38 protein-coding genes and 1 pseudogene are annotated in these 45,073 nt (G+C 46.2%); 10 read left to right on the forward strand and 29 right to left on the reverse strand.

Annotation, left to right across the window (positions count from 1 at the left end; translation table 11 throughout):
- The first annotated feature begins 15 nt into the window (after positions 1-15).
- Positions 16-1,194 carry a hormogonium polysaccharide biosynthesis glycosyltransferase HpsP gene (hpsP, locus tag QUA74_RS03690; RefSeq protein ID WP_333325047.1) on the forward strand — a complete coding sequence of 393 codons (1,179 nt, stop codon included), beginning with the start codon at positions 16-18 and terminating at the stop codon, positions 1,192-1,194.
- A 12-nt stretch (positions 1,195-1,206) separates the two neighbouring features.
- Here hpsP and QUA74_RS03695 read toward each other — a convergent pair whose 3' ends face one another.
- From QUA74_RS03695 to QUA74_RS03715, 5 genes are all read right to left on the reverse strand, one after another.
- Positions 1,207-3,186: a TerD family protein gene (locus QUA74_RS03695; protein WP_333325049.1), complete on the reverse strand. Its 1,980-nt coding sequence runs from the start codon at positions 3,184-3,186 to the stop codon at positions 1,207-1,209.
- A gap of 153 nt (positions 3,187-3,339) precedes the next feature.
- On the reverse strand, positions 3,340-3,555 hold the full coding sequence (locus QUA74_RS03700; RefSeq protein WP_333325051.1) for a hypothetical protein: 216 nt from the start codon (positions 3,553-3,555) through the stop codon (positions 3,340-3,342).
- A gap of 33 nt (positions 3,556-3,588) precedes the next feature.
- Positions 3,589-4,155 carry a TerD family protein gene (locus QUA74_RS03705; protein WP_333325053.1) on the reverse strand — a complete coding sequence of 189 codons (567 nt, stop codon included), beginning with the start codon at positions 4,153-4,155 and terminating at the stop codon, positions 3,589-3,591.
- 227 nt (positions 4,156-4,382) lie between these two features.
- The gene (locus tag QUA74_RS03710; RefSeq protein ID WP_333325055.1) at positions 4,383-4,808 is read right to left on the reverse strand and encodes a DUF4359 domain-containing protein; all 426 of its coding nucleotides are present in this window, start codon (positions 4,806-4,808) and stop codon (positions 4,383-4,385) included.
- 220 nt (positions 4,809-5,028) lie between these two features.
- Positions 5,029-5,994, reverse strand: coding sequence for a M48 family metallopeptidase (locus tag QUA74_RS03715; RefSeq protein ID WP_333325057.1), 966 nt, complete (start codon positions 5,992-5,994; stop codon positions 5,029-5,031).
- Between the two features lie 226 nt (positions 5,995-6,220).
- Between QUA74_RS03715 and QUA74_RS03720 the strand changes: the two genes are divergently transcribed.
- Positions 6,221-6,772, forward strand: a complete 552-nt coding sequence (locus QUA74_RS03720; RefSeq protein ID WP_333325143.1) for an acireductone dioxygenase — start codon at positions 6,221-6,223, stop codon at positions 6,770-6,772.
- Between the two features lie 85 nt (positions 6,773-6,857).
- Here QUA74_RS03720 and QUA74_RS03725 read toward each other — a convergent pair whose 3' ends face one another.
- The gene (locus QUA74_RS03725; protein ID WP_333325059.1) at positions 6,858-8,477 is read right to left on the reverse strand and encodes an NAD(P)/FAD-dependent oxidoreductase; all 1,620 of its coding nucleotides are present in this window, start codon (positions 8,475-8,477) and stop codon (positions 6,858-6,860) included.
- Between the two features lie 177 nt (positions 8,478-8,654).
- Here QUA74_RS03725 and QUA74_RS03730 point away from each other — a divergent pair, with 177 nt between their 5' ends.
- The gene (locus QUA74_RS03730; protein ID WP_190738647.1) at positions 8,655-9,260 is read left to right on the forward strand and encodes a chorismate lyase; all 606 of its coding nucleotides are present in this window, start codon (positions 8,655-8,657) and stop codon (positions 9,258-9,260) included.
- Between the two features lie 175 nt (positions 9,261-9,435).
- Here the strand turns inward: QUA74_RS03730 and QUA74_RS03735 are convergent, their stop codons facing one another.
- From QUA74_RS03735 to QUA74_RS03805, 16 genes are all read right to left on the reverse strand, one after another.
- Positions 9,436-10,734, reverse strand: coding sequence for a cytochrome P450 (locus tag QUA74_RS03735; RefSeq protein ID WP_333325061.1), 1,299 nt, complete (start codon positions 10,732-10,734; stop codon positions 9,436-9,438).
- Between the two features lie 201 nt (positions 10,735-10,935).
- Complete coding sequence (locus QUA74_RS03740) at positions 10,936-14,346, reverse strand: PAS domain S-box protein (protein WP_333325063.1); 3,411 nt, start codon at positions 14,344-14,346, stop codon at positions 10,936-10,938.
- 901 nt (positions 14,347-15,247) lie between these two features.
- Positions 15,248-17,281, reverse strand: coding sequence for an ABC transporter ATP-binding protein (locus QUA74_RS03745; protein WP_333325065.1), 2,034 nt, complete (start codon positions 17,279-17,281; stop codon positions 15,248-15,250).
- A gap of 58 nt (positions 17,282-17,339) precedes the next feature.
- Positions 17,340-18,551 (reverse strand): transposase, encoded by a 1,212-nt coding sequence (locus tag QUA74_RS03750; RefSeq protein WP_333325067.1) that lies wholly within the window; start codon positions 18,549-18,551, stop codon positions 17,340-17,342.
- Between the two features lie 230 nt (positions 18,552-18,781).
- Positions 18,782-19,291, reverse strand: coding sequence for a hypothetical protein (locus QUA74_RS03755; protein WP_333325068.1), 510 nt, complete (start codon positions 19,289-19,291; stop codon positions 18,782-18,784).
- A 330-nt stretch (positions 19,292-19,621) separates the two neighbouring features.
- Positions 19,622-19,888, reverse strand: coding sequence for a hypothetical protein (locus QUA74_RS03760; protein ID WP_333325071.1), 267 nt, complete (start codon positions 19,886-19,888; stop codon positions 19,622-19,624).
- A gap of 99 nt (positions 19,889-19,987) precedes the next feature.
- Positions 19,988-20,074: a hypothetical protein gene (locus QUA74_RS29805; protein WP_445251619.1), complete on the reverse strand. Its 87-nt coding sequence runs from the start codon at positions 20,072-20,074 to the stop codon at positions 19,988-19,990.
- 53 nt (positions 20,075-20,127) lie between these two features.
- Complete coding sequence (locus QUA74_RS03765; RefSeq protein ID WP_333325072.1) at positions 20,128-20,424, reverse strand: DUF3574 domain-containing protein; 297 nt, start codon at positions 20,422-20,424, stop codon at positions 20,128-20,130.
- Positions 20,425-20,741: 317 nt separating this feature from the next.
- Complete coding sequence (locus QUA74_RS03770) at positions 20,742-21,089, reverse strand: hypothetical protein (protein WP_333325075.1); 348 nt, start codon at positions 21,087-21,089, stop codon at positions 20,742-20,744.
- A gap of 333 nt (positions 21,090-21,422) precedes the next feature.
- Positions 21,423-22,505, reverse strand: coding sequence for an ABC transporter ATP-binding protein (locus QUA74_RS03775; protein ID WP_333325077.1), 1,083 nt, complete (start codon positions 22,503-22,505; stop codon positions 21,423-21,425).
- Between the two features lie 125 nt (positions 22,506-22,630).
- Positions 22,631-23,494 carry a carbohydrate ABC transporter permease gene (locus tag QUA74_RS03780; RefSeq protein ID WP_333325080.1) on the reverse strand — a complete coding sequence of 288 codons (864 nt, stop codon included), beginning with the start codon at positions 23,492-23,494 and terminating at the stop codon, positions 22,631-22,633.
- Between the two features lie 71 nt (positions 23,495-23,565).
- A complete protein-coding gene (locus tag QUA74_RS03785) occupies positions 23,566-24,474 on the reverse strand; it encodes a sugar ABC transporter permease (RefSeq protein WP_333325083.1) in 909 nt (302 codons plus the stop codon).
- Between the two features lie 192 nt (positions 24,475-24,666).
- On the reverse strand, positions 24,667-25,980 hold the full coding sequence (locus QUA74_RS03790; RefSeq protein WP_333325086.1) for an ABC transporter substrate-binding protein: 1,314 nt from the start codon (positions 25,978-25,980) through the stop codon (positions 24,667-24,669).
- 185 nt (positions 25,981-26,165) lie between these two features.
- A complete protein-coding gene (locus tag QUA74_RS03795) occupies positions 26,166-26,297 on the reverse strand; it encodes a hypothetical protein (RefSeq protein WP_333325088.1) in 132 nt (43 codons plus the stop codon).
- A 382-nt stretch (positions 26,298-26,679) separates the two neighbouring features.
- The gene (locus QUA74_RS03800) at positions 26,680-28,014 is read right to left on the reverse strand and encodes a DUF4912 domain-containing protein (protein ID WP_333325091.1); all 1,335 of its coding nucleotides are present in this window, start codon (positions 28,012-28,014) and stop codon (positions 26,680-26,682) included.
- Between the two features lie 98 nt (positions 28,015-28,112).
- A complete protein-coding gene (locus QUA74_RS03805; protein ID WP_333325094.1) occupies positions 28,113-28,376 on the reverse strand; it encodes a hypothetical protein in 264 nt (87 codons plus the stop codon).
- Between the two features lie 399 nt (positions 28,377-28,775).
- On the opposite strand from QUA74_RS03805, the gene cysS reads away from it, so the two are divergent.
- The gene (gene cysS / locus QUA74_RS03810; protein ID WP_333325097.1) at positions 28,776-30,563 is read left to right on the forward strand and encodes a cysteine--tRNA ligase; all 1,788 of its coding nucleotides are present in this window, start codon (positions 28,776-28,778) and stop codon (positions 30,561-30,563) included.
- A 91-nt stretch (positions 30,564-30,654) separates the two neighbouring features.
- Here the strand turns inward: cysS and QUA74_RS03815 are convergent, their stop codons facing one another.
- Both QUA74_RS03815 and QUA74_RS03820 read right to left on the reverse strand, forming a co-directional pair.
- Positions 30,655-31,605: an alpha/beta fold hydrolase gene (locus tag QUA74_RS03815; RefSeq protein ID WP_333325099.1), complete on the reverse strand. Its 951-nt coding sequence runs from the start codon at positions 31,603-31,605 to the stop codon at positions 30,655-30,657.
- A gap of 24 nt (positions 31,606-31,629) precedes the next feature.
- Positions 31,630-31,944 (reverse strand): helix-turn-helix transcriptional regulator, encoded by a 315-nt coding sequence (locus QUA74_RS03820; RefSeq protein ID WP_333325102.1) that lies wholly within the window; start codon positions 31,942-31,944, stop codon positions 31,630-31,632.
- A gap of 80 nt (positions 31,945-32,024) precedes the next feature.
- Between QUA74_RS03820 and QUA74_RS03825 the strand changes: the two genes are divergently transcribed.
- Entirely contained in the window at positions 32,025-33,137 is a 1,113-nt protein-coding gene (locus QUA74_RS03825; RefSeq protein WP_333325105.1) for an AI-2E family transporter, read from the forward strand.
- A 63-nt stretch (positions 33,138-33,200) separates the two neighbouring features.
- Here the strand turns inward: QUA74_RS03825 and QUA74_RS03830 are convergent, their stop codons facing one another.
- Positions 33,201-34,136, reverse strand: a complete 936-nt coding sequence (locus tag QUA74_RS03830; RefSeq protein WP_333325107.1) for an OmpA family protein — start codon at positions 34,134-34,136, stop codon at positions 33,201-33,203.
- Between the two features lie 240 nt (positions 34,137-34,376).
- Here QUA74_RS03830 and QUA74_RS03835 point away from each other — a divergent pair, with 240 nt between their 5' ends.
- Complete coding sequence (locus QUA74_RS03835) at positions 34,377-35,048, forward strand: hypothetical protein (protein WP_333325108.1); 672 nt, start codon at positions 34,377-34,379, stop codon at positions 35,046-35,048.
- A 44-nt stretch (positions 35,049-35,092) separates the two neighbouring features.
- Complete coding sequence (locus QUA74_RS03840) at positions 35,093-37,132, forward strand: abortive infection protein (protein WP_333325110.1); 2,040 nt, start codon at positions 35,093-35,095, stop codon at positions 37,130-37,132.
- A 165-nt stretch (positions 37,133-37,297) separates the two neighbouring features.
- On the opposite strand, the gene QUA74_RS03845 is transcribed toward QUA74_RS03840, so the two are convergent.
- The 4 genes from QUA74_RS03845 to QUA74_RS03860 all read right to left on the reverse strand — a co-directional run bounded on the left by QUA74_RS03845 (position 37,298) and on the right by QUA74_RS03860 (position 42,237).
- Positions 37,298-38,500, reverse strand: a complete 1,203-nt coding sequence (locus QUA74_RS03845) for a DUF4335 domain-containing protein (protein ID WP_333325113.1) — start codon at positions 38,498-38,500, stop codon at positions 37,298-37,300.
- A 3-nt stretch (positions 38,501-38,503) separates the two neighbouring features.
- Complete coding sequence (locus QUA74_RS03850; protein ID WP_333325114.1) at positions 38,504-39,130, reverse strand: DUF3038 domain-containing protein; 627 nt, start codon at positions 39,128-39,130, stop codon at positions 38,504-38,506.
- A gap of 283 nt (positions 39,131-39,413) precedes the next feature.
- The gene (locus QUA74_RS03855) at positions 39,414-39,959 is read right to left on the reverse strand and encodes a hypothetical protein (RefSeq protein WP_333325116.1); all 546 of its coding nucleotides are present in this window, start codon (positions 39,957-39,959) and stop codon (positions 39,414-39,416) included.
- Between the two features lie 73 nt (positions 39,960-40,032).
- On the reverse strand, positions 40,033-42,237 hold the full coding sequence (locus QUA74_RS03860; RefSeq protein WP_333325119.1) for a cation:proton antiporter domain-containing protein: 2,205 nt from the start codon (positions 42,235-42,237) through the stop codon (positions 40,033-40,035).
- 435 nt (positions 42,238-42,672) lie between these two features.
- On the opposite strand from QUA74_RS03860, the gene rpsB reads away from it, so the two are divergent.
- From rpsB to QUA74_RS03875, 3 genes and pseudogenes are all read left to right on the forward strand, one after another.
- Complete coding sequence (gene rpsB / locus QUA74_RS03865; protein ID WP_333325121.1) at positions 42,673-43,503, forward strand: 30S ribosomal protein S2; 831 nt, start codon at positions 42,673-42,675, stop codon at positions 43,501-43,503.
- Between the two features lie 336 nt (positions 43,504-43,839).
- On the forward strand, positions 43,840-44,499 hold the full coding sequence (gene tsf, locus QUA74_RS03870) for a translation elongation factor Ts (protein ID WP_333325124.1): 660 nt from the start codon (positions 43,840-43,842) through the stop codon (positions 44,497-44,499).
- 189 nt (positions 44,500-44,688) lie between these two features.
- Positions 44,689-45,073: pseudogene (locus QUA74_RS03875) on the forward strand (hypothetical protein); the annotation flags it as partial.

The following is a 45,073-nucleotide window of genomic DNA, read 5'->3' on the forward strand; positions in this document are numbered from 1 at the left end:
AAAGAACTATCCCCCATGCGAATTATCCAAATTATCCCCTCCATTTCGCTCGTCTACGGCGGGCCAAGTCAAATGGTGCTGGGACTTTCTGCGGCCCTCGCTTCCCGAGGTATTGATCTCACAATTATCACCACAGATTCTAACGGAGATATCGGTCAACATCCCTTAGATGTCCCCTTAAATCAACCAATACAACAAAACGGCTATCAGATTATTTATTTCCGCTGTTATCCCTGGCGCAGATATAAATTTTCATTCTCGTTATTGCAGTGGTTAAATGAAAATGCGCGACAATTTGACCTGGCTCACATTCACGCTATTTTCTCACCAGTAACTACCTTTGCTGCCGCAATTGCTAGATATCGCCAGTTACCGTATATTATCCGTCCCTGCGGTATGCTTGACCCCGCCGATTTGCAGAAAAAAAAGCGCTTAAAACAGATTTATGCAGCAGTTTTAGAACGCCCTAATTTAGCAGGTGCAGCCGCCATTCATTTCACAAGTAAAGAAGAGGCTAAAATCTCAGAAAGATTTGGTTTGGACTGCACCGGCAAGATACCCGTGGCACGGGATTTGGTGATTCCCTTGGGGGTGACAGCAGGTTTGTTTCCTAAGAAATTGCGAGAATCTCAAGTGCCAATCATCTTATTTATGTCGCGAATTGAACCTAAAAAAGGGCTTGACTTGCTAATTCCAGCATTAGAAAGTATTTTAGGATCGGGGATAGAGTTTCACTTTATTTTAGCTGGTTCAAATCCCCAAGATGCGGATTATGAAATAAAAATTAAAGTACAAATTCAGAATTCACTTTTAGCTAAATACACAACAATAACGGGCTTTGTAAGCGGTGATTTAAAAATTGAACTATTGACCAACGCCGACTTATTTGTCTTGCCTTCTTATTACGAAAACTTTGGCATTGCTGTAGCAGAAGCGATGGCCGCAGGTGTACCTGTCGCCATTTCCGATCGCATACATATTGCGGAAGACATACAGCAAGCAGAAGCTGGTTGGGTGGGGCCTTTGGAAGTAGGAGCGATCGCCAATTCAATCAAATCAGCACTTCTCAATCCACAAGAGCGCCAACGGCGGGGATTGAACGGCCAAGAGTATGCCAAAAAGCATTATAACTGGGAGGCGATCGCCCAGCAAACCATCGATGCTTACCAGCAGATTTTGTCATCTACTAACTAATGCGACAGCGGTTTACCTTCTGCTTCTTCGCCTGCTGCGAGTTCTTGTGCTGGTGCTATCAGAATTTTCCGGCGATATTTTTTCGGGGCTGCTATTGCTTTTAATATTAGTAGAGTCAGATTTTGAGGCATCAATCGCCGATTTTCTTCTAATTATAATCGGAACATTAATAGATCGACCGCAGCGCCGACCAAAGGAGTCTATGTTCCTTCGATAATCGCAGATTGCAGCCTCTGCAATCGGTTCTTGACAATCATTAATAAAGCTTTGTGCTAATTGGTAATTCTTGCCGTCTCCCTGCTTTGAGAAAAGTTCTCCAGCTTGTTGAAAGTCTGCTACTGCTTGCGATTTAGTTCCCAACATACAGCGAATAGCTCCTCGTTCCAAATAAGCCAAACCATAATTAGGATTAACGCGAATAGCTTGTTCGTAATCCCCGATCGCTTTTTGGTTGTTTCCCAATTCATAGTATGCTTGACCGCGACCGAAATAAGCTTCTGCCAAGTTAGGATTAAATTGCAGCGCTCGATCGTAATTGTAAATTGCCTGCTGCTTGTTTCCCTGTTGGCCAGTAGCAATCCCCAATCCGAGGTAAGCTTGAGGTATGTTCGGATTCAGCGCTAAAGCCTGAGTAAAATTGGCGATCGCCCCCGGAACATCGCCCTTTTGAACTTTCAAAGAACCTTGGTTGCTAAAATTTGCAGCTTTTTGAGCGATCGCCACTCTTTGACTGATAACAGCGCGATTAGCTCGGTAATTAGATAACTTATTTTGAGCTAGATTATAAACAGGCGTACGTGAATCGATCGCTTCTAAAAGTGCGATCGCCTGTTGCCATTTACTTTGCGACTGCTGCCAAACTTCCATCGGATGAGGCGGTTTTTGCACAACCACAGCAGCTTCCATTGCCAATTGTTGAGCTTTTTCTAGACTTTCTGCCGCCTGTAAATTTTGCGCTACTGGAACCAAAATCGGGCGCAGTTGCAGCAAATCTGCTCTAGCTTGTTGATACCCAAAGCCAGGGAAGTTAGGAATTTTCTCTAAATTCGCGATCGTTTTTTTAAGTCGTTTATCGAAACTTCTGAGCAGATTTACATCGGTGACTTTCCCTGCATTCTGCGTTTCAACTGCCAGTATGTTCGCTTGCTTCAGCGTTTCATTTCCCGAGCGCATTAAGGCGCTCATCCCTGCACCTGTCCCCAACATCAAAACCCCTAAACTTGCTAATAAAGCTGCGGGTATTTTGCGGCTTCGCGAAGTATTAACTTGATTGTTAATTCGTAATGGCTGTACCCTTCGAGTCTGACGAGATTGTTGCGCTTCCGGTTCGGGCTCCACCTCCAACTCCCAAGCCGGCAACTGCAAATCATCTGCTGTTGTTCCCGCTGCCAACTCGTGAGTAATTGGAGAAATATTATTGCTATTTCCGCTGTCATACTTGTCAATCAAACTCTGCAATCCTGCTTGATATCCTTCTCCTACTGCCTGAAATCTCCACTCTCCATTCTTTCTATACAAACGACCAAACTCTACAGCAGTCTCTCGCGAAAAATTCTCTTTTAATTCATACCGAACCAGCTCGTTTCCTGTATCTACATTGCAAATTTTGATAAAACTATTTTTGATATTGCTAAAATTTGCCTTGATTTTATCTGCTTCGTGAATAGTGACCGCAAAAGTTATTTCCTCAATTTCCGGATTGATTTTCTCTAAAATAACGCCGTAAATACTCTTATTCTCTTGACCTCGGTTGTTTTTGTCAGAAATCGATTGCAGTACCGAACCGTCACAGGATTGAAGATTATTATAAAAGATAAAATATTTATCATTAGGTAGTTTTCCGTCAGCACCTAGCATAAAAGCAGAGACATCTATTTCGTAGCTTTGTCCTGCCTCTGTCATCTGCCAACCGAGGGCGATCGCCATTTTTTTTAAACCAGGGGCTTCTTGAGAGATATTAAATCTCTCACCCTTACTTAATTGCATTGCCATGTGCTGATTTGTTAAATATAAAATTTTATACTACTCATCTTAAGGTTAAGTGGCACAAGAAGTTCTTTAATTAATGAAATTTAACAGAGTTTCTCTAATCGCGGGCTTGATTAAAAATATCTGCTGCCTGTATCGGAATTTATCGAGATTTACTTAGAGAGAATTACCTAAGTGAAAACCGGGCTTGCTGCCCCAAGCGGTTTCTACAATTGAACTTAATTTGACATTAGTTTGGAGCATTTTCAGAACTAAGTGGCAATGTAACAAAGTTACCAAAAGCTCCAGACGAGACTGTTCCGCTTCCGGTTCTGACTCCACCTCCAACTCCCCAGCCGACAACTGCAAATCATCTGCTGTTCCCGCTGCCAACTCGTGAGTAAGGGGAGCACTTTTATTACTATTTTAGCTGCAATACTTATCCACAAAACTCTGCAATCCTGCCTGATATCCTGCTCCTACCGCTTGAAATCTCCACTCTCCATTCTTTCTATACAAGCGACCAAATTCTACAGCAGTCTCTCGCGAAAAATTCTCTTTTAATTCATAACGAACAAGTTCGTTTTCTGTATCCAAACTGTAAATCTTGATAAAAGCATTTTTGATATTGCTAAAATTTGCATTAATTTTATCTGCTTCGTCAATAGTGACAACAAAAGTTATTTCCTCAATTTCAGGATTAACTCTTTTTAAGATAACGCCGTAAATCGTTTTATTCTCTTGACTTCGGTTGTTTTTATCCCGAATCACTTGCAGTACCGCACTGTCACAGGATTGCAGATTATTGTAAAAGATCAAATATTTATCGTTAGGTATTTTGCCGTCAGCACCTAGCATAAAGGCAGAGACATCAATCTCGTAGCTTTGTCCTGCCTCTGTCACCTGCCAACCGAGGGCGATCGCCATTTTTTTTAAACCGGGCGCTTCTTTAGAGATATTAAATCTCTCACCCTTACTTAATTGCATTGCCATCGGCTTATTTGTTAAACATCAAACTTTATAGCGTTCATGTTAATATTAAGTGGGACAATAACTTTTCTTCTTTAAGAAAACTTAATATTTTGTCTATAATAGCGTGCCTCATTAAAAATATGTGCTGCAGCTCTCCGAATTTATTGAGATTTACTGAGAGAGAATTACGTAAGCAAAAACCGGGCTTTCTACAAAACCCGGTTTCAACAATTGAACTTAATTTGACTCTAATTTGGAGCATTTTCAGAACTAGGTGGCAGCGTCACGAAATTCCCAAAAGCTCCAACCGTTTGATAGCTTTTTTTGCCTAATTCAGTTGTGTAAACACTGACCACACCTAAATTTTGACGCTGCGTTGTATTGTCGAGCAAGCTTTCGATCGTGTCGCGCTGCGAAGTCAGCAAATTCTTGCAACTGCCGATCAAAGTATCTGCAACGCCGCTCAAAGCTTTCGGAACACGAGAATCTTTGCACACAGTGCTTTCCAACTCGGTTTGGAGTACGCCGGAAGCATAAGTTAGGTATTTGTCTCTCCCAGGATTTGTAAATGCCATGCCGGCTGCCAGAAGAGTCAGGGCGATCGCGACTTTCCCCACATTGCCGAAAAAATTAGAAGTTGACTTGTGAGTATTCATTGGTTTATCAATAATCATTTTTTTTAGCCCCGTTGATTTATAAGCTTCTCTTGATTTAAACTACACCTCCTTAGAAACAGATTTCCGAAAGGAGGGGACAGTTTTTAGATTGGAGGCCAGTTGCGAGTAAGTCTCTCACTGGTTTACCTTCCTTTTACGTTTCCCCCTCCCTCAAATCCGGTAAATCTTCAACAAAACATTTAGCTGGTTCCCAGGCACAGCCTGGAGACGAGAAAACTTAGTTTCGCTTTGATTTTTGCCGATCGATCTCCCGCTGCAACTCTTCAATTTGACGGCGCAAAGCCTCCGTCTCACTGTTAGGCGTTTGCGACTTCACATCAACCGCACCCTCGGATACCGCCCGCTTGTAGTTCCCCAACTTAATTTGGCGGTATTCCTCGGAACTGGCCCAGTCTCGCAAATACCGCAGGCGCTCCACCGGGAAAGGGTGACTCAGCATCACGCCCTGACCGCCGTTGTAAAGTAAAAACTTATACACTTGGTTGAGATTGTCTCGATCGAGCTCTTGATAATTGTCAGACTGGCGGATAAATTCTTGCAAACTGCATTGATCGGCATATTTACTGCTAACTCCGGCCAGTTGCATCATCGTCTTCATAACACTGTTCAAGTCATCCGTCACCAACAAAGCCGCCCGATCCGCCGACAATTCTGCCTTGCGCCGCCACTCGTAAAAAGCGAAAATTAAACCGCTACCGACCATATTTCCCAGCCCGAAAGTCATCTCGCCAATTGTCGATGCGACGCTCATCGCCCACATCGCCATTTGATTTAAAGTTGGATGGCCGCATTTAATGTGTCCCAACTCGTGAGCCAAGACTACCCGGAGTTCCGCCTCGTCCAACAAGTCTAAAAGACCAGTGTTTAATACTACATAAGGCTGGTTTTTTCCCAGGGCATAGCTGTTAACTGAGGGATTCTGAGAAACAAACAAACCCGGTTCTGGAAAAACATCTAAAGCCTGCACGCACTCCCGAAATATATGATAAATGCTGGCATATTGGCGTGGGCCGACTTGAATGCTATTTCCCATTAGGTAAACGAATTGCGGTCGTTCGTAGACAAATTCTACAAATTTGCTGGCAATTAAATCAAATCCAGGCACGCTCCGCAATGCTGCTTCGGCTTGCCGATCGAGGGGATGCTGAAATGCTTCGCTAGAAATTCCCGTATAAGTAGGCATAGTTGTTGCAAAAGTTACATTTAAGATATCAGGATTGCCGATCGCTGCTGGTGCTAGCTGGCGCCTGACTTATAATATTATCGCGACAAATATTGAACTGTTGTGGAACAGGCCGAAAAGCCTGTTCAAATTAGCGTTAAAATTGTGGTTCTGGTACAGGCGCGATCGACAAACATCTTTCACAGTGCCTGTGTATCGCCTCACCCAAAAATTGGAACGTGCAAACATGGCTATCCTGCAACTCGAAAACGGTACAACCTACACTCAACAGAGCGACATTACCCGAGAACTCGCTTCCTTAAACATTCAACTCAACCGCTGGCCCGTGGGTGACAGCGCTGAAATTCAAAATTTGTTAGCTAAAGATGCTCTTGACGACAATCAAAAAGAGCAAGTGCTGCAAGCCCTCGACGGCTACTTTCAACAGTTGTCGGAAAGTGCAGGCTATCAGGATCGCGACTTAATCGTACTGCACCCAGACATTCCCAACATCGACACCATGCTGTCCAAATTCAACAAGTGCCACATCCACACCGATGATGAAGTCCGCTATATCGTAGCAGGCGAGGGCATTTTCGGCTTCGTGCGACCCGACGGCAGCCAAGTCGAACTCACAGTGCAGCCGGAAGAATTTATCAACGTGCCGGCGAATACAGAACACTGGTTTTATTTGACAGCAGCCCGGAAAATTAAAGCGGTGCGCTATTTTATCACCAAAGAAGGCTGGACGCCGGAGTATACCGATACGGAAATTCGATCGCGTTTAGCTGCTGTTTGAACAGAGTTGACTGTTGACGGCTGACGGTTGACAGTTGACAGTTGACGGCAATCTTCAAATCATCTAAAAATCCTCAAATCCAGCCTCAAATTTTGTGGTTTGAAGATCGCAAGATGCTCAAAGCAACCGCCTCCGCCACCTTAATCCCATCAATCCCCGCCGACAGGATTCCACCCGCATATCCTGCACCTTCCCCAGCAGGATAAAGACCTTCTGTATTCAAACTTTGATAATCTTCCTTGCGTTTAATCCGAATTGGTGAAGAAGTCCGCGTTTCCACACCAGTTAAAACCGCATCATCCATCGCAAATCCTTTAATCTGTTTGTCAAAAGCCGGAAGTGCTTCGCGGATGGCTGCGATCGCATAATCTGGCAAACTTTCGCTCAAATCAGTCATCACAACTCCCGGCGTATAAGACGGCTGCACACTGCCTAGCGCCGTGGAAGGGCGATTTGCCAAAAAATCACCCACAAGCTGCCCAGGGGCGTTGTAAGTGCCACCTCCTAACTCAAATGCCCGTTCTTCTAGGCGACGTTGAAACTCAATTCCTGCTAAGGGATGACCCGGATAATCCTCCGGCGTGATACCCACCACAATCCCGCTGTTAGCATTGCGTTCATTGCGAGAATATTGGCTCATCCCATTCGTGACAACTCGCCCCGGTTCTGACGCAGCAGCCACTACCAAACCACCGGGACACATACAGAAACTATATACAGAACGATTGTTTTGGCAATGGTGAACCAGTTTGTAATCGGCGGCGCCCAAAAGCTTATGGCCCGCGCGATCGCCAAAACGACAGCGATCAATGATAGTTTGGGGATGTTCGACCCGAAAACCAATAGAAAATGGTTTTGCTTCGATGTAAACCCCGCGCGAAAACAACATTTCAAAAGTATCGCGGGCGCTGTGTCCCACCGCCAGAACTATATAATTACTAGCAATATATTCTCCACTGGCGAGGGTAAGTCCCTGCACTTTTCCATTTTCAATGTGGATATCTTCCACACGAGTTTGAAACCTAATCTCTCCGCCTAATGATTCTATTTGGGCGCGAATACTTTGGACAATTCCCACCAGTTTGAACGTACCAATATGCGGTTTATTAATATATAAAATTTCCGGTGAAGCTCCCGCATTCACAAGTTCCGTCAGCACCTTGCGTCCATAATGCTGAGGATCTTTAACTTGGCTGTAGAGTTTGCCATCGGAAAAAGTACCCGCACCACCTTCGCCAAACTGGGCGTTAGATTCTGGGTTGAATTCTGCTTTTTTCTTCCAAAATCCAAAGGTATCAACCGTGCGATCGCGCACGGCTTTTCCGCGTTCTAAAAGGATGGGACGAAACCCCATTTGTGCCAGCATCAGACCGGCAAACATACCGCACGGCCCTGTACCAATCACAATGGGGCGAATCGTCAAATTGCTGGGGGCTTTGGCTACTAAGCGATAACTCGTGTCTGGCGTCACCATTACATGAGGATCTTTTTTGAAGCGTTGGAGAAGTTGCTTTTCCTGTGTCGTCTCTACATCCAGAATATAGACAAGGAGGATTTCTCCTTTTTTACGAGCATCGTAGCTGCGCTTGAAGATGGAATAGCCGAGCAATTCTTCGGGGGGAATTTGCAGCTTTTTGACTAGCGCGCTGGCGATCGCATCTTGAGGATGATCTAGGGGGAGTTTTATTTCGGTTATTCGTAACATATAGCGGAAGGAAGAAGGAAGAAGGAAGAAGGAAGAATAAAAATCCCGAACATAAGTATTATAACTATTTAAGCGGACATCCTATGGGCGATCGTCATCGGTCGATCGACTTTAGATTGTAGATTTTAGATTGAAGAAACGTTATAATAAGCAAAAAATTAAGTTTTGTAAAGACCCTTGACTGCAACATTTACACCCAAAAACAGCCGCACCTGGCACGCTCTCAACCCCCTGTGGCAAGGAGCCGAAGACGCAGTACAGAAGGGTTTGCCCCACACCAAGCTCGCACCGGCGTGGCAAATACTGCTCCTGGGCGACGGTTCCCCCACCCGTCACCTGCAACTGCTGACAGGGGAACCGACAGAAGTTGATGTCATCGATATGTCTTTAGTGGGTGAAGACGCAGACGGCGCGCCGGAGCAAATTGTAGCCGTTCCGGGGCCTCGTCTGCGCCGACAAGTGTGGCTGCGAACTGCTTCTGGACAGCGTTTAGCCTATGCGACTTCTTGGTGGGAAGCGAGTCACGTAGATGAATATTTGCAAAATAAATCTTTGCCAATTTGGGCCAGTTTAGCGCGGCTGCGGACAGAATTGTATCGCGATGTGCAGGGCATTTATTGCGGTGATTCGGTAGCCTTGGAGTCAGCTTTTGAACAGTCGGGGCCTTTTTGGGGGCGACACTATTTGTTTTGGCATCACGGGAAGCCCTTGACTCTGATTTATGAGGTTTTTTCTCCTTATTTAACTAAGTATTTGGGGCCGATGCAATTGGATGTTGATTGAGACTGAGATATTGCACCATTATCAATCAGGCTTTCAGGGCGGGCTAGAAGCCCAACCCCTACTCCCCACAAGAACTTTACCTATTGTGGAACGGGCATCTTGTGGCTTTCAGGGCGGGCTAGAAGCCCACCCACAAGAAAATTTACCGATTGTGGAACAGGCATCTTGCCTGTTCTTAAGAATAGTTCCGCTGAAATTTAACTCGCAAACCGTCGCGCGGATGAGGAATCGGTACTGTGATTAAATTCAAATCTTGATCCGGCAACAGATCCCATTCAAAATCCCGAACAATCCTTGCTGCAAACAACTTCATCTCTAACCGAGCAAATTCTTTGCCCAAACATTCTCGCAAACCGCCGCCAAAGGGCACGTAACTGAAAGGTTTAGCCGATCGCTCGGAGCTAAATCGATCGGGATCGAAGCGATCGGGTTCAGGATAAAGTTGACTATCCTGATGGGTTTGATTAATCTCAGAAAGCACACTCCAACCCTTGGGAATTTCATAGCCGCCGAACTCACAAGCATTAATAACTGTCCGAAAAATACCTCCCACCGGTGGAACTAAACGCAGCACTTCTCGCAGTACCTGTTCTAAATAGGTCATTTGTTTGAGTTGTTCCAGGGTTAGCGGTTCCGTAGCGGGGAACTGCTGCTGTTCGGCGCGGACTTTTGCCATCACATCGGGATTTTGAGCTAGGAGAAGACAAAAAGAGGCGATCGCCGAAGTCAGAGTCTCGTGTCCTGCAAACAGCAGCAACAGCACTTGATCTTTTAACTCATCCAAACTCAAACTATTTCCCTCGTCATCGCGAGCCGAAATCAGCAAACTCAAAGCATCATTGCCACTAGGGGTTCCTTGCTGGCGATCGCGAATAATCTTTTCCAGTTCTGCTAACAGTAACTTTCTGCCCTTTTTAGCTTTGCCAAACCGAGTAAAAGGCAAATCCCAAGGGATAGAAAATAAACCCTTGGCAAATGTTTCAAAATTATGTCCTAGCGCCGTTTCCGAACCATTATCAATCCCAACTAACAACTTACCCGCCACATCAAAAGTATAATTTCTCAGTTCCGGATACCAAGTTATGGTTTCCATTTTTGCCCATTTTTCCAAATAGCGCTGAGTGATATCTTCCATCGCGCCGATGTAGCCAACCAAAGCTCGCGGCTGAAACGCTTGGTACATCAACTTGCGCCGATTTATGTGGTTAGCACCCGTTTGCAACGCCAAGGAAAGCGGCCCTAAAAGCACTTTCGTACTCGGAGGAAAACTCACAACAAAATATTGGTTGTCATTGCTTAAAACAAACAAGTTAGCCTCTTGGCCACACATAAACACGGTTGGCTGTCCGAAAATGCTGCTTTTGAAAATGGGCCCGTACTGCTGGTGGCGTTTTTTGGCAAATTGGGAATCTTGCAAAAAGTTGAGGGTATCGCCAATTAGGGGTAAACCTAAACTGCCGGGAGGTAATGCCATTTGTGAGTGGTGATTTGTGATTTGTGATTTTTAATATCATATCAATTTTAGTTGTGGGGTGGGCAATACGCACCCGGCAAATTTCTGGTAAAATAACTTTTATCTGTTTGTAGCCTCTAGGGTGGGTCAGTCTTAAGGTTAGTACAAAAAACTCTGGTTTTTCCAACTGACGCACCTTACTAATTTTGCCGACCAACCAATTTAATTTTCTGTCCTTTTAATCGGAATCTCGATTATAAATTCAGTGCCTTTCCCCACCACCGAGAAACACTTAATTTCACCTTTATGTTTTTCGACAATAATTGAATGGGAAATAGCTAAACCCATCCCCGTTCCAGAACCGATCGGTTTTGTAGTATAGAAGGGGTCAAATATCCGCTGCTTGACTTGCTCGGTGATACCTGCACCGTTATCAGCAATTCTAATCACAGCCAGAGTACCTTCAACCTCTGTACGAATGCGGATAATTCCCTGCTTTTCGAGCGGTTGTTGTAAAACGTCAATAGCGTTAGCGATAATATTCATAAACACCTGATTCAACAGTCCGGCGTAGCACTCCACCCGTGGCAATTGTCCGTATTCTTTAACGAGTTGAATTGCGGGGCTATCGGGCTGAACTTTCAGACGGTGTTCTAAAATCATCAATGTGCTGTCGATGCCTTCGTGAATGTTAACCTTTTTCATGTCAGATTCATCAAGGCGAGAGAAATTCCGCAAACTCCTCACGATATCCCGGATGCGAGTAGCTCCCATCTGCATAGAAGACAGCATTTTCGGCAAGTCGTCTAGTAAGAAATCCATTTCTAACACCTCTATTTCCTCCTGAAGAGCTGCAGAAGGTTCCGGGTATTCATCTCGATACATTTGCAGCAGTTTCATTAGGTTTGTGGTGTATTCTTCTGTGTAGGTAAGATTGCCGAAAATAAATGTGACCGGGTTATTGATTTCGTGGGCGATTCCTGCTACCATCTGACCGAGACTAGACATTTTTTCTGCCTGTACGAGTTGAGTTTGAGCTTGCTGGAGTTCGCACAGAGTTACTTCAAGTTTTGCAGCTTGTTCTTGGGCTACCCGAGCTGAGTCGACGCTTTTAGTGTAAAGTTCAGATTGACTGATGGCGATCGCCAATTGATCGCCAATTGCCTCCACTAACTCCACTTCCTCTTTTGTCCACTTGCGTACCTCGCTGCAAGAAACGCAGCCAACAACACCAGTTAAACCCCCGGCACTTTTAATCGGTAAATCCAAGACAGACTTGCAACCAAGCTCCAAAAAGAATTTTTGTTCTACGGGATCGCTGAGAGTTGCAACATCATCTATTTGATAAACTTCCAAATTAGCGATTTTTTGCGGCAGCGTACCCGTTATGTCAGCAGGGAAATAACCCAAAAGAGAGAACAAATCATCATTTTTAGCTTCGTGGACGACATCCCAAGCAGGTGGCGAAGCATCTGGCAAATACCAGATAAACACACAGCGATCGACTTGCAGCAAGTCGCGAATCTGCTGCACAGTTGTTGCCAAAATAGTATCTAAGTCTAGAGATTCGCGGATATTGCTAGCTAGCTGGTTCAGCAGTGCTTCCTGCTCCGCTAACTTGCGGAATCGCGCTTCCGAAGCTTGCAATTTTCGTTGAGCTTCTTTTTGTTGTGTAACGTCCAAACCCAAACCGATTAAGCCTATCGCGGTGCCGTTGGCCTCTTTTACCTTAGCTTTAATTACCTCTAAATGGTGATTTTTACCGTCAGCAAACTGAATAATTTCATCAGCATAAAAAGGAGTATCTTGACTCCAGACTTGCACGTCAGACGCCATGCAGTTAGCAAATGCTTCCGCTCCCAAAATTTCTGAAGAGTGAGATGCTGCCAAAAATCTTTCTTCAGGAACGTTCACAGATTCGCAAAAAGTTTTGTTAACCAACAGCATCTTGCCTTTAGTGTCAGTCAGCCACACCCAAATGGGAGCGTTGTCAATAATTGCCCTCAAGGTTTGCTTTTGTCTGGCGAGAGCTTCTTCTGTTTGTTTGCGCTTAATTCCCAGGGCGATCGCATCCGCTACCGAGGCAAAAGCCACCAGCGTTGATTCCTTCAACTTGTGCCGAGAAAATAGAGCGATTACTCCCACTAACTGATTGTCAACAATTAGCGGATATCCCGCAAAAGCCACCATTCCTTCTCGTGAGGCCCATTCTTTGTCGTGAAGTCGGGGATCTTCTTGCACAGAATTAGTGATGTGAGGTTTTCGCTCCAGGGCGATTAAACCAATCTTGAACTCGCCGACAGCAATGCGGGTGTAAGCGCCGTCAATGCCAGTATATATCCCCGCGCTTGCTTCCAGTTCCAATACATTTTCCTCTTCATTCAGCGTCCAAATCCGAGCAAAGGCAGCATCCAAATGGCGCACAACTGCATCGGCGCAATATTGTAAAGTTGCAAGCAAAGTCTGGTTTTGAGTTAGAGCAATTCCCACATCTGCTGTGAATACAGAAAGTTTCAATTGTTCTGCTAAAGCTTGTTCTGCTATTTTGCGCTCTGTAATGTCCGTAGCAGCACCAAGACGCTGCTTAATTTTTCCGTCCTCTGTTCTGCTAAATACAATATTCCGGCTGACTAACCAGTGCCAACAATTCTGTCGATCGCGTACCCGGTATTCGTACTCAATAACTTCGCCGTCGGGAGCATTTTCTAATTGCTGAAAATATCCGGGAAATTTAGCTAAGTCGTCAGGGTGGATGATGGTGGGCAGTAGATTGCTGCCCATGTTTTCAACTTCTGCGCTCGTATAGCCGAGGGTGTCACTGATTTCGCGGTTGCTGTAGACATTTCGCTGCTCACTTTCATCGTAAACAAAGAGAAGATTCGGACTGGTATTGGCAATTCGCTCAACAAAACGCTGACTCTCTTGCAGCGCTGCTTCTGCTTGTTTTTGAGCGGTAATGTCGCGGCCGACACCATAGATCAATTCTTCCTCGTAGAAACGGGTAGCAGTCCAGGCTATCCACTTGTAAGAACCGTTGCGACAGCGCCAGCGGTTTTCAAACCCAACGGTATTATTCCCCGCAGCAATACTTTCAGCTTCTTTTAAAGTAGTTTCGCGATCGTCTGGATGCACGAATTCAAGGAAGAGTTGGCCAACCATTTCTCCTGGGGAATAGCCGAGTATTTTTTCTGCTGCTGGGTTGATGCGTTTTACATAACCGTCAAAACCAAGGACGCACAGCAGATCTAGCGACAGGCTAAAAAAGCGATCGCACCCGTCGGGATTGCTGGATGGGCGATCGTCCGCTAGGGCCGAAGAAGCGTTTGAGCGCGCCGATACCGCGAAAAATACAATATTTGTTATGGCCAAAAATCCCAGGGCGAGTGGGCTATCGTAGAAATTATCACCGCTGCCAGCTACCAGCCACCCGTTTAACACCAGCAGTACAATTATCAAAATTGAGAATACACTGCCAGGGGCGATCGGCGCTACGCTGATTTTTTTTTCATACTGCTTTCTAGATTCTGCTTTTTGTATTGTGGTGACTGCTGCCGTAATTTTTCTCCACAACACTTGCAGCAATTTCACCAATTTAGTGCTTTTGGATTCTTCTAGTGGAACTGAATGTTTCATTTTTTTACTCTAGAGTTACTTTGAGTTTTGCTGATTTTAAAAAAATTACACTAAAGATTTTTAAATATTATAAATATTTCCTATTTTGCGAACTCTAGTATTGGATAATTGCGTAAATTTACGCAACACAAGCCGATAATTAAGTGTTGTTACGGAAGTAGCAACCAATCTCTTTTTAGCTGGGGTACGCATTTTCTAATTTTTCCGACTCATAGAGAGAGTTTACTTATAATACTACGCGACATATTGTTGTTAGTCATTGGACATTTGGCCTAATTTAGCTAGTCCTGGACGCACAAACTCGCACTCCTGGGTGCAGAACCTAATTATGTAGGCTGCGCCTGAAGCTGCTTACCGCGTTAGAGTAGCGTGTTATACCCCAGTTTTTTCGTCTAGAAATAACTGGGTTTGATGTAGGAAAATACTGCGTGGAGCGCCCTGGCTGTGGGTTGAAAAACCGGGAATATTAGTCAAGTTCAAGCAGGTTGAATTTGACCATAAATTATGAAGTTAAAATAAAGATCAACTGCTAATTTGTGAAGAAAAAATGAAAAAAATCTTCGTAAGCTGTTCTGGATTTAAATTTTATGTCAAAAAACAATACAACTCTTGTGGGGAGTAGGGGTTGGGCGTCTCGCCCGCCTCGAATATGCAATTTAAATGCGCGACAGGTTAGCAGTTTTTCGTTGCCCGATATGTTCGCGCGTCAGCCCTAATTAGTACAGGACTTACGCACAGCCTCAATATATAGTGTTTTGTAAGGGCAAACCCCCCGTGGTTGCCCCCATACATGGGATGATTGCGTCAGTCCTATAGTAATTGGGAACTTGTACGATCATCGTGTAGCCGAAGTATTGGTAGCGGGCAATTGGTACTTGATACGAGTTTAAAACACTAGATATTAATTTTGTTCTGATTCATCTGCAGGCGATGGGGCCCAAGCAGCTTGGCGACCTAGTTGCTGTTGCCGAATTCGCTCCAAATTCCCCGCAGGAATAGCAGCTATAAGTTGTCGCGTGTAAGCTTGCTGCGGTTGGCGGTAAATGCGCTCGGCAGTGCCAATTTCCTCGATTTTACCTTTGTTCATGACGATCGCCCGATCGCTCATAAACTTGACCACGCTCAAATCGTGAGAAATAAAAATATAAGTCAGTCCAAACTCTGTTTGCAACTCCTTCAGCAAATTTAAAACTTGCGCCTGCACCGACACATCTAATGCGGAAACGGACTCATCGCAAATAATAAACTTAGGATTCAAAGCCAAAGCTCTAGCAATACAAATTCGCTGCCGCTGTCCGCCCGAAAACTCGTGAGGGTAGCGCCGCATAAAATCGGGATTTAAACCCACTCTCTCCAACACATAAGCCGCGCGATCGCGCTGTTCTTTTTGGTTCTTACCAAAGCGGTGAATCACCATCGGTTCCATCACCGCATCCCCAATATTCAGGCGCGGATCCAGAGAACTAAAAGGGTCTTGAAAAATGATTTGCAGATCGCGCCGCAGCCACCGCAATTTGCGATCGTACTCTTTTTGCATCCGATAATTAGCCATCCACTGCGATGCCGAACTACTTTTCGCAGGAGGCGTAATTTCTTGACCTTCAAAAAACACTTTACCGCTGGCGATCGGAATTAATTGCAGCAAAGCTCTCGCCAAAGTTGATTTCCCGCAGCCAGACTCGCCCACCAAACCCAAAGTCTCGCCCGGATAAACCTCAAAAGAAATATCGTTTACCGCCATAAACAAGCGTTGAGTTTCGCCAAACATCCCCTGCACCGGAAAACCGACGCGCAAGTTATTAACAGCTAGCAAAGGGCCGGAAATATGCGGCAGCCGAGGCGGTTTTCCTGTTACAAAAGCGGGATTTTCCCCGCTGTTGTCGCTGTCTAAATCGGCATTTTTCTCGACAATTACTAATTCGCCGCTAGCATTTGTGGTGACATCCATAAAATCGGAAACGGTCGGCAAGCGGCGCATTTGCCGATCAAGAGTTGGGCGGCAAGCTAATAGACCTTTTGTGTAAGGATGTTGGGGATTGCTGAAAATTTGTTCGATCGCACCGCACTCAACAATCTTGCCTCGGTACATCACCGCCACCGTATCGCCAATTTCAGCAATGACGCCCAAATCGTGGGTAATAAAAATCATTGCCATGCCTCTAGAGTCTCGCAACTCGCGCAGCAAAGCTAAGATTGTTGCCTGCACGGTTACGTCCAAAGCCGTGGTCGGTTCATCAGCAATTAATAAAGTTGGATTGCAAGAAATGGCCATTGCAATCATCACGCGCTGAATTTGGCCGCCTGAGAGTTCGTGGGGATAGCGATCGAGCATAGCTTGTTTTTGGCCGTTGACGAGCTGCATCAAATCGCGATCGTCCTCCATAACTGCTTGATTCCCCGCAGCAGCCCGGGAGTGCTCTTGCTGCAAAGCCAAACACCGCTGCCTGAGCTCATCGTCGCCCGGTAGCAGCTTCACTTCTTGCAGCAGAGAAGCAGCTTTGCGCCGCGCTTCTGTCTGCGACACCTTTTGGTGCAAACAAATGGCTTCTGTGAGTTGAAATCCGATCGTATAAACGGGATTGAGCGAACTCATCGGCTCTTGAAAAATCGTCGCAATCTGGCTGCCCCGGTATGTTTGTTTTTCCCTGTCCGGCATTTCCAGCAGATTCACAGGCCCATTGCTAGCGCCGTCTTTTGTCGAATAAAACCAAATTTCGCCATCGATTTTCGTTGACGAACTCGACAGCAAACCCATAACAGCGAGGGATGTTACCGATTTTCCCGATCCCGACTCTCCCACGATGCCCAGAGTTTGCCCTCGCTTGACCTCAAACGAAATGCCGTCAACCGCTTTGACTGTTGCAGACGCATCGCCTGCGTCCGCAGATTGAAATTCAACTCGCAGGTTGCGAACTTCTAGGACGGTTTCACTCATGGAGGTCTATGGCAAAAGTTAAATGGAGATTAAGTGGATTGTAGCAGGGCCTGGTAAATTACCCAGCACTGACCTGAGTACAGGTACAGTGTGGGCTTTCAATAGCCCTGAAATGATCTTGCACATTGCAAAACAATCTCGAACCTTCGGGCTTATTTACGAAAGCCCCAATAGCAGCAATATTCTTACTGCCGTTTAAGTCGGCATCACCTTTCCATCCACAATGACCACAAGCGAACTTTTTCCCATTCCTATAAGACTCACCCTTTACAGGATGAATGTGATTGCACTTGTGGCACATTTTGCTGGTGTATCTAGGCTCAACAAACAGAATCTTTACGCTATGCTTTATAGCTTTGTAGATGAGGAATTGACGCAACTGAAAGAACGCCCAGCTATTACTAAGTCTCCGCTCTTTCTGCGAGCGTGGCTGCTGATTTGTGCGTTCCCTAATTCCCGTCAAATCTTCCAAAGCGATAACTTGATTTTTGTTTTGAGCGTTGGTTACGATTACGATACGGTGACTGATAGTGTGATTTACTAAGGTCTGAAAGCGTTTTTCCTTGCCCGACAACCGTTTCAACAATTCTCGACATCTACGCCGAGAGCTGCGTGTGCCTTTCGTGGCTTTTCGCTGGATATTTGCTCTCAACTTGGCATAATGATTTCTAACTTTGGTAATTTGTTTACCGCTAAATGTATCTCCATCAGAAGTAACTGCAATATCAGTCCTACCCAAATCACAGCCCAAAACTTGATTGCTGGGTGGAGGATCGGCTGGCTGAGATTCAAGCTGAATATTAAGATAGTAACTGCCATTTTTGCGTTTGCACAAAGTAGCCGTCTTGGGGTTTTGACCTTTCAATAATCCAAGTTTGTAGTTCCCGATAGCCAGTGCAAACCGCTCCCTACCACCAGTAGTAGTCAAACTTACTGTCCAATCTTTTTCCCTAAAAGAAAAGATACGGGGATCGTAAGTGACGCTAGTAGGAGCAAATTTGTTAACAGGCTTCCCATCTTTTTTAGCTGTTTTTCTGTTGCCAGAAACCCGTCTAATAGCATGGATTGCCAACTGCGCCGAGAGTCCAAACATATCTCTGACATTGTTATATACCAAGGATTGCATCGCCAATTCATTTGTCCGAGTTGGCGACACAGTTTGATTCACATATTCACAAGCACTCGCGAACGCCTGAAGGGTTGCATCAATTTTGATGGACTGCTCAGGCGCTACTTGGAGCTTGCAAGATACTGTCAGGACTTGTTTCATGACAAGATTGTATCAGGTATTGAAGGCAGAAGGCACGGGGAAAGTTTTAAGATTGCTTCGTTCCTCGCGAAGCGTGGCAATCTGAAAACTCAGAGCTAGTTATAGCGGCTCTCAATCAGGTGAGGTACTCGCCGGCTTTCTTACCAATTCCCCAATCGAAAATCGAAAATCCCAATCAGTACCTCACTCAATTGACAATTGCGATAAGTGCCTTCTGCCTGCACTTTTCCTTAAAAACCGATGACTTGAGTGTCAGCAGGCAGTGCAGTGGCCTCGGAGACCTTTTTAAACACAGTTGCCTGCTCGTTTAAGGAATTAGGTCTGGCCTGTCCGGGATTAGTGCCTTGCAACTGAAGGCGCATTTGACCTTCGGGAGTCAATTCAAAAACAGTCTCAACGGTTTCTGTGCTGCTGAGGCCGACATCAATGTGCATCGGTTTTTCACCGAGATTAACTTTGTACCTCATTTCTTTGGCGCGGGCTGCTCCGTCGGGGCCTTTAGCCATGAGAAACAATTTGCCTTCTGGGGCAAAGACGAAGGTGAAAGACTGACCGGAGGGGACTGTGCCTTGCCATTGACCTAGGAGTTGCGTGTCAATGTTGCTGGCGGCCGGGGCTGTAGCTTGAGCAATTGTTGGTGCTGCTGCGGATGCCGGGCCGAGTGAGGTGTTGAAGCTAATGAGGATGCCCAAGCAAAGGCTACCTGCGATCGCTTTACCAATCATTTTTGAATTAGACATGAGACCGATCTAAAAATTGGTTATTTGTTTTGTACACTGTAGCGGTAAAACCGTACTTTGTTTAGTTTAAATCTCTTTTAGGGATAGATATAGTTTGAGGTTCAAACCTGCAACGCAGTTGTCATCCCCGGACTAAAGCTTTTCCTGAGCTTGTTGAAGGGTCACGGGGCTTTCAGTTTTTTTTATTGTAAAATCCAATACAAATCCGGCTTAAGCTGCACAGTTCGCTGTTCTGAGTTGATTGTTTTTAACTCAAAACAGCTAATTGACTATTGGCTTCGATCGCACCCCCAGATAGTTTGGCCGATCAATTACATTAATAGTCTTTCATTAATTTTTTTCAGTATCGGGTTCGACTTGTTCTGTCGGAGATTCCGGCGCGGGTTCCTGTGGATTTCGCGATCGTTTCATGCGATCCAATGCCTCTGCGTAAGACCAAGCCACGCTCACAAGAAAAGCTTTCGCCATGCCGGACAAATTTTGTGTATCCTCGCTTTTGGGCGGTTCAGCTTTTCGGTTGCCGTCGTTCATCATGTTTTTGTTTTCTCCCGGCCAGGTTTTTTTAGCGACTTGTTGCAGTCTGCGATCGATACCCACCAATTATGATTTTTATTGCACCCGCACCCTACTTATCTTTGAGGGTATGACCTTGATTAGCACAAATAATATCATAAATACGCTGATTCGATGACCGCATCAGAAAGAAACCTTCACTTCGCTGGTTGCCCGCAGCACCGACTCTTGCAGAAAAGTGCGCTTGTAAGGTTCGATAACTTGATTAATAGCTTGATTTTTTTCTAGCTACTTTCATAAATTAAAATAACTATTTTAGAGTTTTATCTAATCCGAACTCCCGATCTCTTGAGCAACTGCCCAGAGTCCTCTAATACGGTTAGCCCTTCCCGAAACCGAGGGGTAATAACTGCCTTGACAAATTCCTGCCATTCTGATTCAGAAATTGTCTTGCCTCCCGGTTTAGTTAAGCCAAAATACAGTTCATCTTTGAGGAGATTTGTTTGCTTGGCATTAGTATCTGAAGTTTCACGAAGTTGAGCGCGGGCAAGTGTTGCCGGACAAACAGGCAGGATGAACAGCAGGCCGGTCAGGCAAAGACTGTGAAGATGTTTATTCATCTCACATCTTGCACCATTCTCGCTTAACGGGCTCTGGGGCCCGTTCCACAAAAGATAAATTTTCTTGTGGAACAGGCCGGAAAGCCTGTTCATAAAAGGCTAATTGAGAATGGTGCAACGTATGAGTTCATAGGACTTCGTTTGAGTCTTGAGCGCTTTCAACCGCCGAGTCTTATAAACGGGGTTTGTCACCCAAATTTGATATAATTTAACATAAAACGCTTCCCACCCAAAAACCCAGTTTCACAAGAGAAACCGGGTTTTTGAATGTCAGTCCTAGTTTATTTATGCTCGCCTACTTGCTTGCGTCTGCCCTATTAATCCTTTAATTCGCGGATACTTCTCTTAGCAGTGTCTTGGTACATCTCGCCGAATTCTTTCACGGCTGCTCCTGCTTCTTGCCCAATCTTCTGAGCTCGATCGCCCGGAGAGTCTGAGGTTTCGCGAGCTTCTTGTCTCCATTCCCGCGTTGTTTGGGGTCTTTCAGTATTGTTTAGATCCGCTTTTGAGCTGGCTTGCGTGCCGAAAGCTTTGTTACTATGTCCCGCATCAACATTGGTGGTCAGCAGCAGAAAACCGACCAGGACAACACTCAAAAAACTCTTGATTTGAAAGCCCTTAAGCAGGGAACTGATGCGAGCAATGGCTGTGGAAATCAAATTCATCTCGGTAATACTCCCTAAGTTGATTGGTGATAATTTTCAACATTTTTTCATCAAATTGACTCGCTCCAAAATCCGTAGCTAATGCGAGGGTAAGCCAACTTAGCTTCAACTTGCGATTAACCACCTAAAGCGAGTTATAGGTTAGCGATAAAATCTGGTATACACGCTACCTATGTGTCAGCCAATTAGCTTTTTCACACATGAATATCACGTTAACAGCAGGCAAATAGTTCTACCTCTAACTAAAGTCATAACTTAGTTATAAGCAAAAAAAATATTTTTCAGCACAGGGTTAGACAATTTTTAATCAATCATGCTATGCAGGGAAAATTTTTATTGCAAGCGATCGCCCGTTTTCACGTCAAACCAGTGCAGCAACTGAGGCGGAAAAACCAGCTCTACAATTTCTGAATTCCAGTGGCGGTCATTGGGCAGCAAAGCCCGCACCGTTACAGAGTCCACACCTTTAACTCGGACGCTAACTAAATTTTGCATTCCCAAGTTTTCCACTAAATAAACCTCACCTTTAATTGCCTCTGAACCCGGCAGCTTGCCGGCCTCTACATCTGCAAAGCCGACGTGTTCCGGGCGAATTCCCAATACAATTTCTGGAGGCACAGTCGGCATATTTGGGAGTGGAACTCGAAAATCCCCCAACTGAGCAAAATTGCCCTGGCATTTAAGCACGAGCAAATTCATTTGCGGGCTGCCCACAAAACCAGCTACAAACTGATTTGCAGGACGAGTATAAATTAAGTGTGGCGGATCGAGCTGCTGCACGTTGCCACTGTTGAGAACTGCGACTTTGGTAGAAAGCGTCATGGCTTCGGTTTGGTCGTGAGTTACGTACACTACAGGAGCTTTTTGGGAGGAAAATAATTGTTTGAGTTCGGCCCTAACTTTTTCCCGTAATAATGCGTCGAGATTGCTCAAAGGTTCGTCGAGCAAAAATACTTCCGGTTGGCGCACTAATGCGCGGCCGAGGGCTACTCGCTGCCGCTGTCCGCCTGATAGTTTTCCTGGTTTGCGATCGATTAATTCCGTCAATCCGAGGGATGCTGCAACTTCTGTCACTAACCGATTGATTTCACCGGAGGAGATTTTGCGAAGTTTGAGGCTCGATGCCATATTCTCGTATACTGTCATGTGCGGATAAAGCGCGTAACTTTGAAAAACCATTGCAATATCGCGATCGCCCGGTCTGAGATAAGTGACATCGCGATCGCCAATTCTAATCTCGCCCCTAGTCGGCTGTTCCAACCCTGCAATTAACCGCAGCGTCGTAGATTTGCCACACCCCGACGGCCCCAACAAAGTCAGAAATTCCCCTTCGCTGACATCCAAACTAATGTCTTTTACGGGAACAACTTTAGGGCTGTAGGTTTTATTGAGGTTTTTTAGTTGCAGTTTTGCCATGATTTTTAAAGTGTTGAGTGTTGACTGTTGACTGTTGACTGTTGACTGTGTTGTTTGACTCGTTTCCAGGCAGAGCCTAGGAACCAGTTCAATCTAAAATCTAAAATCTAAAATCTAAAATCGATTTATCCTTTTACCGCCCCCGCAGTTAAACCCTGAACGATGCGCCGCTGGAACACCAAAACCAGCAAAACCAAGGGCAAAGTTCCCAAAACGGTAGCTGCGGCGATCGGGCCGTAAGGAATCTCAAATACTGACACCCCGCTAAGTTGAGCCGTGGCGACGGGGATTGTTTTGAGAGATTCGCGAGTCATAAATGTTAGTGCAAAAATAAACTCGTTCCAAGCTGAAATAAATGTCAAAATTCCAGTTGTGACTAACGCGGGAAATGTCATCGGTAGCACGATTTGCCACAGCATTTGGAAAGTGTTGTATCCGTCAACTTTAGCGGCATCTTCCAAATCTTTTGGCAACTGTTGAAAGAAACTTCGCATCACCAAAATTGTCAGGGGCAGATTGATCGCAGTGTAAGGAATAATTAAGGCTAAATAATTATTGCCTAAATTCAAAGCTTTGACAATTTCCAGCAGTCCCAAAAATAGCAGCACCGCCGGAAATAGGGTAACTATCGTCACAGTTGCCAGGATGATTCTCTCGCCCCACAACCGCAACCTGGCCAAAGCGTAAGCTGCGGGAGCGCCTACTGCTAAACACAGTAATGTTGAAGTAATGGAAACAAAAGCGCTATTTAAAATGTAAAGTGCAAACGGGCGGCGCTGGAATAGGGACAGGTAATGCTCGAAAGTAATTCGTTTGGGAATGTAGACGTTGGGAATCGCGGAAATATCTGCATTTACTTTAAAAGAAGTTAGCACCTGCCAGATAATAGGTGCGAGGAAATATGCCACAATTAAGAGCGCTGAGATTGGCAAGATTAATTGCCGGATGTCAAAGGTTTTTTTGCTAGGTTGTTCGCGGGCGATCGACATAATTTATACAAATGAAAGGAACGTGCAACTGTTGGTTATCTAAAATTCAAAATCCAAAATCTAAAATCGTCTTAGTTTCCTCCTGCTGCATTAGTGCGGGCTCTCGATAACAGGTAAGCGGCGATCGCAACTGCTGCCACTAACAGCAAAAAAGTACACACCACCAAAGCCGCGCCATACCCAAAGTCTAAATACCTCATTACCGTGCTGTAAATGTAGATAGAAACCGTCTCCGTTGCCCCCGCCGGTCCCCCTCCCGTCATCACCTGAATCAAGTCAAAAATGCCGAAAGATTGGGCAAATCGAAACAGCAAAGCAATCACAATTTGCGGCATCAGCAGGGGCACGGTAACTTGACGGAAACTCTGCCAGCTACTCGCGCCGTCAATAGCGTGTGCTTCGTACAAATCACCTGGAATTGATTGCAATCCCGCTAGTAAAAGCAAGCTGACAAAGGGCGTAGTTTTCCAGACATCGGCTGTAATCACTGCCATCATTGCCAAAGTCGGATCTCCCAACCAGCTAATGCTATTTTGAATCAATCCCAAACGCCTCAAAATGTCGTTAATTACGCCGTATTGGTCGTTAAAAATCCACGCCCAAGCTACTCCCATCAATGCAGTCGGCAGCGCCCAAGGTAGTAGGGAGATTGTGCGAACAATGCCACGCCCTGTGAAAGATTGATTTAAAACTAAGGCAATGCCCATACCGAGAATTAATTCCAGTAAAACAGAGGCGACTGTAAATACTGTGGTGTTGCCTAAAGTTTGCCAGAAACGCCCGTCGCCTAACATTCGACTGTAGTTAGCAAAACCGGAAAAAACCAGTTTTAATTCTGTACCGAGGTTTTGGGTGAATAAACTCAGCCAAAAAGCGCGTAATATTGGGTAAGCAAATACTAGGATCAGAATTATCAAAGCTGGTGCTACTAATATCCATCCGGTTTTTTGTTCGCGCTGTCGCATCTTGTCTAATTGCATATTGTTCACCTTTATTTAATTTATTTTTGGGCGGGCTAGAAGCCCAACCCCTACTCCCCACAATAGAATTAGCTTTTGTGGAACAGGCAAGATGCCTGTTTCTAACTCTTTGTGGAACAGGCAAGATGCCTGTTTCTAACTCTTTGTGGAACAGGCAAGATGCCTGTTTCTGACAGAGGCAAGATGTCAAATTTACGAAGCTTGGGGTTGTTTCAAACTGCCTAATAAATTGCGAGTTTCGCTAGCTGCTGCTTTCATTGCTTGTTCTGCACTCATTCTCCCGGTAAAAGCTGAACTCAAATAACGCTGCAAAATATCAGAAGCTTGAGCGTATTGTGCCAGGGGCGGGCGCAAAGCTGACCGTTCCACTACTTTTAGCAGTTGCGGGTAGTGGGGATATTTGGCGACTATTTCTTTGTTGGTAAATAGGGATTTGTAACTGGGAATTAAACCTGTTTCTAAAATAAATTTGCGTTGGGTTTCCTCGCTGGTAAGGTACTGAATTGCTTTCCAGGCTTGTTCTGGATGTTTTGAGGTTTTGGCAATTCCCCAGCCCCAGCCGCCCAAGCAGGAACCGCCTGTTTTACCCGTACTGCTGAGCATTGGCTCGATCGCAATTTTGCCTCTAACATTCGATCCTTCGGCATTTGCCAGCTTCCAAACATACGGCCAGTTTCGCAAAAACAGCGCTTTGCCATTTTGAAACAACAGCCGGGTTTCTTCTTCGCCGTAGGTGGTGACACCCGGAGGAGAAATGCCCGAGGCGATCGTATTTTTGAGAAATTCCACTGCTTTAATTGCTTCTGGTTTATCTAACCCAACTTCAAAAGTTTGAGGGTTTGCCCAGAAGCCGCCGAAACCGGAAAGCACCTCGACAAACATCGCAGAGACTCCCTCGTATTGTTTGCCTTGCCACAGATAACCCCAAGTTGCTTTTCCCTGTTTTTGCAAGTTTTGAGATATTTTTACCATCTCTTCAAAGGTTTTCGGCGCTGGAATTTTCGCTTGTTCTAAAATGTCTTTGCGGTAGTAAAGCATTCCGGCATCGGAAGCGTGGGGAATTCGGTAAAGTTTGCCCCGATACCGTCCGCCTTCGACGTTACCTTGGATGAATTTTGATAGTTGTTCGGGGGAAATTCTGTCTGTCAAATCGCTTACCCAACCTGCGGCTGCAAATTTGGGAACCCAGACAATATCCATGTTGATGATGTCGTAGGGCGATTCGCCTAAAAGAAAGGCAGATGTGTAAAGATTTTCTATGAGGTTGCTGTCAAAAGGCCCTTCTATGAGGTTGATGCGAATGTCGGGGTTTTTCTGTTCAAATTCTTTGACAAAGGGTCTCCAGTTAACAAGGTCTTGACCTTGCATTAACATGGTGAGCACGACTGGCTGTTGAGTCAGTGCCGGCAGAATAAATAAAAGCAAGACGGTGGCTAATGTGACAGCGAATAAGGCTAAAAGGCGAGGCTTCTGCCTTCGTTGCGGCGGGGAATTTATTTTTTGCATTTGTTTTTGAGAAGTGGCTGTGCGATCGCCTTATTTCTCTGATAACTCGCTTTCTTTTGTTTCGCTGGATTTAGCGAGTTTGTGCAATAAAAATTTAAGTAAACTTTAGCTTACTTAATAATGCTTGAGTGAAGAACCCAAATTTTGATTTAACAATCTTGATCGCGAGTTAAGCCAACATCTATCTACAGATAGATATTGAGATAATTGTCTAATATAGCAGTTGTCAATCGGATGAAACTCACATCTTGCACCATTGTCAAGAACAGGCAAGATGCCTGTTCCACAATGAAATTCATCTCTTGTGGAACAGGCATCTTGCCTGTTCCTAAACAAGTAATTAAGAATGGTGCAATATCTCAGATGAAACAAAGTAGGGACTTATGCCCAGCCTAATTCCCTACAAAGGCTCGCATACAATCTATATTTATCCCTATTTTTAAGAATTGGTATAACTTTTGCCGATCGCCCGACCCACGATCTATTCTGCTATAAAAACCCGGTTTCTGAGTAAGTCCTAAATACAAAAAACACCGCTCCTCAAAACAGGAGAACGGTGCATAGGGGGTGTTATGGGTTGTTGTCTGGGATTAACCTTAACAAATCACGATCGGCTGAGGCTATGGCTTGTGATGGTTCAAAAATTGGCACAAACCTGAATGATTGCCCGCCGCTCGATCGACCTTTCTACCTTTGGGATTAGCCCAACCATTCGACCACAGCATCTTGCTTGCTATTGGTGCGCCGTTCTGGGGTTTCGCGGTTGAATTTCAAGTGGATGGCGCGGTTTTGTTCACCGTCTGCTGCTACTGCAAAAATCGGATAGTCGATTAAGCCGTCTTGGAAGGACATCTGGAAGCGGAAAGTGCCGTCAGCATTGAGTTTAATCGGCTGTCCGCCTACGTAGACTGTGGCGTCGGGCTCGGTGGCGCCGTAGACGATCAGTTCGGCGTCAGCAACTAACCAGAACTGGCGGGGGCGCATCGGGGCGGCGAAGCCAACTCCCGACATACCAACACCTGACATACCGAAACCGGACATCGTGAGGCCCGACATACCGACACCCGACATGGTGAGGCCGGACATACCGACACCCGACGCGGTGAGGCCGGACATGGTGGGAGCCGCCCACATTCCGACGCCGGAGGGGAACACGTAGGAACTGAGAGCTTGTTCGTGGATGCCGACTTGCTGGACCGAACCGGCGACGTGCTGCATGGAACCGAAGATAGAACCCGCTACCCGCAGGGATTCGGCAGATTCTGCCATGCCGAAGATTTGTTCGTATATAGCATTTTCGGTGCTGAAACCGAAGCCATTGGCTGCTTGTGCCATTTTCTTTGCCGGAGGAACCAGTTCGGCGAAGGTTTTGCCTTGCAACTCTTCTTCCCAATCGAGGGTGATGAATTGATCTTCAATCCAGTCGCTGGGATAGACGGGAGGAACGCGGACTTGGGCCGATCGAGCTAATACCAGCCAGCGGCCATCTGCACAGCGGTAGCCGATGTCGATCGCGTAGTCCCGATCGCTCACGGGGATTGGCACGTACCATTCCCGCGCCAGTTCGTCGCAGGGATATTCTTGAATGCTGTGCGGGCTTTGGATGTCGAGGTTAACATCTGTAACGTCGTAGATCCGCAGGGCGAGTTGCTGTCCTCCTTGGCGGCGCAATTCTTCTTTGCGAGCGTTGGGAATGTCCCAGTAAGTGTAAGCCCATTCTGGGTCGCGGGGCATTAAAACAACCCGGCTTTCGCCGTAGCCGTTGGGCAAATCTGCTAAACCTTCATCTACAGACGACAAAGAACCACCTGTTCTATCTTCTTGACCGAGTTCAAACTTTGCTGCTTCCACTGCTTCTTGTGCCTCTAGTTTGCGAGATGGGCTGTAGGAAAATTTGGTGCGCTGAATTTCTTGAATTGATGCCAGGAGTTGCGATTTCCGCATCCGGCTGTAGCGAGAGACTCCACATTCGCTAGCAACTCTGCGGAGTTGTCGCAAAGTCATCTCTTCTAATGGTGGGCGTTCTTTTGCCATGAGTTTGTTCTCCACTAATTTGGGATGGCGGGTTAGATTTTTCCGTTCAACACAAATGTGTTGAATTTTTGAGTTAGAAACTCTTTTAAATGCAAATATTATCGAGCTTCCAAATCTCTCCAACCTTTGAAGCCTTGCTTGTTTTTAGCTTGTCTTGTCCCCAATGCGATCGGGGGTTTGGACTTATTGGCTTCTGCGCGCACCGTCCGATCTAAATAAAGCTTTATCTGTCGATTCTTGATTGACAAGATCGATTTTGTGAGTGCGACCGGTGCTGCTAGCAACGCTGTGCTGGCAGCACACGCGCTATTCGACTCCCAGGGCTGCTTAATCCAAGCATTTCTTTGGGATCGCTTTGTCATGACTTAATGTTGCAGACAAGTTGCGATCGGGTCAAGGGGTCTTTTGCCTCAATCCTGGGTAGTTATACGCATTTTCGTGAGTTTGGGGATCAATATGTCAAGATTTCATGACAATGCGGTGCCAGCGGGGATCGTCCCAGAAACTATTGTCAAGATTCCCTGACATAAATTAGATGTAAGATTGAGTCGGCTGGGGCGGTAGTATAGATAGAAGAGATTGAGTACCAAATTTCCTAGGCTGGCACTTCGGCGATCGCAACTACAAACCAACAGTTCTGAAGGCAAAAATGGTTTGACGCGCTACTGATACAGATAAGGTGGGCACTGCACACCCTACACATAGAGGTTCTGCGTAAATCTTGTAAGATCTAAAATCTAAAATCTAAAATCTAAAATCGAATGACTATAACGCTTTACAACAGCTTGACTCGCCGCGAATCACCTTTTGAGCCCCTCGAACCAGGAAAGGTGCGGATGTATTGCTGCGGCGTTACGGTATACGATTACTGCCACGTCGGCCACGCCCGCGCTTACATTGTTTGGGACATGGTGCGGCGTTATCTGATGTGGCGGGGATACGATGTGCGCTACGTGCAGAATTTTACAGATATTGACGACAAAATTCTCAACCGCGCCCGCGAAACCAATTCCACAATGGAAGCCGTGGCGGAACGCTTCATAGATGAATATTTCGTAGATATGGACAAGCTGAATATTCTCAGGGCCGATGAATATCCCCGCGCCACCCATACAATCGACGGCATTAAACGGCTGATTCACGAATTAGAAAATAAAGGTTATGCCTATGCTTCCGGCGGCGACGTTTACTACAACGTGAGGCAGTTTGCCGATTACGGAAAACTTTCGGGCCGCAAGTTGGAAGAAATGCAGGCCGGGGCTAGCGGGAGATTAGAAACTGAAGAAATAGAAGCTCAAAAAAAGCAAGATTCCTCTGATTTTGCCCTGTGGAAAAGTGCTAAGCCGGGAGAACCTGCTTGGGATTCATCTTGGGGAAAAGGTCGCCCCGGATGGCACATCGAATGTTCGGCTATGGTGCGCGATTGCTTGGGCGAAACTATTGACATTCACTGCGGCGGTTCCGATTTAACTTTTCCGCACCATGAAAACGAAATTGCTCAATCTGAAGCCGCCACTGGCAAGTCGCTTGCTAATTATTGGATGCACAATGCTTTTGTGACTGTCAATGGCAAAAAGATGTCGAAATCTTTGCACAATTTTATTACAATTCGCGATTTGTTGGATGGGAATTGGTCGGGCGATACAGCTTTGGAAGGAAGCGAGAACTCAAAAGCGGTGGAACCGATGGCGGTGAGGCTGTTTGTGTTAACAGCGCACTACCGGAGTCAAATTGATTTTACCGAAGAGGCGATCGCCTCTGCAAAAAATGGCTGGCACACTCTTAAAGAAAGCCTACTTTTTGGTGATTTGCACGGTTCCCAATTGGACTGGGATTCAGATAAAATTCTGAAATCGCCCATAGGGGAGAGTGAGGCTGTACAGCAATTTAGAGCAGCGATGGATGATGATTTCAATACTCCTAATGCTTTAGCTGTTGTGTTTGAATTGGCGAAGGAATTGCGGCGCGAAAGCAATATAATTGTACATGGGGGAAAAACGGAAATGCCTTCGGAAGTGTTGCAACAAAAGTGGCAGACTCTGGTTAAGTTAGCCGAAGTTTTAGGATTTAGAAAACCCAGACTCGTCCCGCTAAGTGCGACTATCAATATCCCTTCCGCATCTTTCAGTATTAATAAATTTGAAATCATTAGCGGATTAACTGATGAGGAGATTGAGGTGATGATTCAGCAGCGGAAAGATGCCCGAAAAGCTAAGAATTTCGCTGAGGGCGATCGCATTCGCAACGAACTTAAGGATCGGGGCATTACTCTGATCGATCAAAAAGATGGTACAACAACTTGGAGTCGCCCCAGACACCACGTGCTAAGTGGGGATATCGATCTCGATCTCAAATTGTCCGGTATTGGTGAAGGTAAAATCATTAGGGGATTAACTGATAAGGAGATTGAGGTGATGATTCAGCAGCGGAAAGATGCCCGAAAGGCTAAGAATTTCGCTGAGGGCGATCGCATTGACAACGAACTTAAGGATCGGGGCATTACTCTGATCGATCAAAAAGATGGTACAACAATTTGGCATCGCAGTTGAAATTTAGAGTTTTTTAACCGCAGATGAACGCGGATAAACGCAGATGAAATTCCATCCGCCTTCATCTGTGTTCATCTGCTGATATCTACGGTTAAAAACTCCCATTCACAAACTCCGCAACAGCCGCGACAAATTCTGCGGTTGATTCGTAGGGCAAAACATTGCGCCCCGGCATTAATAAACCTTCCGCATTGGGAAAATGCGCTAAATATTGCGCTAATCTTTCATCCGGTTTCTCTTCCTTACCCGCTTGACTGATGCTTGAGGCTTTTTCTCCCATCACAATGAGTGCGGGTCGATCGAACTTTTGAATCGTACCGCTGTAATCCTGGCGCCAAAACCCCGCTAAAAACGAGAAAACCGCGTGCCGGCTGTCAGGATTTGCCGCCCCAGCCTGCAAAGCATCCAACCATTGGCTGTCAACTTGTGCCGCATCGCCAAACAGTTGTTTCACAGAAAAAGAACGCAAAAACTCAGCGCGTCTGGCGTAGCGATAAAAAGCGTTTCCCAACGGAGAATTTAACAAATTCCAGACAATTCGTTGCTGTCTTTCTGTCGAATGTTTGTTCATCACCGCCCAAGCTGGAGGCCCTGCGAGAACTAAGCCACGAATTAAATTGGAGCCGCTTTCCTGCTGCATTTTTGCTAAAGCCAAGGCTACAGACAGTAAAGCACCTTGCACGAGTACGATCGCAGGTTTTTTGACTACAGTTTCCAAGAAATACTGCAACTGTGCAGCCCAATCGTCAGGATAGCAAGCCACAGCCGGCATTTCGCAATCGCCGCAGCCCAAAAGGTCGGGATTATAAATCGGATTACTGTTCCCTGCTTTGTACCAACTATCACAAAATCTATGCCAAAAGATTCTTGACAAACCAACTCCTATCGGATGAATTAATAACAAAGGGATGCTATCTTCTGTCGCAGTAGTTGGGTGGTAAATCTCGTAAGCACAGCGATAATTTTGCCATTCGTAAAACAGCGTTGGGGATTTTATAGACGAAATGGCGGACAAATCTTGGGTTGAATATTGCGGCTGCATATTAATCTTTTAATTTTTAATGTACTATGCTACGACAATGCGAGTTTGAGCTTGGACATTTGGTTGCGAGTGGGCAATACGAATCTCTACATTGCTGCCGAGTGCGTTGAGAAAACTAAATAGGCGTTCTGTAGAGAACTCGGATAATTTACCGCGCATTAGTGCTAATATCTTGGGTCGATCGATTCCTAAGAGCTTTTCTGCTTCAGTCTGGCTTAGTTGGCGTTCGGAAATTAACTCACTGATTTGATGAGCTAGTTGTGCCTTAATCAATAATTCATCAGGATTGGGGAGCCATAAGTCAGCAAAGACATTCCCACTGCTTGAATGCACTTTCATAATCTTAATTGTAACTTATATCATATCGTTTATTATAAAATCAAGGCTGAGACGAGCGCCAAAAATATAATTACTTCATCATGTCAGAACAGCGGATAACCATTTCTTTACCTAACTTGCTGCTGATTGTAGCATCGTCCTTGCTGCTAGTGCTGCTGTGGCAATTGCGGAGCCTGCTAGTAATTCTAATGATATCAGTCGTGCTGGCCGCATCGATCGTCCCGATCGTTAATTGGGCCGAAACCATGCGAGTTCCCCGCTGGCTGGCGGTGATTATGGTTTATTTAACTCTCATCGGCGGATTTAGCGGGACGGTAGTGTTAATCGGCCCCACGGTAATCGAACAAATAGAGTTACTGCTGCGGCAGTTACCAGTTTATGTCGAAAGTTTGCGAACTGTGGCAACTAATGTATTGAGTCGGTTGAGCGACGACGCCCCAACCTTGGTGGGTCAGTTGGTGGACACTCAATCGCTGACTAATTGGCTGATTCGATCGAGCCAACAACTGGTTTTGCGATCGTACAGTTTAACGAGAGGCATTCTAGGCGGGGTCTTCAGCCTAGTTTTAGCATTATTTATTTCAGGTTACATGGTTGCCGACAGCGACACATTAATCAAAAGTTTGGTGCAGTTTTTCCCGAAACCTTGGGATGCAAAATTAGCTTCACAAGCGGCGCCAATCGGTCAAAGAATGGGGAGTTATATTCGCGGGCGAGTGTTAGTTTCGGGCATTTTAGGGATATTTATTACCACAGGTTTGAGCGTTTTGGGAATGCCGGAATTTGCTTTAGGCTTGGGTGCGATCGCAGGTGTGACAAACCTGATTCCATTCATCGGGCCAGTATTGGGAGCAGTACCAGCATTAATTGTAGCATTAGCTAAAGGTGGCTGGGTACTTGTGTGGGTATTGCTGTTATTTGTAATCATCCAAAACTTGGAAACTTACGTACTCGATCCTTTGCTGGTTGGTTCATCGGTTGGTGTGCATCCTTTATATCAATTGCTGTCTGTATTGGGAGGCGTTCAAGTATTGGGAATTATCGGAGCTGTAATTGTACCGCCTTGGTTTGCGGGAGTGGCAGCTTTGATTGAGAACTTGTATTTAAAACCGAAACTTATGAGCGAACATCGAGAGACAATAAATCAAGCCAAAAATAATTCTGACTTGCCGCCTGTTACGCCTTCGGCGTGACACTAACTACCTCCTGGACAATTCAACAGAGTATCTACAAATTCGCCGACTAAAGACTAAAAACTAAGGACTAATTGCCACTTCAATGCGGCGGTTGCGCTGCCGATTAGTATCAGAACTATTATCTACCGAAGGGCTACTTTCTCCATAGCCGATCGCCACCCAATGATACTTCTGACCGAGCACACCCGACAAATACTGCACCACAGCCTGAGCCCGCGCAAACGACACATTGCGATTGTCCGCCGCTTCCCCCGCGTCGTCAGTATGGCCGGCAACCCGCACCGTCGCCCCCTCGTGATTGCCCAACTCCGCCACCAAATTGTCCAAAATCGCATTAGTTCCCGCGCGCAAAGAAATGCTGCCAGTATCAAACAAAACATCGCTGGGCAGAGTCACCATCAGCCCATCCCCCCCAAACACCGGATTATTGGCATTCTGTGGGGTAGTATTCACCGTTTCAGGGTTCAGACTCGGGCTGCTGCCGATCGCCGGTAAAGCAGGAACAGGACTTGCCGCCGTTTCCGGCCCCGCCAATTCGCGCGACATCAACTGCAAACGCTTTTCCAAAGTTTCCGTCGGGCGGCTGCTGCCCAACTGACTCTCCAAAGCCGCCGTGCGACCAATCAGCGCGTTGAGTTCGCCCTGCAACTGTCTCAAATCCGACTGCAATTTCTCTCTCTGGGCAGGACTGACTGTTGACTGGGAGGTTGGTGTAGCGGTTGGTGGCGGCAGCGCCGGAATTTGCCTTGCTGGGGCGCGTTTCGGGCTGGAGGTCAAATTTTGAGTTACACGCAGCAATCTCTCTGCCAGCGGCATCTCCGTCGCCCCTGACGGATAAATTTGAGCGATCGCCATCCCCAACACCCACGCAAAACCGCTGCCCACCCCCAGCAGCAGCAGTCGAAAAATCAGCGACAGTACAAGCAAACCTTTTCCCCGCGACTTGGAGACGCGACTGGGGGGGATTGAAGGTTTTTGGTTAAAAGATCGCGTCATATTTCATCCCTCTCGGTGTACAGACCAGATTAATTTCGATACTATCTTACCTATCCGATTTGAAATTTTAGATTTTAGATTTTAGATTTGTCCTCCCATCTCAAATCTAAAAAAGAAACCCGGTTTCTATAAATCTGGGGTTTGGTGGCGAAGCATTGAGGCAGAAACCGGGTGTCTAATCCGTTGCGTGCCAGCCTGAATCTGTTGGATAATTCAGTAAAACTTTTGGAAAAAAAACCGATGACTGACCCTTTAAATAGCCCTTATCCCGTTCCTTGGGAATGGATTAGTGCCACTCATGTTAAAGTGAGCTCAACTGGCGGCACAGGCCTCCGCTATTATCGCAGTCCATCCCTAGTATCAACTAACGGCCAATACGCAGCTTACAGTCGAATTGAGTTGCAAGTGCAGCCGGAATTCTCCCGGTGTCGGGTTAGCAGCGTCATGTTTGTGGAAAATCTCAAAACCGGCGAACTGCAAACAGTGGCGGCTGCTTCGCCACTGGCGGAAAGTGGGATGTATGGTAGCGATGATACAGATATGTCCGGGACGATCGCCATTTTAGTGCCTGTTTCTTGGAATCAAGACGGTTCCCGCATTCTCGCCCGCGAATTTGAAGCACTTTTCAACTCTTCCGATATGTCCGACTACGGTGTCATTTGGGACAAAAATGATAATTACACTTATACCGTTGCTCCCGCTCGCAGTCTTTACACTCATGCTGTATTGTTGGGTTGGAGTCAAGTTTGTCCCGGAAAAGTTCTGTTCCGCGCAGGAAATTTGGGCGATCGATCTTGGCCTCTTTGTGCAGTTGATATGACAGGGCAAACGGTAGCAGTCACCGAGGACAAACCCCTAGTTTTCGGCAGTCAAGCCAGCACAGACTGGATCGAACCTAAAACTCGTTTTTAGATATTATGGCGGCATTTTCTTTGATCGGGCCAACAATTTTTTTAGTGTCAGGTCAGTCTTTCAACCAATTCATTTTGACCCTGGGGCTGATTATTTTAGCTGTTGTTTTTGGTTTAACAGCATTTATTTTTATTCGCATTTTCTTCAATTGGTTGCAGGCGAAATTGGAGAACCGTCGCCTTTTTTTTGGCCGCTCGTTCACAAGAAACACTGGTCATTTAACCGCTGATATTTCACAACCTGAAAAGGTTTTTTTAGAACCTCGATTCGTAGAAAGTGACGGCAATTTAACTGCTACTATTTTTGGAGGCAAAAGCGATATTTCAGCAGCGCTTGAGCCGGAGATAATTTGCGATAATTCGGCATCAGTTGCCTATCTCTACAAGCCGATCGCTCTTTGGCACGGGCGCTTAATTTTGCCGTCACACGAACAGCGCCAGCCCTACGGTACAGTGTTTTTTGAAGTAATCAATGCCCCCAAAAAATATCAAAACTTTATTGGCAAAACAGCATTTTTGAAATGGAGTACAAATCGCGAAGTACAGTTTTTTGCCCACGCAGTAACGCAGGATATCAACTTCACAAAACAGGCTAAAGATAGTAAAAAATCTGGCAACATTCATCCAGATAGATTGAACGGCTGGCGAAATGTAGGCCCTTTAGAAACTCTAGCAGGCAGCAGACTCGAAGACAGCGTGACTGTGATGCTACGCAGGCCAGTAATTGCGATTAATTATAGCAGCAGCGATCGCCATGAACTCACGATCGATCGCGAACCAGTACAAATTATCGGACGTTTCTGCGCCTTAGTCTCAATTTTACAGAGAAAAGAAGCCGACAGCGACAAATTTATTGTCCGGCATTTCAACAAAACATCTCAACAATTTGACAGCGCAGCCGAAATCATTCGGATTCCGCAAGTACAGCCAGACAAAAATGGCGTAGCGAGGTCTACCAATCACCTGATCGAAAAATCGCCATTAAATTCAGACGGCTGGTACATTTACGGCGAAAGAGACGAAGACAGTATATTTGTAGTGCAGGCAATCGAACCCCGCAAAATTGCCCAATTAACACCCGATGAAACACATTTCGGTTTAAAAAAATCTCTGGCTTATTTAAGCAGCAAAAATTGGGAAAATACACCAGCACAAAAAGGGCAAGCAAAAAGAGTATTGTTAACCCCAAATGATGCTACAGAAAACGCTTCCATCTCTCCTTGGCAAGAAGGAGATATCGGGATAGTGATTCACAGTTTCGGGGGTATCGGTGGCAAAAAAGGCGAACGGCCACCGCTGGGAATTGTCACCGGACATTTTGCTTTCGGAGTAGCAAAAGTGGTGCGCGATCGCTTTACCAGCGAACTGCGTTTTGACATAGAATACAAACAAGTTTACGCCCACAATCCCGACGGAATTGTTGCCGGTTCCAGCAAATGGCAAAGCTACATGGGAGACTTGCAGCGCGGCTGGTTGGGCGATCGCCCGGTTTGCGATATCATCTGTAAATTAGACTGCGTGTGTTGCGACTACGATTTTGACGGCATCACCTTGTCGCCTTTAACCGAATTAAACCAGCAACTAGATATCATGATGGCCCGTTACCGCAGCGGAGACGGCACCGGCGCAAGTTTAGTGACGCCAGCAACTTCTTGCGTCCAAGATTCAAGTCAGGCAATTTACGCGACAATTAAAAAAATCACTTCCGAAATAGAGTCAAATCCTCAGATTCAAGACTGGTTGAAAACACATCCCACCGATGCACAAACCCAAAGATTTCACCAGTTAGTAGCATTAGGAGAAAGTTTAGAAACAGTATTAATGCCCCTCGGTATTGTTCGTCCAGATTGGCGCAAAAATTCCAGATTAGCGGGGATTGATTCTGAATTGAAAAAAACCTTTTTTGTTGGTATAGCAACCCTGATAAAAGCTGCTATTAGTTACCGCACAATGTTGCCGAGGCGCACCCAAGATGAAATCGCCAAAGTTTTATTAAAACAAGGAGCATTTTTGTGGATAATTCGCACCAATCAAGTCGGAGGATTTGACCCAGATATTGAGCCGATCGCACCTACAGGCTTTTGAGGAATTGGTTTGTAGATGATTCGGCGATTGAAATCGATACTAGAAAAACAAAGTCTGCCTCCGCAGACTAAGAGATTGAGAGGGGTATTAAAGCCGGATTTGGTATCAGTCAACAGTCAACCGTTAACAGTCAACAGTCAACCGTTAACAGTCAACAATCAACCATTACCAAGGAGTGACTAGAACATTGCCGTCTGGTGCCAAAACTACACGGAAATCAGCCAGCGCTTCCGCAGGTGGCCGGGTGCCAACCGGTTTGTAAAGCAACTCAGACAACGGCGTTTCGGATCTCTCGACTGCTGCCGAATTCTCCGACTTGTAACCGACAATCGCCCCGTCTTGGGCCACACTCACCCGATAAACCAACTCCGCATCAACCGGAGGCTGATTCTTCACAACTCCGTCAATTTGCTGGGAAAGTTTGCCCCTCAAAAGCTCAATTTGCCCTGGATCGGTAATGGGCACGGCTGCTGCTTCAGGGCTTGCCAAACCTTCAGCAACAGGACTGGGCGTGCTTTCGGGCGAAGTATTCGACTGCGGTGTGGCCAACGGTGAATCGTCCGACTGCGGTGTGGCCAACGGTGAAGCGTCCGGCTGCGGCGCGGGGATCGGAGTCGGCGAAAGCGATTCAGCGTTCGGAGTTTGAGTCCCAGGCAGCAAACCGTCAGCAGGGGGCGTGGGATTGGGATTAGGCGAACCCGATCCGCCCGGATTCGGTGTCCCCTGATTCTGGCCTGCAGGATTGGGCTGCGGCACCGGATCTCTCTGGCGCTGGACTTCCGGCACCGGCACCAAGAAAAATGCCATCGCAGCCAAAGCCAAACTCGACACCCCCACCACAGCAGGTAAAGTCCGCTTTGCCAAAGGTTCGGCCGACTTGATATAACGCTTGGAAATTGGGGTTAATTGCAGCGACAATTCCGGCAGCGTCTGCGTGTCGGCAAAAAACTGATCGATCGCCTCTACCAAGTCAAATAGCTGTACCGTCGTCAAATCTACTTTTGCCGACAGTTCTGTTTTTTGATCGATTTGGGTTGCGCTGCCTGTGGAGGTGGGTAGAACGGTCAACCGATGCACGTTGCCGTCAATTCTGTGTAACTGCACCATACCCACATTCGGGCCGTAGCGATCGGGATAATGCACTCCGCTCATAAATTCTTGAGCGTAGCTGCTGACGGCCCTCACCAAGCTTTCAAAAAAGTCTCGTCCCCCGCTTAGGGGCTCGCCGAGACCGTTCACATAGCATTCAGCGCTCATTAATATGGAAAGCACCGGTCGTATATCTAACTGGCTGGCTGCCGATCCATCGCTCAACCCTTCTAGAACCAGGGTGCAATTTGGCAGACTGTACTGACGCCTAATAGTCATTTTTTATTCAACTTCTCCATCAAACAGGCTAACCCAGAAGCGCTGCATTCCGGCTGTGCCTGTACAAAATAGCAGTTTGCTCAACAAGTTCAAAGCTAGTTCGTTGAGCTTGTCGTCGGAATCGTAAGCTGCAACTAGCGATCGCTTGGGGTTCATGCGCGATCGAAAGTGAGCTCTAAAGCGTTCTAAATACTCCGCCAGCGGCAGGTTCTGGTTGAGGGGGATATTTCTCGATCGCAACTGCTGCGAGTCTAGCAGCAACTGCCGAATTGTCGCGGTTAACTTGCGCGCCATATTACAGGCGATCGCCACCAGCGCTTTTGCCTCCACAATGGTAAGCGAGCGGCGCTGCGTGTAGCGTCTCAGCGGGTTAGTATTACGCATCAGCCAAAGGGCAACCCGATTTTTGATAATTGATTCCAATTCCAGGTCCTTTGACACTGCCAGCATTTCTTCCGCACCTCCGAGATACAAGGCTTCGATCGCCAGCAACATCAAGTCAATTTGCAATCTGGCCCGGCGGGGACACCCGCCATCGTTCGGCGACAAGTCTGGCAAACTGTCTAAAATTAACGGGTTTGACTGGGTAAGCGAAGTTTCTGACGGCATTAAGATCACGGCAACATCCATTCCAAACAAACTATACGGGCACGGGGGGTCTTGAGCAAGACAAATTCTCAACCAAGAACTTCTCTGGGATACTTTATTTTTATCATTAACTTTTAGGTATATTTTCAATTTAGCAGCAACCGACCGTCGTGGGCGAGTTCCGGCGGCCGGAGTTCGATCGCCCACTCCCCCACCACCGCCCCGCCCCGCTTTGTGATTCCTTGCTTCCTTACGGGAGAAGGGGAGAGTCGGAAAGCGACAAAGAATTACCCATTTCCCATTTCTTATTCTCTATTGGGCTCAATCAATGTTCCTGCTTCTGGGGTTTCGCCGCTGCTTCTCTTTGAGCCGTAAAATCACTAGCAGCCGCCCCATCGGTAAGACTAATTTTTCCCTTGAGGCTTTCTTGCTCGACAATTCCGCGCATTTTAACAGAACTGTTTTGACCGGTTGCTGTGGAGTCGCTGCAACCCGCTAAATTAGGAACCGCACCCGACAAGTTCAATCCTTGAGTTTCCCACTTACCAAGTAGAGAAGGTTTCCCTTGAGCTGTTTTTTCCCTGCCCTCCCTGCTGCCCGATCGCAAATTACCGCTCAAATAAACACCCGATTGCTCAATTGTCAATACCAAAGCATCAGAAGCATCAGATTTAAGACATTCGGGCAAACTTTTAGGATCGAAGCGATAATTTCCCGCAATTGCCGGAGGAGCGTTTAAATTTGTTTCGCCATAAGCAGTTACTACTTTAAACAGCAGTGAAACTGAGCCGATCGCAATCCCGTAAAATGCCAGCGATTTGAGGCTTAAATGATTCATCATCTTGGTAATTAATAATTGGGAATTGGGCATCAAAAACAATCAACTCTCAACTGTAAACTCTCAACTGTCAACTGCCAACTGTCAACAGTCAACCGTCAACTGACTACATTTGAGGAAGTACCGATGCCAAGTGCGATCGCACTCTAACGTAACACCGCGCAATCAGCAGCGAAGAATGACACTGCACAGCCAATTCATCAGTATACTGTCCCAAAGTTTGGCGCTCAATTCCCCACTCCCGACTCGTACCCGCAATAGTCAAATCAGCATTAGCAGAAGCCGCCACCACGGCTTGAATTGGCTCAGCAGCCTCCACAATCGGAGTTTCAATGCGCGATCGCACCTCAACCGGTAACTGATCCATCACTCGCTGAAACTCGTAACTCAGCTCGTTTTCAGCTTCCCCGTCAACCGCCACCCGCAGCACCGTCAAACGGCGTTCCTCGCTATTTACTAACAGTCTCAGCGCCAATTCTAACCCCAAATCATCGTGAATGTTTGCCGCGTAAGGTACTAACAAGTTATTCAACCTTTCCCGGCCTCTGTCAACAAAAATTGCTACATCCACCTTAGCGTTGCTGAGAATTTGGCCGACACGCCCTCCCAAACGGTTGCTGCTAAAAGTAGGTCTGTGCCATCCTACTAAAATCAAATCCGCGCGATCGATCTCCGCAATTTGGGCCGTTTCCCGGGCTACATCATTAGTAACCCGAATGATGGGATGTACAAATTTTCGCCCCTCTGGCAGTTCCAAACTATCAATCAATTCTGATAATTTCGAGCGGCGCTCTTGAATAATGCGATCGGCTTCCGCAGGCGTACTTTCAAAGGCATAGTCATCATTTAATTCTATCAAACTCAGAGGATGAACCGCCGCCGACTGTAAATCGTCACCACCCATACCCGCAGCCGGCTGCGCTAGCGCTACAGCTAGTCGCAGTAAACCTTTCTGCGTGCTGGGATTGGCAACCGGTACTAAAATTCGATAAGTGGGCAGCAATTTGCTAGCAGTTTCTTCGCTGCTGTCAGCAATTTGTGAATCTTCTAATTCTGAATTCTCAGAGTTAACTTCTGAAATATCTAATCTAATTAACCGTTTTGGATAAGTCCACTCCAACAGCGGCGAAGTCATAAAAGTTGTCACTAAAGCCATGATGACTAACATCGTAAATAGCAGCGGCGAAACTACGCCCAGCGAAAGACCGATATTCAGCACAATTAGTTCAGTCAAACCACGAGTATTCATCAGCCATCCCAGCGCTGAAGCTTCGCGGTTGTTGATGCCACAAACTCTCGCCGCAACGTAAGTGCCGACGTATTTGCCGACAATTGCCACTCCCAAAACTGCGGCGCACAGCAGCCACAATTCGGGAGTGTTGAGCAAGCCGATTTGAGTCCGCAACCCGCTATAAGCAAAAAATATGGGCAGCAGAAATATTAGTACAAAATCTTCGGTTTTTTCTGCTAATTCTCTGGTTAATCCCGCATTCTTAGGCATGGCAGCACCCAGCAAAAATGCACCGAAGATTAAATGAATGCCGATCCATTCAGTAATTAAGGCCGAAGCTACAACTCCCATGTAAATTCCCGACAGCACTAACTGTGTTAATCTGCCAGTGCGGTTGTAGTGTTTGGAAAGTCGCTGCAAGAACCAGCGGACTACAGTCAGCATGAAACCGATGTAAATTAAAGATGCAATAATTGTCGGCAAAGCGCCTAACATCGAGTTAGTTCGAGTAACTGCGATCGCTACTGCTAACAAACACCACGCCGTCACGTCATCTACCGCAGCGCAAGTCAAGGCCAGCGTCCCCAATTTTGTATTCTGCAAGTTGTGCTCTGTAATAATTCTGGCCAGCACCGGAAAGGCCGTAATGGACATCGCAGCGCCCAAAAACAAAGCAAAAGCGGTAAAGGAAACGCTATTATTTGAAACGATGGGATACAGCAGCAGTGCGAGCAAGCTTCCCAGGGAAAACGGCACTAGAATGCTGACGTGTGAAGTTAAAATCGCGATATCTAAATTGCTTTTTAGGTACTTTGGATTCAGTTCCAAACCAATCAAAAACATGAAAAATATTAACCCCACCTCAGATAGCACGTTGAGGAAGGGAACGGCCTCGGCTGGAAAAAGTGCTGTTGCTAAATCTGGTGCAACTAAGCCAAACAGAGAAGGCCCAAGCATAATTCCTGCTACAATTTCTCCAATGACTTGAGGTTGTTTGATCGCTCGAAATCCTAAACCTACAAGTCTCGAAAGTGCGATGACAATTAGAACTTCAAGCAGAACGAGAATGGGTATGGGCATGACGTTTTTAGCTTTGGGATTTTTGCGGATCGAGAGGGCAGGCTATTAAAGCTGACTGAATTGCCGATCGAAAAAAATGGATACCAGCTCGATCGAAGGTAGAAGGCACAAGAGGCCCACCAACAACGCCATTCTCTCACAAGCGAACAAAGGCTTTGGCAACCTCCCACCTGCATTTTTCGTTTTTAAGAAGCGCTTGCGAGTAACTTTAACCGCAGCGTGTACACCCCGCACCCAACCCGCGCACTAAATCTCACCTCCGGGTGCAAAGCCAACCCTACGGATATCAGATTGTCAGAAAAAGTAGCGCGCGCTGTGATAAACTAGAAAAGTTGTTTAAATTCGCACATCCGGGTTTTCGGGTGTTTCTAGGGCGCAAACCTTCAGAAATACGACCGGGTGGAGGATTAACCCGAATTAGGAGTTAAAAATACAATGCCAGTAGTCAGTTTGGCTCAAATGTTAGAGTCAGGGGTTCACTTCGGACACCAAACCCGTCGGTGGAACCCGAAAATGTCTCCATACATTTTCACAGAGCGCAACGGGGTTCACATCATCGACCTCGTGCAAACCGCTCAGCTTATGGAAGACGCCTACGAGTACATGAGAGTTGCCTCAGAAAAAGGCAAAAAGTTTTTGTTCGTGGGTACGAAGCGCCAAGCTGCCGGGATTGTAGCCCAAGAAGCTCAACGCTGCGGTGCTTATTACGTCAACCAGCGCTGGCTGGGGGGAATGCTCACCAACTGGACGACGATTAAGTCCCGCGTGGAGCGCCTCAAGGATTTGGAGCGCCGTGAGGAAATCGGCGCCCTCGATTTGCTGCCGAAAAAAGAAGCTTCGGTACTGCGCCGAGAAATGGCAAAACTCCAGAAATATCTGGGCGGGATTAAATCTATGCGGAAGATTCCCGACGGAGTAGTGCTGGTAGACCAACGTCGCGAGTATAATGCGGTGTTGGAATGCCAAAAGTTGGGAATTCCTATCGTCTCTCTGTTGGATACCAACTGCGACCCGGATTTGGTTGACATTGCGATTCCGGCGAATGACGATGCTATTCGATCGATCAAGCTGATTGTCGGCAAGCTGGCTGATGCCATCTACGAAGGTCGTCACGGTCAGCAGGGCGGCGAAGGTGACGAAGACTACGACTACGAAGGTGGTTACGAAGGCACTGAATATGATGTCGAAATCGAAGAATTGGATGACCCCAATTATGTAGATCCCGACGACGCCGCTGACGCTGACGGCGAAGAAACCGAAAGCTAGTATTGCCCTCGGAATCTGACACCAGGAAATTAAAAATTAAAGATTGAAAATTAAAAATAATTATTATTTTTAGTTGGATATTTTTAATTTTTAATTGTACATAGGACGAGTCTAAGTCATTAGTAGAGTTCTGGTAAAAGCCTTCATTCTGTGAGCGCCATAATTAATTATGGCGCTACACATACAAAGTCGATACTAAGATCGACAGGGTATTTCTTCAATTTGGTCTAATCATTAACATTAAAATTAGTGACTAATGGCTAATGACTGATGACTAATGACTAACGACTAATGACTAATGACTAATAACTAATTTTGATTGGGAACTTAAAGAAGATGGCGGACATATCTGCAAAACTTGTTAAAGAACTGCGCGACAAAACCGGCGCGGGCATGATGGACTGCAAAAAAGCCCTCGCTGCAAACGATGGCGATATCGAAACATCCATTGAGTGGCTGCGGAAAAAAGGTCTAGCCGGGGCTGATAAAAAAGCAGGACGAGTTGCTTCAGAAGGGCTTGTAGGTAGCTACATTCATACAGGCGGTCGCGTGGGAGTGCTGGTGGAAGTTAACTGCGAAACAGATTTTGTGGCACGCCGCGAAGAATTCCAAACTTTGGTGCGGAATATTGCGATGCAAATTGCAGCTTGCCCGAATGTGGAATACGTGAAAGTTGAAGATATCCCACCCGAAATTGTCGAAAGAGAAAAGGCAATTGAAATAGGCAAGGACGACTTGGGCAACAAGCCGGACAACATCAAAGAAAAGATTGTTCAAGGGCGCATTGACAAGCGCATGAAAGAGTTATCTTTGATGGATCAGCCTTTTATTAGAGATCAGAATATCTCGGTGGAAGAGTTGGTGAAACAAACCATCTCCCAAATTGGAGAAAATGTCCAAGTGCGCCGCTTCGTGCGCTTTGTCTTGGGCGAAGGCATTGAGAAGGTAGAAGCTAACTTTGCCGATGAAGTGGCAGCCCAAATGGGTGCTCAATAATCCCAACTTAAGATTAAAAATTAAAAATTAAAAATGTGAAACCTGGAATTTTTGCATTTTTAATTTTTAATTTTTACAGGACTTATGGACAGACTATATTTGTAGGGTGTGGACTGCACACCTTACTACTACAGATAGCGTAAGAATTTAGAACTTGCGTAAGTCTTATTTTAATTTTATACGAGAGATATGGTGCGACCAAGAGAGCGAATAGAGCAAGATTTGGCAGGACTCGAAGAGGCTTTAGCAGCCTTGAAGTTGGAGTTTAGCAATACCTATGAAGGTTATTTAACTGCGTTGGGACAAGCGGTGAGGCAGCAGTTAATTTTGGCTTGCTATCACCTTTGCACTCAAGCAGTACCGGAGTCGTTTCTCAAGTTGTCCTTCGAGGGGAGGCAAAAAATGCAGCAGTCTGTAAGGGCTTTGGCTGCGGCGTCGGAGGAAAAATTGCGATCGCTGGTGAGTGAATCAGAAGCAGATGAAGAAATAGAGGAAGAAGAGGAAGAAGAGGAAGAAGAGGAAGAAGAGGAAGAAGAGGAAGAAGAGGAAGAAGAGGAAGAAGAGGAAGAAGAGG

Source organism: Microcoleus sp. LAD1_D3 (assembly GCF_036702135.1).
In the GTDB taxonomy this organism is placed as follows: domain Bacteria; phylum Cyanobacteriota; class Cyanobacteriia; order Cyanobacteriales; family Microcoleaceae; genus Microcoleus.

Coding starts and splice junctions, on each gene's coding strand:
- QUA74_RS03850 (WP_333325114.1), bottom strand. CDS start 39,130: ATGGATGTTGCCGTGATCTTAATGCCGTCAGAAACTTCGCTTACCCAG.
- QUA74_RS03805 (WP_333325094.1), bottom strand. CDS start 28,376: ATGACAAAGCGATCCCAAAGAAATGCTTGGATTAAGCAGCCCTGGGAG.
- QUA74_RS03795 (WP_333325088.1), bottom strand. CDS start 26,297: ATGCCTGTTCCACAAGAGATGAATTTCATTGTGGAACAGGCATCTTGC.
- QUA74_RS03715 (WP_333325057.1), bottom strand. CDS start 5,994: ATGCCTACTTATACGGGAATTTCTAGCGAAGCATTTCAGCATCCCCTC.
- QUA74_RS03745 (WP_333325065.1), bottom strand. CDS start 17,281: ATGAGTGAAACCGTCCTAGAAGTTCGCAACCTGCGAGTTGAATTTCAA.
- hpsP (WP_333325047.1), top strand. CDS start 16: ATGCGAATTATCCAAATTATCCCCTCCATTTCGCTCGTCTACGGCGGG.
- QUA74_RS03785 (WP_333325083.1), bottom strand. CDS start 24,474: ATGCAATTAGACAAGATGCGACAGCGCGAACAAAAAACCGGATGGATA.
- QUA74_RS03860 (WP_333325119.1), bottom strand. CDS start 42,237: ATGCCCATACCCATTCTCGTTCTGCTTGAAGTTCTAATTGTCATCGCA.
- QUA74_RS03705 (WP_333325053.1), bottom strand. CDS start 4,155: ATGGCAATGCAATTAAGTAAGGGTGAGAGATTTAATATCTCTAAAGAA.
- rpsB (WP_333325121.1), top strand. CDS start 42,673: ATGCCAGTAGTCAGTTTGGCTCAAATGTTAGAGTCAGGGGTTCACTTC.
- QUA74_RS03790 (WP_333325086.1), bottom strand. CDS start 25,980: ATGCAAAAAATAAATTCCCCGCCGCAACGAAGGCAGAAGCCTCGCCTT.
- QUA74_RS03695 (WP_333325049.1), bottom strand. CDS start 3,186: ATGGCAATGCAATTAAGTAAGGGTGAGAGATTTAATATCTCTCAAGAA.
- QUA74_RS03820 (WP_333325102.1), bottom strand. CDS start 31,944: ATGAAAGTGCATTCAAGCAGTGGGAATGTCTTTGCTGACTTATGGCTC.
- QUA74_RS03720 (WP_333325143.1), top strand. CDS start 6,221: ATGGCTATCCTGCAACTCGAAAACGGTACAACCTACACTCAACAGAGC.
- QUA74_RS03835 (WP_333325108.1), top strand. CDS start 34,377: ATGACTGACCCTTTAAATAGCCCTTATCCCGTTCCTTGGGAATGGATT.
- QUA74_RS03775 (WP_333325077.1), bottom strand. CDS start 22,505: ATGGCAAAACTGCAACTAAAAAACCTCAATAAAACCTACAGCCCTAAA.
- QUA74_RS03800 (WP_333325091.1), bottom strand. CDS start 28,014: ATGGCAAAAGAACGCCCACCATTAGAAGAGATGACTTTGCGACAACTC.
- QUA74_RS03750 (WP_333325067.1), bottom strand. CDS start 18,551: ATGAAACAAGTCCTGACAGTATCTTGCAAGCTCCAAGTAGCGCCTGAG.
- QUA74_RS03755 (WP_333325068.1), bottom strand. CDS start 19,291: ATGTCTAATTCAAAAATGATTGGTAAAGCGATCGCAGGTAGCCTTTGC.
- QUA74_RS03815 (WP_333325099.1), bottom strand. CDS start 31,605: ATGCAGCCGCAATATTCAACCCAAGATTTGTCCGCCATTTCGTCTATA.
- cysS (WP_333325097.1), top strand. CDS start 28,776: ATGACTATAACGCTTTACAACAGCTTGACTCGCCGCGAATCACCTTTT.
- QUA74_RS03735 (WP_333325061.1), bottom strand. CDS start 10,734: ATGGCATTACCTCCCGGCAGTTTAGGTTTACCCCTAATTGGCGATACC.
- QUA74_RS03825 (WP_333325105.1), top strand. CDS start 32,025: ATGTCAGAACAGCGGATAACCATTTCTTTACCTAACTTGCTGCTGATT.
- QUA74_RS03770 (WP_333325075.1), bottom strand. CDS start 21,089: ATGAATTTGATTTCCACAGCCATTGCTCGCATCAGTTCCCTGCTTAAG.
- tsf (WP_333325124.1), top strand. CDS start 43,840: ATGGCGGACATATCTGCAAAACTTGTTAAAGAACTGCGCGACAAAACC.
- QUA74_RS03780 (WP_333325080.1), bottom strand. CDS start 23,494: ATGTCGATCGCCCGCGAACAACCTAGCAAAAAAACCTTTGACATCCGG.
- QUA74_RS03855 (WP_333325116.1), bottom strand. CDS start 39,959: ATGCCCAATTCCCAATTATTAATTACCAAGATGATGAATCATTTAAGC.
- QUA74_RS03765 (WP_333325072.1), bottom strand. CDS start 20,424: ATGAATAAACATCTTCACAGTCTTTGCCTGACCGGCCTGCTGTTCATC.
- QUA74_RS03830 (WP_333325107.1), bottom strand. CDS start 34,136: ATGACGCGATCTTTTAACCAAAAACCTTCAATCCCCCCCAGTCGCGTC.
- QUA74_RS03710 (WP_333325055.1), bottom strand. CDS start 4,808: ATGATTATTGATAAACCAATGAATACTCACAAGTCAACTTCTAATTTT.
- QUA74_RS03740 (WP_333325063.1), bottom strand. CDS start 14,346: ATGAAACATTCAGTTCCACTAGAAGAATCCAAAAGCACTAAATTGGTG.
- QUA74_RS03845 (WP_333325113.1), bottom strand. CDS start 38,500: ATGACTATTAGGCGTCAGTACAGTCTGCCAAATTGCACCCTGGTTCTA.
- QUA74_RS03725 (WP_333325059.1), bottom strand. CDS start 8,477: ATGTTACGAATAACCGAAATAAAACTCCCCCTAGATCATCCTCAAGAT.